The 48623-nt window shown below is 67.4% G+C and carries 50 protein-coding genes and 1 pseudogene (1 of these 51 cut by a window edge); 13 read left to right on the plus strand and 38 right to left on the minus strand.

Going from position 1 to position 48623, the window contains the following annotated elements; genetic code table 11:
* The 6 genes from thrC to HCC78_RS07310 all read left to right on the plus strand — a co-directional run.
* On the plus strand, positions 1-880 hold the 3' portion of the coding sequence (thrC, locus tag HCC78_RS07285; protein WP_172328089.1) for a threonine synthase. It extends 512 nt beyond the left edge of the window; 880 of the gene's 1392 nt are visible here — the last part of the coding sequence; its start codon lies off the left edge, out of view; its stop codon occupies positions 878-880.
* A complete protein-coding gene (locus tag HCC78_RS07290) occupies positions 877-2139 on the plus strand; it encodes an insulinase family protein (RefSeq protein ID WP_172328090.1) in 1263 nt (420 codons plus the stop codon). Before thrC ends, HCC78_RS07290 begins: the two co-directional genes overlap by 4 nt.
* Before the next feature lie 11 nt (positions 2140-2150).
* Positions 2151-2741, plus strand: a complete 591-nt coding sequence (locus tag HCC78_RS07295; protein WP_172328091.1) for a GNAT family N-acetyltransferase — start codon at positions 2151-2153, stop codon at positions 2739-2741.
* A gap of 65 nt (positions 2742-2806) precedes the next feature.
* Positions 2807-3628 (plus strand): MBL fold metallo-hydrolase, encoded by an 822-nt coding sequence (locus HCC78_RS07300; RefSeq protein ID WP_172328092.1) that lies wholly within the window; start codon positions 2807-2809, stop codon positions 3626-3628.
* Positions 3618-5036: an FAD-binding oxidoreductase gene (locus HCC78_RS07305; RefSeq protein WP_172328093.1), complete on the plus strand. Its 1419-nt coding sequence runs from the start codon at positions 3618-3620 to the stop codon at positions 5034-5036. The genes HCC78_RS07300 and HCC78_RS07305 overlap by 11 nt, the downstream gene beginning before the upstream one ends.
* Before the next feature lie 254 nt (positions 5037-5290).
* Entirely contained in the window at positions 5291-6031 is a 741-nt protein-coding gene (locus HCC78_RS07310) for a hypothetical protein (RefSeq protein WP_172328094.1), read from the plus strand.
* Between the two features lie 7 nt (positions 6032-6038).
* Here HCC78_RS07310 and HCC78_RS07315 read toward each other — a convergent pair whose 3' ends face one another.
* Both HCC78_RS07315 and HCC78_RS07320 read right to left on the minus strand, forming a co-directional pair.
* Entirely contained in the window at positions 6039-6569 is a 531-nt protein-coding gene (locus HCC78_RS07315; RefSeq protein WP_172328095.1) for an adenine phosphoribosyltransferase, read from the minus strand.
* A gap of 20 nt (positions 6570-6589) precedes the next feature.
* Entirely contained in the window at positions 6590-7468 is an 879-nt protein-coding gene (locus tag HCC78_RS07320) for an S-methyl-5'-thioadenosine phosphorylase (RefSeq protein ID WP_172328096.1), read from the minus strand.
* A 179-nt stretch (positions 7469-7647) separates the two neighbouring features.
* On the opposite strand from HCC78_RS07320, the gene HCC78_RS07325 reads away from it, so the two are divergent.
* Positions 7648-8529 carry a hypothetical protein gene (locus HCC78_RS07325; protein WP_172328097.1) on the plus strand — a complete coding sequence of 294 codons (882 nt, stop codon included), beginning with the start codon at positions 7648-7650 and terminating at the stop codon, positions 8527-8529.
* A 54-nt stretch (positions 8530-8583) separates the two neighbouring features.
* Here the strand turns inward: HCC78_RS07325 and HCC78_RS07330 are convergent, their stop codons facing one another.
* Positions 8584-10191 (minus strand): mechanosensitive ion channel family protein, encoded by a 1608-nt coding sequence (locus tag HCC78_RS07330; protein WP_371743792.1) that lies wholly within the window; start codon positions 10189-10191, stop codon positions 8584-8586.
* A gap of 88 nt (positions 10192-10279) precedes the next feature.
* Here HCC78_RS07330 and HCC78_RS34445 point away from each other — a divergent pair, with 88 nt between their 5' ends.
* Entirely contained in the window at positions 10280-10414 is a 135-nt protein-coding gene (locus tag HCC78_RS34445; protein ID WP_256368218.1) for a hypothetical protein, read from the plus strand.
* A gap of 87 nt (positions 10415-10501) precedes the next feature.
* On the opposite strand, the gene HCC78_RS07335 is transcribed toward HCC78_RS34445, so the two are convergent.
* The 28 genes and pseudogenes from HCC78_RS07335 to nifE all read right to left on the minus strand — a co-directional run bounded on the left by HCC78_RS07335 (position 10502) and on the right by nifE (position 32447).
* A complete protein-coding gene (locus HCC78_RS07335) occupies positions 10502-11434 on the minus strand; it encodes a DUF1796 family putative cysteine peptidase (protein WP_172328099.1) in 933 nt (310 codons plus the stop codon).
* A gap of 105 nt (positions 11435-11539) precedes the next feature.
* Entirely contained in the window at positions 11540-11935 is a 396-nt protein-coding gene (locus tag HCC78_RS07340) for a hypothetical protein (protein WP_216671060.1), read from the minus strand.
* Between the two features lie 16 nt (positions 11936-11951).
* Positions 11952-12776 (minus strand): SIR2 family protein, encoded by an 825-nt coding sequence (locus HCC78_RS07345; RefSeq protein WP_172328100.1) that lies wholly within the window; start codon positions 12774-12776, stop codon positions 11952-11954.
* 3 nt (positions 12777-12779) lie between these two features.
* On the minus strand, positions 12780-12995 hold the full coding sequence (gene nifT / locus HCC78_RS07350) for a putative nitrogen fixation protein NifT (protein WP_138464834.1): 216 nt from the start codon (positions 12993-12995) through the stop codon (positions 12780-12782).
* On the minus strand, positions 12992-13273 hold the full coding sequence (locus HCC78_RS07355; RefSeq protein WP_138464832.1) for a nitrogen fixation protein NifZ: 282 nt from the start codon (positions 13271-13273) through the stop codon (positions 12992-12994). Before HCC78_RS07355 ends, nifT begins: the two co-directional genes overlap by 4 nt.
* The gene (locus tag HCC78_RS07360) at positions 13260-14015 is read right to left on the minus strand and encodes a 4Fe4S-binding leucine-rich repeat protein (RefSeq protein WP_172328101.1); all 756 of its coding nucleotides are present in this window, start codon (positions 14013-14015) and stop codon (positions 13260-13262) included. The genes HCC78_RS07355 and HCC78_RS07360 overlap by 14 nt, the downstream gene beginning before the upstream one ends.
* 3 nt (positions 14016-14018) lie before the next feature.
* Entirely contained in the window at positions 14019-14213 is a 195-nt protein-coding gene (locus tag HCC78_RS07365) for a 4Fe-4S binding protein (protein WP_172328102.1), read from the minus strand.
* A 28-nt stretch (positions 14214-14241) separates the two neighbouring features.
* On the minus strand, positions 14242-15729 hold the full coding sequence (gene nifB, locus HCC78_RS07370; protein WP_172328103.1) for a nitrogenase cofactor biosynthesis protein NifB: 1488 nt from the start codon (positions 15727-15729) through the stop codon (positions 14242-14244).
* Positions 15730-16067: 338 nt separating this feature from the next.
* A complete protein-coding gene (nifA, locus tag HCC78_RS07375) occupies positions 16068-17870 on the minus strand; it encodes a nif-specific transcriptional activator NifA (RefSeq protein WP_371743790.1) in 1803 nt (600 codons plus the stop codon).
* Positions 17871-18175: 305 nt separating this feature from the next.
* Positions 18176-19456, minus strand: a complete 1281-nt coding sequence (rpoN, locus tag HCC78_RS07380) for an RNA polymerase factor sigma-54 (protein WP_172328104.1) — start codon at positions 19454-19456, stop codon at positions 18176-18178.
* Between the two features lie 67 nt (positions 19457-19523).
* Complete coding sequence (locus HCC78_RS07385; RefSeq protein WP_172328105.1) at positions 19524-20225, minus strand: ATP-binding cassette domain-containing protein; 702 nt, start codon at positions 20223-20225, stop codon at positions 19524-19526.
* Positions 20222-20908: a molybdate ABC transporter permease subunit gene (gene modB, locus HCC78_RS07390; RefSeq protein ID WP_172328106.1), complete on the minus strand. Its 687-nt coding sequence runs from the start codon at positions 20906-20908 to the stop codon at positions 20222-20224. The genes HCC78_RS07385 and modB overlap by 4 nt, the downstream gene beginning before the upstream one ends.
* Positions 20908-21663 carry a molybdate ABC transporter substrate-binding protein gene (gene modA / locus HCC78_RS07395; protein ID WP_172328107.1) on the minus strand — a complete coding sequence of 252 codons (756 nt, stop codon included), beginning with the start codon at positions 21661-21663 and terminating at the stop codon, positions 20908-20910. Before modA ends, modB begins: the two co-directional genes overlap by 1 nt.
* A gap of 59 nt (positions 21664-21722) precedes the next feature.
* Positions 21723-22070: a nitrogenase stabilizing/protective protein NifW gene (gene nifW, locus HCC78_RS07400; RefSeq protein ID WP_172328108.1), complete on the minus strand. Its 348-nt coding sequence runs from the start codon at positions 22068-22070 to the stop codon at positions 21723-21725.
* 24 nt (positions 22071-22094) lie between these two features.
* Positions 22095-22811: a serine O-acetyltransferase gene (cysE, locus tag HCC78_RS07405; protein ID WP_172328109.1), complete on the minus strand. Its 717-nt coding sequence runs from the start codon at positions 22809-22811 to the stop codon at positions 22095-22097.
* Positions 22808-23995 (minus strand): homocitrate synthase, encoded by a 1188-nt coding sequence (gene nifV, locus HCC78_RS07410; RefSeq protein ID WP_172328110.1) that lies wholly within the window; start codon positions 23993-23995, stop codon positions 22808-22810. Before nifV ends, cysE begins: the two co-directional genes overlap by 4 nt.
* A 13-nt stretch (positions 23996-24008) precedes the next feature.
* Positions 24009-25229, minus strand: a complete 1221-nt coding sequence (gene nifS, locus HCC78_RS07415; protein ID WP_371743791.1) for a cysteine desulfurase NifS — start codon at positions 25227-25229, stop codon at positions 24009-24011.
* 11 nt (positions 25230-25240) lie between these two features.
* Entirely contained in the window at positions 25241-25714 is a 474-nt protein-coding gene (locus HCC78_RS34450; RefSeq protein ID WP_371743793.1) for a NifU family protein, read from the minus strand.
* Positions 25712-26284, minus strand: a pseudogene (gene nifU, locus HCC78_RS33150) (Fe-S cluster assembly protein NifU); the annotation flags it as partial. The pseudogene nifU and the gene HCC78_RS34450, both read right to left, overlap by 3 nt.
* A gap of 12 nt (positions 26285-26296) precedes the next feature.
* Positions 26297-26617, minus strand: a complete 321-nt coding sequence (locus HCC78_RS07425; RefSeq protein ID WP_172328112.1) for an iron-sulfur cluster assembly accessory protein — start codon at positions 26615-26617, stop codon at positions 26297-26299.
* A gap of 341 nt (positions 26618-26958) precedes the next feature.
* A complete protein-coding gene (locus tag HCC78_RS07430; protein WP_172328113.1) occupies positions 26959-27447 on the minus strand; it encodes a hypothetical protein in 489 nt (162 codons plus the stop codon).
* Complete coding sequence (locus HCC78_RS07435) at positions 27404-27907, minus strand: nitrogen fixation protein NifQ (protein WP_253949085.1); 504 nt, start codon at positions 27905-27907, stop codon at positions 27404-27406. Before HCC78_RS07435 ends, HCC78_RS07430 begins: the two co-directional genes overlap by 44 nt.
* A 34-nt stretch (positions 27908-27941) precedes the next feature.
* On the minus strand, positions 27942-28250 hold the full coding sequence (gene fdxB / locus HCC78_RS07440; protein ID WP_172328114.1) for a ferredoxin III, nif-specific: 309 nt from the start codon (positions 28248-28250) through the stop codon (positions 27942-27944).
* 31 nt (positions 28251-28281) lie between these two features.
* On the minus strand, positions 28282-28485 hold the full coding sequence (locus HCC78_RS07445) for a CCE_0567 family metalloprotein (RefSeq protein WP_172328115.1): 204 nt from the start codon (positions 28483-28485) through the stop codon (positions 28282-28284).
* Between the two features lie 73 nt (positions 28486-28558).
* Positions 28559-29032 (minus strand): NifX-associated nitrogen fixation protein, encoded by a 474-nt coding sequence (locus HCC78_RS07450; protein WP_172328116.1) that lies wholly within the window; start codon positions 29030-29032, stop codon positions 28559-28561.
* Position 29033: 1 nt separating this feature from the next.
* Positions 29034-29513 (minus strand): nitrogen fixation protein NifX, encoded by a 480-nt coding sequence (nifX, locus tag HCC78_RS07455; protein ID WP_172328117.1) that lies wholly within the window; start codon positions 29511-29513, stop codon positions 29034-29036.
* On the minus strand, positions 29488-30873 hold the full coding sequence (nifN, locus tag HCC78_RS07460; protein WP_172328118.1) for a nitrogenase iron-molybdenum cofactor biosynthesis protein NifN: 1386 nt from the start codon (positions 30871-30873) through the stop codon (positions 29488-29490). The genes nifX and nifN overlap by 26 nt, the downstream gene beginning before the upstream one ends.
* Positions 30873-32447 (minus strand): nitrogenase iron-molybdenum cofactor biosynthesis protein NifE, encoded by a 1575-nt coding sequence (gene nifE, locus HCC78_RS07465; RefSeq protein WP_253949086.1) that lies wholly within the window; start codon positions 32445-32447, stop codon positions 30873-30875. Before nifE ends, nifN begins: the two co-directional genes overlap by 1 nt.
* Before the next feature lie 263 nt (positions 32448-32710).
* On the opposite strand from nifE, the gene HCC78_RS07470 reads away from it, so the two are divergent.
* A complete protein-coding gene (locus HCC78_RS07470; RefSeq protein ID WP_172328119.1) occupies positions 32711-33130 on the plus strand; it encodes a DsrE family protein in 420 nt (139 codons plus the stop codon).
* Here HCC78_RS07470 and HCC78_RS07475 read toward each other — a convergent pair whose 3' ends face one another.
* From HCC78_RS07475 to HCC78_RS07505, 7 genes are all read right to left on the minus strand, one after another.
* A complete protein-coding gene (locus HCC78_RS07475; protein ID WP_172328120.1) occupies positions 33131-34267 on the minus strand; it encodes a cytochrome-c peroxidase in 1137 nt (378 codons plus the stop codon).
* 227 nt (positions 34268-34494) lie between these two features.
* A complete protein-coding gene (nifK, locus tag HCC78_RS07480) occupies positions 34495-36036 on the minus strand; it encodes a nitrogenase molybdenum-iron protein subunit beta (protein ID WP_172328121.1) in 1542 nt (513 codons plus the stop codon).
* Between the two features lie 190 nt (positions 36037-36226).
* Positions 36227-37738: a nitrogenase molybdenum-iron protein alpha chain gene (gene nifD / locus HCC78_RS07485; RefSeq protein WP_172328122.1), complete on the minus strand. Its 1512-nt coding sequence runs from the start codon at positions 37736-37738 to the stop codon at positions 36227-36229.
* Between the two features lie 88 nt (positions 37739-37826).
* Positions 37827-38711, minus strand: a complete 885-nt coding sequence (gene nifH / locus HCC78_RS07490) for a nitrogenase iron protein (protein ID WP_172328123.1) — start codon at positions 38709-38711, stop codon at positions 37827-37829.
* 265 nt (positions 38712-38976) lie between these two features.
* Positions 38977-39636, minus strand: a complete 660-nt coding sequence (locus HCC78_RS07495; protein WP_172328124.1) for a DUF2161 domain-containing phosphodiesterase — start codon at positions 39634-39636, stop codon at positions 38977-38979.
* A gap of 39 nt (positions 39637-39675) precedes the next feature.
* Entirely contained in the window at positions 39676-43230 is a 3555-nt protein-coding gene (locus HCC78_RS07500; protein ID WP_172328125.1) for an efflux RND transporter permease subunit, read from the minus strand.
* Positions 43227-44342, minus strand: coding sequence for an efflux RND transporter periplasmic adaptor subunit (locus HCC78_RS07505; protein WP_172328126.1), 1116 nt, complete (start codon positions 44340-44342; stop codon positions 43227-43229). The genes HCC78_RS07500 and HCC78_RS07505 overlap by 4 nt, the downstream gene beginning before the upstream one ends.
* Positions 44343-44525: 183 nt before the next feature.
* Between HCC78_RS07505 and HCC78_RS07510 the strand changes: the two genes are divergently transcribed.
* From HCC78_RS07510 to HCC78_RS07525, 4 genes are all read left to right on the plus strand, one after another.
* Positions 44526-45176: a tetratricopeptide repeat protein gene (locus HCC78_RS07510; RefSeq protein ID WP_172328127.1), complete on the plus strand. Its 651-nt coding sequence runs from the start codon at positions 44526-44528 to the stop codon at positions 45174-45176.
* Between the two features lie 5 nt (positions 45177-45181).
* Positions 45182-46603 carry a PQQ-like beta-propeller repeat protein gene (locus tag HCC78_RS07515; RefSeq protein ID WP_253949092.1) on the plus strand — a complete coding sequence of 474 codons (1422 nt, stop codon included), beginning with the start codon at positions 45182-45184 and terminating at the stop codon, positions 46601-46603.
* Positions 46604-46651: 48 nt separating this feature from the next.
* Positions 46652-48112 (plus strand): ribosome biogenesis GTPase Der, encoded by a 1461-nt coding sequence (gene der / locus HCC78_RS07520; RefSeq protein WP_172328129.1) that lies wholly within the window; start codon positions 46652-46654, stop codon positions 48110-48112.
* A gap of 141 nt (positions 48113-48253) precedes the next feature.
* Positions 48254-48541 carry a hypothetical protein gene (locus HCC78_RS07525; RefSeq protein ID WP_172328130.1) on the plus strand — a complete coding sequence of 96 codons (288 nt, stop codon included), beginning with the start codon at positions 48254-48256 and terminating at the stop codon, positions 48539-48541.
* Positions 48542-48623: the final 82 nt, after the last annotated feature.

The following is a 48623-nucleotide window of genomic DNA, read 5'->3' on the forward strand; positions in this document are numbered from 1 at the left end:
GGTGCAGCGCCGCCAAATGACCACGCCGGCGGCAGCAAATGTCCATGCGCTGGCCGTGGAAGGCGATTTCGACGACTGCCAGGCGCGGCTGAAGGACATGTTCAACCATTTCGAGTTCCGCGACCGGGTGAAGCTGGCCGGGGTCAACTCGATCAACTGGGCGCGGGTTCTGGCGCAGGTCGTCTACTACTTCACCTCCGCCGTCAGCCTCGGCGCGCCCGCGCGCAAGGTCAGCTTCACCGTGCCGACGGGGAATTTCGGCGACATCTTCGCGGGCTACATCGCCAAGCGGATGGGGCTGCCGATCGACCGGCTGGTGATTGCCACCAACCAGAACGACATCCTGCACCGCACCATCGCCACCGGTCAGCACCGCAAGGAGGGCGTCACGCCCTCGATCAGCCCGTCGATGGACATCCAGGTCAGTTCCAACTTCGAGCGCGCGCTGTTCGACGCCTATGACCGCGACGGCGCCGCCGTGGCGCGGCTGATGGACGAACTGAAGTCAGAAGGCGGGTTCGAAATCAGCCAGGGCGTGCTCGACAGGCTGCGCGAGACTTTCTCCTCGGGCCGCGCCAGCGAGGAGGAGACAGCGACTCAGATCGCCGAAACCTTCGCCGCGACCGGCGAGGTCCTGTGCCCGCACAGCGCCGTCGGCGTGAAAGTGGCCCTGGAGAACCTCGATCCTGCCGTTCCGATGATCACCCTGGCCACCGCGCATCCGGCAAAGTTCCCCGATGCCGTCCATGCGGCGATTGGCATCCGCCCCCCCCTTCCCAAGCGCATGGCGGATCTTTATGACCGTTCCGAAAGGGTGCTGCCGGTTGCCAACGACCTGGCGGTGCTGGAGGAGACTATTGAAGGGTTGATTTCCGCGTGACTGTTCAGATCCACAGGCTGCCCAACGGGCTGCGCATCGTTACCGAGCACATGCCGGGCCTCAAGTCGGCATCGCTCGGATTGTGGATCAATGCCGGGGGGCGACACGAACGCCCCGAACAGAACGGCATTGCCCATTTCCTCGAACACATGGCGTTCAAGGGCACCAAGACCCGCAGTGCCCTGGAGATCGCCGAGGCGATCGAGGATGTCGGCGGCTACATCAACGCCTACACCTCGCGCGAGATGACCGCCTACTACACCCGCGTCCTCGAAGAGGACGTGCCGCTGGCGCTTGACGTGGTGTCCGACATCGTGCTGAACCCGCTGTTCGACCTGCGCGAGATCGAGGTGGAGCGCGGCGTGATCCTGCAGGAGATCGGCCAGGCGCTCGACACGCCGGACGACGTCGTCTTCGACTGGCTGCAGGAAGTGTCCTATCCCGGCCAGGCGCTCGGCCGCACCATCCTCGGCCCGGCCGAGCGGGTCGGCGCCTTTTCACGCGAGGATCTGTCGAAATTCGTGGCCGAGCGCTACGGCCCGGGACAGATGATCCTTTCGGCCGCCGGCGCGGTCGATCACGACAAGATCGTCAAGCAGGCCGAGTCACTGTTCGGCCATCTGAAATCCAGCTCCTTCGAGATCCCGGAACCGGCGAAATTCGCGGGCGGAGAGCGCCGCGAGCAGAAGACGCTGGAGCAGGTGCATTTCACGCTGGCCTTCGAAAGCCCCAGCTACCGCGATCCGGGCATCTACACCGCGCAGATCTTCGCCACCGCGCTCGGCGGCGGCATGTCCTCACGGCTGTTCCAGGAGATCCGGGAGAAGCGCGGCCTATGCTACTCGATCTTCGCCCAGGCGTCGGCCTACAGCGATACCGGCATGACCACGATCTATGCAGGCACCTCCGGCGAGCAGCTGGGCGAGCTCTGCGCGATCACCATGGACGAGATCCGCAAGTCCGTCGGCGGGCTGACCGAAGCCGAGATCTCGCGGGCGCGGGCGCAGATGAAGGCCGGGCTGCTGATGGGGCTGGAAAGCCCGTCGGCCCGGGCCGAACGGCTGGCCCGCGTTCTGTCGATCTGGGACCGCGTGCCGTCGATCGAGGAGACGATCGAGAATATCGAGGCGGTCGATGCGCAGCGGCTGAAGGATTTCGGCGCCGGACTGGTGACCAGCTCGCCGCTGGCGATGGCGGTCTACGGTCCCGCGGTCCAGGCTCCCCCGATCGAGGAGCTGAGGAGCCGTCTGGCCGCCTGAGGTCCCCGCCGATGATCGCACGCAAGCGCCGGGTCCGGCTCCTGTCCGAAAGGCTGCTGCTGAGGCCGCCGCAGCATTCGGATTTCAACGCCTGGACGGCGCTGCGCCGCGAAAGCCAGGCCTTCCTGGTCCCATGGGAGCCCACCTGGGCCCCGGACCACCTGACGCGGAAGGCCTTTACCAGCCGGGTCTACTGGGCGCAGCGGGTGATCGCCAACGGCACCGGCGTGCCGCTGTTCCTGATCCGGCAGGAGGACGAGGAACTGCTGGGCGCGATCACGCTCGACAACATCCGCCGCGGCCCCGCGCAGGACGGCACCATCGGCTACTGGATCGGCGAGCGCCATGCCCGGCAGGGCTACATGCGCGAGGCGATCCAGTCGCTGGTGCATCACAGCTTCCAGGTGATGGACCTGTCGCGGCTGCAGGCCGCCTGCCTGCCGGAGAACGCCGCCTCGCGGGGATTGCTGGAGTCCTGCGGGTTCAAATACGAGGGCGTCGCCCAGAGCTACCTGCAGATCAACGGCCGCTGGCGCAATCATGTGCTTTACGCCAATCTGCGCAGCGACCGGCGCGGCCGGACCGAGATCGGCGCCGTCTGACGCGAAAGTGACCCTGCACCGCTTCAAGCCCGCGTTACCCTCCGGTACAAACGGAGGGTTCCGCGATGCGCATTCTTGCCGCTTTCCTTGCCTGCCTGACCGCCGCGCCCGTCCTGGCCCAGGACGCGGACTGGCGCCCGAGCCACTGCATTTCGCTGGTCGAGAACGTGCCGGGGATGCGCGTCATCCCGGCGAGCCTGGCTGATCCGCTGGCCGAGTACACCGTGCAGATCGGCTATATCGCCCATTCGATGTTCGTCATCCGCGACACCGAAGAGCACACGATCGTCACGGATTACGCCGGCTATCTCGGCGATGCCGGGTTCTTCCCCGAGGTGGCGACGATGAACAAGGGCCATACCAGCCACTGGACGGCCCAGCCCGATCCGCGCATTCCGCATGTGCTTCCCGGCTGGACAGCGGATGGCAGCCCGGCGGACCACTACCTGCAGCTCGGCAACCTGCTGGTCCGCTCGGTCTCCACCGACATCCGCGGCTATGGCGGGGCCGAGGCCAACGGCAATTCGATCTTCGTCTTCGAGACCGAGGGGCTCTGCATCGGCCATATGGGCCATCTCCATCACGAGCCCACCGATGCGCAATACGCCGCACTGGGGCGGCTCGACGTGGTGATGGTCCCCGTGGACGGCGGCATGACGCTGGACCTGCCGACGATGATCGGCGTGGTGAAGCGGTTGCGATCCTCGGTCGTGCTGCCGATGCACTGGTTCTCGGGCCGCTCGCTGGAGATCTTCCTTGCGGGCGTCGCCGACGAGTTCGCGGTGGACCGGCGGGAGGAAAGCTTTATGCAGGTTTCACTGAACACCCTGCCGCCGCGGCCAACTGTCGTGGTGCTGCAACCGCGGCTGATCCGATATGACGACTGACACGCTAGACGACCTTTCCGCACTCTCCGCCGCCCTGCCGGGCATCGACCTGGTCCCGGTGCCGCAAGCCTATCTGGAAGAGCCGCGCGGCCGCTTCCACGGCCGGGCCGTGGCGCTCGCCCGGCCGCGCTCGGCGGAAGAGGTGGCGCAGATCGTCCGCCACGCGGCCTCCGCCGGCCTGCCGCTGATCCCCTATGGCGGCGGCACCGGGCTGGTTTCGGGGCAGGTGGCGCCCACGGGGGCGGTGCCGCTGCTGGTGTCGCTCGAACGGATGACCGCGATCCGCGAGGTCCATGCCGACGAGGCGCTGATGACGGTGGAGGCCGGGGCAATCCTGCAAACCGTCCAGGAGGCGGCGGAAGCGGCCGGGATGCTGTTCCCGCTGACGCTGGCCTCGCAGGGCTCGGCCCGGATCGGCGGGCTCCTGTCGGTGAATGCGGGCGGCGTGAACGTGCTGCGCTACGGCAATGCCCGCGACCTCTGCCTCGGGATAGAGGCCGTGCTGCCGGACGGCTCGGTGTTCCACGGGCTGAAGCGGCTCTACAAGGACAATACCGGCTACGACCTGCGCAACCTTCTGATCGGCGCCGAGGGCACGCTCGGCATCATCACAGCCGCCACGCTGAAGCTCTTCCCGCGCCCGGCCAGCCACGCCACCGGGTTCTTCGTCGTGGAGAGCCCCGAGGCGGCGCTGCGCCTGCTGTCGGCGGCACGCAACCAGCTGGCCGAGCAGGTCTCGGCTTTCGAGCTGATCTCGGGGCAGGGGCTGCGCTTCCTCGAGGCCGAGCTGCCCGACCTGCGCAGGCCGTTCGCGGAGGTGCCGGACTGGACGGTGCTGATCGATCTCGGACTTGCCGCGGGAATCGACGGGACGGAGGCGCTGGAGACGCTCTTCGCCACCGGCGCCGAAGAGGGCTGGGTCAGCGACGGCGTGATCGCCGCCTCCGAGGCGCAGCGCCAGGAGTTCTGGGCGGTGCGCGAACATATCCCCGAAGCCAACCGCCGGATCGGCTCTGTCTCCTCGCATGACATCTCGGTGCCGATCTCGCGCATCCCCGCCTTCATCGAGGAGGGCCGCGCGCTGATCGCCACGCTCGGCGACGGCTCGATGCGGCTGAACTGCTTCGGCCATCTGGGCGACGGAAACCTGCATTACAACGTCTTCCCCGGCGAAGGCCGCAAGCGCGCCGAATACGAATCCCTGCGCGGCGCGGTGAAGCGCACCATCCACGACCTCGTGCATGCCTATGGCGGGTCCGTCTCGGCCGAGCACGGCATCGGCCGGCTGAAAGTCGAGGATTTGGAACGCTACGGCGACCCGGCCAAGCTGGCGGCGATGCGGGCGATCAAGGCGGCGCTCGATCCGGCGGGAATCATGAATCCGGGCGCGGTGATCAGGACTTCGTGAAGGTTGGGAAATTATGACTTACACGCAAAAGTTGAGTAAGTTAACTTTGCGTTAATTACCAAGCCACGAGGCGTCATCAGGCAATCCATTTTTTCAGCGGGCAGCGCTAGAAAAGGAATTTTGCCATGAAGACATTTCTCGTCCTTGCCGTTCTTGCGTCCTCCGTCTCGCTGGCCCTGCCGGCCGGGGCCGTCAGCTGCCCGAGCTCGCACACCCCGTGCGGCAACGTCTGCTGCCCGAAATAGGAGGATGACATGTTCGGACGCATTGTCTGCTTCGCGGGCGCATTCGTGCTGGTGCTTGCCTGCTCCTTCGCCTTCAAGACCCTTGCCGGCGTCACGCTGGAAGACCTCGCCGCCCAGATGGACATGAATCTCGGGCTGGCGCAGGGCAGCGGCGGCGTCTCGGCGGGCGACATCTACTGGGTGTCCGCCGACGGCACGCGCCGGGACCGGCTGTGCAGCATGGCGCTGCACGAAACCTATGTGGAGCGCAGGCCGGTCGACATGACCTTCACCAACGAGATCGGCGCCTCGATCCCGCTCGTCGGCAGCATGTTCGACTATGTCGACCTTGCCGCTGACGGCGATCACAGGGGAAACCTGCGGATCGGGGGATTCGTGGTGCGCATGCGCTTCCAGGCGGAACAGACCGAGCTGGAGGAAGGCGCGCCGCAGGGGGCGCCCGATTACTGCGAGGAGTCCATGGTCCGCCGCGCCGCGCGGGGCGACCTCATCTGCATCGTCAAGTTCTCGCTGATCCCGGAATACAACAAGTTCTTCACTGCCTACCGGTTCAACTCCAACCAGATCCTCATTCCCGGGGAAACCTTCCGGAAATACGGGCTGGAGGCGACGCGGCGCACCGACGTGATCGGCCAGAAGGACTGTCCGCGGGAATCGGCCCGGAGCTGGGACGTGGCGCTGCGGGAGTCGCTGAGCATCCTGTCGGTCGAGGTGTCCGAGGTGGAAAAGGTGGCGGCCACGGTCCGGTGACCGCGGCTCAGAGCCCCTCGAACTCCACCAGCGTGTGGACCTTCATGCCGAGCGCCTCCAGCCGCCTGCGCCCGCCCAGTTCGGGCAGGTCGACGACGAAGGCGCAGCCCGCGATCTGCCCGCCGAGGCGCTCGATCAGCTTGATCCCCGCCTCGGCGGTGCCGCCTGTGGCCAGAAGGTCGTCGACGATCAGAACGGTCTGGCCCGGCTGGATCGCGTCGGTGTGGATCTCCACCGACGCGGTGCCGTATTCCAGCTGGTAGTCCTGCGCATAGGTGGCGGCCGGCAGCTTCCCGGCCTTGCGGACCGGGACGAAACCGCAGCTCAGCTGGTGCGCGACCGCGCCGCCCAGGATGAAGCCGCGCGCCTCCAGCCCCACCACCGCATCGATCCGCGCCCCGGCATAGGGCGTCAGCAGCCGGTCGATCGCCATGCGGAACCCGGCCGGATGGGCGAAGAGCGTGGTCACGTCGCGGAACAGGATCCCCTCGTGCGGGAAATCCGGGATGGTGCGGATGTACTGCTTGAGATCGTCCAAGGCGCGGGCTCCCGGCTGGATCAGGCGTTGAGGACGCGGCCCGCCACGGCGTCGAGCCGGGACAGCAGCCCGGGGTCGCGCTTTTCGGGGGCGGTCAGGATGGCGTATTCCAGCGCGCGGTCGCAGCCATGCGGGCAGGGCGCGCGGTCCGGGCCCAGCAGCTTCGGCAGCCGCGACACCAGCCCCTTGGCCTTCGAGGCGTTGCCGGTCAGCGTGCGGATGATGTCGGTGATGTCGACAGCGCCGTGATCCTCGTGCCAGCTGTCGTAGTCGGTGATCATCGCGACGGAGGCATAGCAGAGCTCGGCCTCGCGGGCGAGCTTGGCCTCGGGCATGTTGGTCATGCCGATCACGTCGCAGCCCCAGACCTCGCGGTACATCCTCGATTCCGCCAGCGTGCTGAACTGCGGGCCTTCCATCGCCAGATAGGTGCCGCCCCTATGGACGGTGATGCCCTCGGCCGTGGCAGCCTCGAAACAGGCGTCGCCCAGGCGCGGGCAGGTCGGATGCGCGACCGAGACATGCGCGGCGCAGCCCTCGCCGAAGAACGATTTCTCGCGCGCGAAGGTGCGGTCGATGAACTGGTCGATGACGACGAATTCGCCCGGCGCCATTTCCTCGCGGAACGAGCCGCAGGCCGAGACGCTGATCACGTCGGTGACGCCCAGCCGCTTCAGCGCGTCGATATTGGCGCGGTAGGGCACCGAGGAGGGCGAATGGACATGGCCGCGGCCGTGGCGCGGCAGGAAAGCCATCTTCACCCCGTCGAGCCGCCCGGTCAGGACCGCGTCCGAGGGCGTGCCCCAGGGCGAGGCGACCTCGGTCCAGGCCGCGTCCTCGATGCCGTCGATGTCATAGACGCCGCTGCCGCCGATTACGCCGATGCAGGTTTCCGTCATGCTCCGGTCCTCTTTCCGTGCTTGCCGGTCCATGGGTGGCAGAGGGGCGCGCGGCGCTCAAGCCCAACTGCCCGGAGGGACCGGCGTAAACTGACGCAGGCGGCGCGCGGGCGACGATTCACGCCGGAATCACGCGGGGGGACGAAAACCGGGGCAGAGTTGACCAAGGGGGAACGACCATGAAAATGAGAACGCAAGCCGAACTCGTCGCCCAGGTGTCCGGGATCAGCGAGCTGGTGCTGGTGCGCTCGGATCCGCCGGCGCTTTTCGTCCGGGCCTCGGGCCGCGTGCCCACGTCGGGCCGGGGCAATGCGGTGCTGGTGGCGCGGATCCATGCCGTGCCGCCCGCGGACGGCATCCAGGACTTCGACTTCCTCGCCGATCCGCCGCATGATGCAGTGCTGCAGGTCGAGACCGAGCTGTCGGGCGAATGCCTGCTCCACGGCCTGCCCGGCTGGGCGAAGGGCGTCCGGGTGACGGCGGCGCGCAACCAGATCGTCCATCTCTTCCCCGAGCGCGCGGCGGCGATCGCCGGGGAAGTGCCGGAACCGGCGGCTGTCCCGGCAATGCCGTCCCACGCCATGCCGCCGCATCTTCACGGCCCGGCCGAACCGCTGCTGGTCGAGTCCTTCGAGGGCTTCGCGCTGGAGGACGGCCCGCAGGGGCGCAGCATGGACTTCCTGCTGGCTGCCATGTCCTTTCCCGAGGCGCAGTCGCGCCCGGAGATGCGCGGCATCGCGGCGGACCCGGTGTCCGGCCGCTGCCTGCTGACGGCCGAGGTTCCGGTGCTCTACCGCCGCACGGTCCGCCGCCGCCTGCTGGCGCGGGTCCATTGCGGACCGGGCGCCGAGCTGCGCGAGGCCGTGCGGTCCGGGATCGAAGGGGCGGTGCGCGCCGGGACGGCGCTCGGCGTCCTTGCGGGCGGCGACCTTGCCACGGGGGCCGCGGCGCTGCAGGCGCGGCTGAAGACAGGGCTGGCGCTGGCCTTCGGGTGCGACTTCCCCGAGATCCATGTCGAGTTGCGGCGCGAGGCGGTGCCCGGCCCGTGGAAGCGCCTCTGACGACATGTCTTCGCTTGCGGCGGCCCGGAAGCCGCCGCCATGCGCGGGAGCGGCCTAAGCCGGTTCCCGCTGCGCTCCGGCCTGGAGGGCGGACAGGGCAGGACCGGCCTCGCCCGACAGGTAGACGGTCTGCGACGGGAAGGCGAAATCCGTGCCGCAGTCCTGCACGATGCCAAAGATATCGAGGAACAGTCGCTCCCGGATCGCCAGGAACTCGTCGAAGTCCACGGTCATGATGTAGATGCGGACATTCACGTTCAGCGCGCTTTCGCCGTAGCCGGTGAAGCGCACGCGCAGGGTCGCGGGCTCGACGGAAGGCTCTGCCGCAAGGTGGGCGCGGATCCGGTCGATGACGGTGCGCATCGCATCGGCGCCGGTGTCGTAGCGCAGGCCCAGCGTCTCGTCGATCAGCAGCCGGTCGCGCTTGGAGAAGTTGATGATCTGCATGTCCGCGAATTGCGCGTTCGGCACCGAGATCAGCGTGCGGTCGAGCGCCCGGATCCGCGTCGAGCGGATGCCGATCACCTCCACCGTGCCCATCTGGCCGCCGAAGCAGCAGAAGTCTCCGACCCGCACGGGACGGTCGACATAGAGCATCACACCGCCAACCAGGTTCTCCAGAGTGGGGCGCAGCGCCAGGGCGACGGCCAGGCCGCCGATGCCGAGACCGGCCAGGACGCTGGCGATCGGCAGGCCGATGGCCTGGCCGCCGAAGGCCAGGATGATCGTCGCGCCGACGATGCCGATTAGCCCCGACAGCAGCCGCAGCAGGTTCGCGTCGAGGCTTTCATCGGGGATGCGCGGCGACAGGATCAGCCACTCCGCGGCCATCCGCACGGCAATGGCGAAAAGCCAGGCCAGCGCGATGTGGAGGACCACGCCGAAGGCCTTGCCGGCATATTCGGCGAAATCGCCGGCAAGGTTGATCTGGAACATCGCGAAGGGCAGCAGCCAGACCGCCAGGGCCGCCAGCGCGAGCGGGACCAGCGCCTTGACGGCGAGGCCGAGCACCCGGTGGCTGACAGGACGGGCGGAAACCGCACGGTGCAGCTGCGCCACCGCGACGATCCCGATGGCGGTGACGATCCCGAAGGCCAGAACCTTCCAAGCGGGCGTTCCCAGCCAGAGCGTCCGCAGCGACGGCGGGATGGCGGCGAGGACGCCGGGCGGGACGAGCGGACCGGTGAGCTGCGGCGAGAAGCTGGCGAAGCTCTCGATCGGCAGTGCGGTCCGGAGCGGCAGGTAGCGGATGCTGCGGTAGAAGCGCGGCGCGGACTGCACCGTCTGGCCGCTGAACAGGTACTCGCCCTCGCGGTCGCCGTCCTCCATCAGCACGATCCGCAGCGGCGTGCCGGGGATGCGGACGTTGCGCGCTTCCTCGCTTTCCAGCCCGGACGTGTCCGGCAGGGCCGACAGGTCGGGTGCCGGGAGGCGGCCGAAAATGTCCATCAGGTAGACGCCGGTCTCGATCCCGGTCTCGCGGCGGGCCACCGGCGGGACGAGTTCCAGATCCTGCAGCGCCACCATCTGGTCGGAGAGCAGCGCCAGCCCGTGCGCCCCGGCCAGCGACGGCGCTGCGAGATAGGCCAGCAGCTGCCGCTCCATCTCGTCGCGCAGCTCCAGGAAGGATTGCAGCGTGTCGCGGGGGCTGTCGGTCCGCACCAGCAAGGCGGGGCCGGGATCCTCCGCGGCGGCGTCCTGCGCCCGGGCGGGGCCGCTGCCGGAGGCCGCTAAGACTGCGAGCAGAAGGATGGCTGCCAAGGCGGCTGCGGAAATCCGGGCGCCAAGTCCTGTTCCGGCAGTGAAACGTCTTTTCCGCGGCGGGGAAACCAACATGCGCCGCTCCTTTGAACTGTTTCCTGAATATCTTGATTTGATCGATTGATCGCCGGGACCGGCAAGTCAAGGTTCCGAATTGACGCTTGCCCGGCCGCGGACCTGCCGGCGCGGGTCCGGCGCATGCGGAGAGCGGCTAGCCGACAGTTTCAGCGAAGTCGGACATGACCGAACGTTCCCATTCCGCACCCTCGGGGGAGTTGTAGGATGCGATGCCCGACCACTGATAGCCGGCGGGATAGGGGCGGCTGATGACCTGCACCTCTGGGGCGATCCGGTGGATGCCCGGCGGCAGCTTGTCCCGCTCGAAATCCATCAGGATCAGCCGCGGGCTGGCGGCGCCGGCATCGGCGATCGCCTGCAGCAGCCGGCCGATCTGCCCGGCGCTGCGTTCGGGGCGGAAATTGATCCAGCGGCTCATGACATGGATGGCGCCCGGACGGCTGCTGGCGGCGTGGAAGGCCCCGATCAGCTCCGCCTGGTGGGCGCGGAACCGGGCGAAGCCGTCTGCAGTCCAGATCTCGCCGCGATGGTGGTTCCAGGTGACGCCATGGGTATCGTCGACGACCAGCGGCTGCTGGCTGGCGGCATGGATCCGGGTCGAGAGGTTTTCCGGCTGGGCATAGAGCGCGAAGCGGCTCTCGAGAAGCTCCAGCAGGTGCGGCATGCGGTGGAGCCCGAGGCAGAAGGGATTGAGATCGCTCAGGGAATCGCGGAACCCCCAGCGGTTGAGGATGACCCAGGGATGGCATTCGCAGCCCATGCTGACATAGGTTCCGCGGCTGAGCGCGGCAGCATGGGTTTCGCGGAAGCGCTGCCGTTCCGCCGCCGCTCCGCCGATGCGCGCGGCCAGCCCGCCAAGCGTATCTGGCCCGATGGCGGTCTGCTCGGCATATTCCATCAGCCAGCGCTGGAAATTCACGTGCGGGACCGGGCCGTCGATCTCCTCCAGCGCCGCGATGTGGCTGCGGCAGGCGGCGGCGAGGCCGTCCCAGTCGTGTGCGGCCGCCAGTGCATGAAGCTCGGCCAGGGCCGTGCCCAAATCCGGGTTGTCCAGTCGCACTGCCATTTGCTTCTGCCCTCCAGGCACATCATGGCGCCCGGCGCGCCCCTCCCGGAACTATATCCGCGCGGGCAGGCATGTGCAGGCGTCATCGCGCCGCTGGCGAAGCCCTCAGTCCCCGCCGCCGGCGCGCTTCGGCGGCAGGACCCGCTGGTCGCGCAGCATCTTCTTGAAGCCCTTCATCACCGGACGCGAGATCCGTGTCTCCGCCAGCACGCGGGCCTCGTAGACATCCATGCGGACATCCTCGGTCTCGGTGGCGCGGGCCCGGGAGATCATGGCATGGCTTTCCGCCCCGAGCTTGTCGCCGGGCAGGTGCCGCACCGCATCGTAAAGCGCCATCATGATTGCCGCCTCGTGGGGCGGCATCTTGCACTTGCCGTCCAGCACCTTCAGCGCCACGGCGATCGCGCAGTCAACGTGGGCCGGGCAGAGGGGACTAATCTCTGCCCAGCCCGCTACGTCAACACCCCCCTCGGGAGCATCGGGGGCGGACGTGATCTGCATTCTGCCGGGTCCCGGATCAGGCCGGTTCCGAGGCCAGCGCCTCGACCACGGCGGAAACCGGCAGGTTCACCCTCACGATACCCATTTCATCGAGGAATTTCTGTTCCATACGCGAAACCTCGCCTTCGATCACCGCTACGTGATTGCCTCCGGAGCGTTTGACGATCTGGCGTGCGAAAATCCTGAGCATCTGGTCATCGAAACGGCAGCCGAGGAACAGGAAGCTGCGGTTGGTGCGGCGGTGGCGGACCTCCTCGGGGATCGGCGTCTGGATGTCGATCTCGGTCAGCACCTCGACATAGTCGCTGTCCGACAGCAGGAAGCTCGATCCCTTCCGCGCGATTCCGTGCGGCTTGTAGATCAGCGAGGCCCAGTCGGGATTGGGTGCTTCCAGCTCGGTGCCGTCGGGGGCGAAGGCCTTGTTCCAGATCTCGATCCACTCGCCGTTGCGGCTCCAGCCCTGGACCCAGCCCCAGCTGGCGCCTTCGTAGGCCTTGATCAGCCCGTCATCGTACCAGGTGTCCACGACCATGGGCGGGCGAACCCGGGCCAGCCAGTCATGCACCGGGTTCCCGCCCTCGTCGGGCTCGAAGGCGCGGTTGACGATGTCGACCAGCGTCGCTCGGAACTTGCGGCTCTCAACGTATTGCGCGGCGGACCACAGGTTGCCCTGGGCGCGCTTGGGCACCCGAACCTCGCCTTCGATGATCTTGTCCAGCGCCTCCGGAGAGGCGGGCGCGCCGCCCTGGGACAGCGCCGAGACCCCGGCGCCCAGATAGGGGATGCGGCTGCCCGCCTCGACCTCGGCCAGCGCCTTCTGCAGGATGTCCATGTCGCTCATCGCTCAGTCCTCCACTTCGGCGAGCTTCTTCGCCTCGATCGTCGCGGGCAGGGAGGGCGGCTCGTCATAGGCGGGCATCTGCAGCTTCCAGCCATTGGCCAGCTTCACCCAGCCGCCCCAGATATCCGGGGTCTCGGTCTCGACGACCAGTTCCTCCAGGTCCTTCTTGGGCACGTAGACTTCCAGCCCCTTGGGCGTGTTTCTCACCATGACTTTCATTCGGCAGGCTCCTCGATGGTAAACGGCACGAGCTCCCGTTCGCGCATGCCGACGATTGATCCACGCTCCATGAAGTCGACGGCGTAGATGTAGAACTGCTGGAGGAAGACGCCGATGTCGCGCACATAGCCGACATCGCCCTTCTTCACGACGGTCTCGTTGATTTCCTTGCCGAACATCGTGCCGTCATTCTTGACGTTCTTCTTGGAGACAACCTTGTCTCCGGGCATGTATTTCGGGTCCCGATAGACCTCGATCTCGCGGTCATCCGTCGACATTGGCTCCCTCCTTCAATTGTTGCAGCCGCAGCGCGGCGGTTTCGCGGATCACGTCCTCGGGGTCGCCGAGCAGGCGCTCCGCCTCTTCGGTGCCGCCCCGTTCGGCGACCGCATGGCGCACGCGGAGGTCGTCATCCTCCACGAAAGGGCCCGGCCGCCGCCCGGCCGCCTCGCGGCGCACCAGCGGGTCGGGATCGCTGCGGAACCGGTCCAGCCAGCCCTCGCCGATGCGCCGCGCCACGATCCGCCGGATCTCCGGATCGGCATCGTGGATCGCCACCGGCAGCATTCCCGGCTCTGCCCGCCGCATCGCGATCGAGCGGACATAGCTGTCCGGGTCCGACAGCATCGGCAGCAGTTCTTCCACCGGCAGGCGGGAGGCCACGGCGATGCGGACCCGGCGGTCCTCGTCCTTGATCCGCCGCTGGGCATGGCTGACCGGCAGCCGCAGCACGGCCATCGCGCGCACCCCGGCGTCGGGGTCGTTCAGCAGCCGCGTCAGCCGGAAGACCGAGGCGAGCCTCGCGGCGTTCATCCGGGTCTCGAAATACGGCATGCCGAGGCATTCATCCGCCAGCTCGGGATTGACGAGGAAGAACCTCTCGATCCGCTTCGCGTAGCGGTCGTGCACGCAGGCCCAGCCGAGGCTGCACTTGCCCTGGTCGAGCTTGCGCTTGAAGCGGCAGGCGCTGCAGTCGAGGGGTTCCCCCTGCCAGTCGACAGGGGGAGGTCCGTCGCTCATCGCTCAGGCCGCCACGCAGGTGTCCGGCACCGGGCAGACCTCGGCGCATTGCGGGTTGTCCGCATGCCCCTCGCATTCGGTGCAGAGCGACGGGTCGATGATGTAGGTGTCGCTCTCGAAGCGGATCGCGGCGTTCGGGCATTCGAACTCGCAGGCGCCGCAGACGGTGCAGTTCTCGACGACGATCTTCAGGGACATGGGCTTGCTCCTTCTTGCTGGCGCTGGGTCAGGCGATTTCGGCTTCTTCGGCGGGAAGGCCGTTCTTGGCGCGGTAGACGGCCGAAACGGCGGTCTCGATGTACTCGTAGGCGTAATCCTCGATCGCCTCGATGCCGGCCGCGGCAAGGTCGTCCTTCGGGCAGCCGCCGATCTTGGCGACGAGGATGGTGTCGATGCCCTCCAGCGTCTTGATCACCAGCTCCAGCTTGTCTTCCTCGCCGTAGCCGCCGACGCAGTAGTTGTCGCAGCGGCGGTGGGTGACGAAGCGCACGCCGTCATTGTCGACCTCGAAGACCTGGAACTCGGTCGCATGGCCGAAATGCTGGTTGATGCGGCCGCCGCCCTTGGTCGCCACGGCGATGAGCATCGCCTCGGCATCGGGGTTCACGGCGGCCTGGGTCTCGGCCTTGGCGGTTTCGGCAGCAGCCCGGCGCTCGCCGCGCTCCTCGGCGACCCAGTCGCGGTAGGCTTCGCGCTTGGACGCGTCGTAGGTCACTTCCTCGGGCACCAGGTCCATGGTGAATTCCTGGCCGCGGTCCTCGCCGAGCAGGCCCACCGCGTCGGCGCGGCACTGGCGGCAGTGCTTCATCAGGTTGGCACCGCCGGCGCAGGCATCCTGCAGCTTCTTCAGCTCCTTGGCGGTCGGGCCGCGCTGTCCCTGAAGACCGAAGACGGTGCCGTGCTCGGGCGCCGAGATCAGCGGCATGATGTTGTGCAGGAACGCGCCGCGGGCCTTCACCTCGCGGTTCACTTCCATCAGGTGCTCGTCGTTGATCCCGGGGATCATCACCGAGTTGACCTTCACGAGGATGCCGCGCTCGTGCAGCATGTCGAGCGACTGCATCTGGCGCTCGTGCAGGATCTGCGCGGCTTCCAGGCCGGTGCGGCGCTTCTTCTCCCAGAAGATCCAGGGATAGATCTTGGTGCCGATCTCCGGGTCGATCATGTTGATCGTCAGCGTGACGTGGTCGATGTTCATGTCGAGCAGCTCGTCGACATGGTCGGGCAGGGCGAGACCGTTGGTCGACAGGCACAGCTTGATGTCGGGCAGCTGCTGCTGGACGCGGGTGAAGGTTTCCTTCGTCTTGCGCCAGTCATAGGCGGAGTCGCCCGGGCCCGCGATGCCCAGCACCGAGAGCTGCGGGATCTCGTTGGCGACCGCGATCACCTTGCGCGCGGCCTGCTCCGGGGTCAGGCGTTCGGACACGACCCCCGGGCGGCTCTCGTTGGCGCAGTCGTACTTCCGGTTGCAGTAGTTGCACTGGATGTTGCAGGCGGGCGCGACGGCCACGTGCATGCGGGCGAAATAGTGATGCGCCTCTTCCGAGTAACAGGGATGGTCCTTCACCTTTTCCCAGGTGGTCGGATCCATGTCCTCGGGGGCGTCGGAAGACCCGCAGGAAGAGCTTTCGCACCCTTGGGATTCGATGGCTTTTGTCAGGTCGTCCCGGCTGGCCACTTTCAGGCCGTCGAGCGAGATCACGTTGGCATTCATCTTCGCGCATCCTCTAAGTTTGAACCTGAGGCTTGTTCAGCAGGAAGCGTGCCAAGACGGAAAGCATTGGAAACCAGAAAGATTTTTCGGGATGCGCGGTGTCGCATTAGGGACAAATTCGGCGACATTGCGACAGCCGGGCGGCAAGGATGACGGAAAATGTCGGATATGGGCTGCGGCTTTCGCGGCGGCGGGTGCGGGACGGTTGCAACTTGCAACCGCATGGCAATGCCGCGCTGCGGCGACCGGAGGGCAGGCAGGAAAAAATGAGCGCCCCGGGCGGGACACCGGGACGCTCGACGTACCTACGGGGCGGAGAGAACCCCGTGGAACGGATCTCAGAATTTCTGGACTTCGATCCCGTGCTTCTTCAGCGCATAGGCGATCTGGCGCGGCGTCATGCCGAGGATGCGCGCGGCCTTGGCCTGCACCCAGCCCGCCTGTTCCATCGCGGCGATCAGCTCCTCGCGGTCGGTATTGGCCGTCTTCCTGGGCTGCACCGCAGGCTGCGCCGGACAGCCCGGCGGCAGGGTCGCGGCAGGGGCGGCAGGTGCCGCGCCCGCAGGCGGTCCGGAGATGACGCGCGGGGTTATCATCTGCCCCGATGCCAGCCCGCCGATCGGCGAGGCATCTCCCGATTGCAGCCGCCAGAGTTCCTCGGACAGGCAGGTGCCCTGCTTGCAGGCCATTTCGTCGGCATGGATCACGTCGTCGATCGACAGGGCGGCGGCGCGGTTCACGCAGTTTTCCAGCTCGCGCACGTTGCCCGGGAACTTGCAGGCGCAAAGCGTCGCCATCGCGGTCGGGGCAAAGGAGATCTCCGTGCCGTTCTGGTCGTTGAACTGCTTCAGGAAGAGCTCGGCCAGAGGCTTGATGTCGCCGGGACGCTCGCGCAGCGGCGGCAGGACGATCGGCACCACGCAGATCCGGAAATACAGGTCGGCACGGAACTTGCCGCTGGCCACCGCCTCTTCGAGGTCGCGGTTGGTGGCGGCGATCAAGCGGAAATCGGTCTTGACCGTCTGCGTCCCGCCGACCCGCTCGAATTCGCTTTCCTGCAGCACCCGCAAGAGCTTGGCCTGGAATTCCGGGCTGATCTCGCCGATCTCGTCGAGGAATAGCGTGCCCTTGTCGGCGAGCTCGAACCGGCCCTTCTTCTGGCCGCCGGCGCCGGTGAAGGCGCCTTTCTCGTGGCCGAAAAGCTCGGATTCCAGCAGCGTCTCGCTCAGCGCGGCACAGTTCACGGAGATGAACGGCTTCTTGGCGCGGTCGCTCTGCGAATGGATGGCGCGGGCGAAAAGCTCCTTGCCGGTGCCGCTCTCGCCGCGCAGAAGGACCGCCGCCTTGGTCTTGGCGACGCGGCTGATCCGGGCGATGACCTGGGCGATCTCGTCGCTCTCGCCGATGATCCCGTCGATCTGGATCGCGGGCAAGCTCTCGGAGGAGATGCCCTTTGCGGCCTTCAGCGCGCGGGCGGCGTCGTTCATCACCCGCTCGCGGTCCTTGGCCACCATCCGGCGGAAGCGCAGCGCCTGTTCCAGCAGCGAGCTCACCATGGTCAGGACATTGACGTCGTTCTCGGTCAGCCCGGCCATCTCGTCGTCATGCGGCCGGAAGGCGGCGATCACGCCGATCACCAGCGGAGAGCGGCTGGCCTCGCGCACCGGGACGGCCACCATCGTGTGCTTGCGGCCGCGGGCATGGGTGGGGACGGCCTCGGGACCGTAGTCCTCCTCGGCATCCCAGGCGACGATCGGAACGCCTGTGCGGAAGACCGACTTGGCTACAGCGGGCGGGATCGCGCCGCTATCGGCCGCCTCTTCGCGCCGACCGCGCGTGGTCGCGGCGATCACGTAGGGATTGACCTGCTTCCCTTCCGTCCCGGCCACGGGCTCGGACAGCAGCGCCAGCGCGCCGTTGCCGAGTCCTATGAAGGAGGACAGCACGTTCAGGACGCTGGGCATCTCCGCTATGGGATCCGCCGCGCTGGTCATGATCTTTGCAATTTCGTAGACGGCATCCAGGGTGAGGGCCGGGAGGTCGCTGCGGGTGCGACCGCCGGAAAGATGCCGGGACTTCACGTCGATATGGGCCACTGACCGCTCCTTGGCTTGGGGGTTCGCCACCTGCGTGGAGGTCAAGTTTCCTTGTTTTCCTGCTTGTATCAGGGAAATTCGGGGGGGCGGAGCGAAACCGTCCCGCTCTGTCGGCCGGGCCGGCGGAGTCCGGACAATTGCCGGAATTTGTGACAGCTGAATGACCGTTGTGCCGCGTGTGCAAACAGATCGGGCAGCTCTTGCATGATGCGCCGGAACAAAGCGAATCAGTTGATGAAACGGAGAAAATGAACGCTGCGGCAAGGGGCGGGCCCTGTGCCTATGCTGCACTGCAACAGCTTTCCCGGCGGGAAAATCGCTAGCGTCCGGAGGCAGCCCGGGCCGGGCAGTCAGACCGCGACCTTGCGGCGGCGCTGGAAGGAAGAGCCGATGCCGAGCATTGAACGGTACTTGGCGACGGTGCGCCGCGCGATGGCCAGCCCGGCCGCGTCGCTCCGCTGCACGATGGCCTCGTCGGACAGCGGTGCGGCGGGATCTTCCTCGGCGATGACCTTGCGGACGAATTCCAGCGCTGCGTCCTGCGACGCGGTGTTCTGCCCGTCGGCGGTCGGCACGGCGCGGCTGAGGAAGGCGCGCAGCGGCAGGGCGCCCGAGGGCGTGTCGATCATCCGGCCCGAGGTGGCGCGGCTGATGGTCGAGGGATGCAGTTCCAGTTCGGTTGCGACATCCTCGAGCGAGAGCGGCACCAGATGGGCGCGGCCGCTGTCGAGAAAGGCCTGCTGGCGCGCGACCAGAACGGTCGCGGCGCGCAGGAGCGTCTTGCCGCGCCGTTCCAGAGCGCCCGCCAGCGCCCGCGCCTCGGCAAGCGCGCGGCGGCGGAAGGCCTTGGCCTCGCGGTCGCGGGTTTCCGCGGGCAAGTTGTCGGGCACGACGGTGATGGACGGCAGGGTGGAGCGGGTCAGCGACACGGTCCAGCCGTTCGGACCGCGCTTCGCGGTCAGGTCCGGGGGGAAGATCGGCGTGCGGTCATGCGAGAAGGCGAGGCCCGGCTTCGGATCGAAACGGCGCAGCGCGCGGGCGATGTCGGGAATGTCGGAGGGCTCGCAATCGCACAGATCGGCCAGTTCCGCCGTCTTGCCGTCGGCGAGCAGTCCGAGATTGTCGAGCAGCACCTCGAGCTCCCAGGTCAGCATGTCGGCTTCCTGCGCCTGGATCTTCAGGCACTCGCCCAAGCTGCGGGCGAAGACCCCGACAGGCTCCAGCCCCTGCAATTCGCACAGCACGCGTTCGGCGCGGGCGACAGGGACATGGTTGCGATCTGCAACCGCCTCGACGGTCTGGCCCAGCCAGCCGGTCGGTTCCAGCGCCTCGGCAAAGGTCAGGGCGATCTGGCGGTCGGCGCCGGGCGCGAAGGTCATGTCGATCTGGCTCATGACATAGGCCATCAGCGACGGCTTGTCGGAGGCCAGCGCCGCGACCTGGTCGAAATCCTCGCCGCCGGAGGCATAGATCTGCGGCGGGCGGAACTGGATGGCCGGGTTGCTCTCGGCCTTCTTCGCCAGATGTTCGGCGAGGTCCTGGTTCGACATGCCGAGGATGCTGAGCGACGCGAGCATCTGCGCGCTCATGGTCTGGGTCTGGCGTTGGAGAAGGCCTTGGGTCAGTTGCATCTCGGGTCACCCTAGCATGGTTTTGCGCGCGGGCGCAGGCGCGGAGGCGCGGAATGGGGGCCGCGCCTCACGCATAGCCCAATCCCTGGGCAGCAGGCTGCGGACGGGTCAGGCCGGGCCGCGGCGCGGACTCGACCGTGGCGGTGGTGCGGGTGCCCCGGTGCAGCGTGATCACGCGCGAACACAGCGCGCGGATCTCTTCGGGGGCGTGGCTGATATAGATCATCGGCGTCCCGGTGCGGGCCTGCACGCGGGAGATCAGGTCCATCGTCCGGGCCTTCAGTCCGGGATCGAGCGCCGAGACCGGCTCGTCGAGCAGCAGTACGTCGGGCTCCGCGATCAGCGCACGGGCGATGGCGGCGCGCTGGCGTTCGCCGCCGGACAGGCGCTGCGGCCGCGCGTCGAGCAGATGGCCCAGGTCGAGCGCGTCCACGACTTCGGCGGCGAAGCGGTCCCGGCCCTTCGGCGCGCCGTAGCCGAGATTGCGGCGCACTGACATGTGCGGGAACAGGAGGCCCTCCTGGAACACGACGCCGACGCGGCGGTCCGCCGGGTGCAGGTTGATCCGCGACGCGCTGTCGAAGAGCACGTGGCCGTTGATGGTTATGCGTCCCGCGGCGGGTTTGCGATGACCTGCCAGGCATTGGAACAGCGTGCTCTTCCCGGCGCCCGAGGGACCGATCAGACCGGTGATTCCGGCCGCTTCGACCTGCAGGTCGAGGTCGATGAGGAAGTTGCCCTGGCGGTGGCGGAGCCGGATCTCGATCATGCCCGCGCCTCCGCCTGCATGCGGCGCGACACGGCTTCGGAGGCCATCAGGGCAAGGCCTGCCAGGGCCAGGGAAAGGATGCAGAACCGCATCGCCGCGTCCTCGCCGCCGGGGCTCTGCGTCACGGTGTAGAGCGCCAGCGGCAGGGTCTGGGTGCGGCTGGGAATGTTGCCCGCCAGCGTGATCGTCGCACCGAACTCGCCGACGGCGCGGGCGAAGGCCAGCGTGATCCCGGCGAGGATGCCGGGGGCCATGAGGGGCAGGGTGACGGTCAGGAAGACCTTGAGATCCGAGGCGCCGAGCGAGCGGGCGGCCTGTTCGTAGCGCGGGTCGATGGCCTCGGCCGACTGGCGGACGGCGCGCACCATCAGCGGAAACCCGACGACGGCGCAGGCGATGACCACCGCCGTGCCGGTGAAGGCGATGCGGATGCCGAAAAGCGCATGGAGCGGCGCGCCGATGAAGCCTTCGCGGCCGAGCGCGACCAGCAGCAGATAGCCCAGCACCACCGGCGGCAGGACCAGCGGCATGTGCACGACGGCGTTCAGCACGCCATGGCCCGGAAACCGGAACCGCCCCAGCCCCCAGCCCGCCAGCACGGCGAGCGGCAGCGACCAGAGCACCGCGGCCGCGGAGGACCGCAGCGACAGCATCAGGGCCTCGGTTTCCATCGGGCTGAGCATCAGGAGGGAGCCTCCGTCGCCGCCGGGACCGGCACGAAACCCTGCTCGGACAGGATCGCCTGTCCTTCGGGCGAAGAGAGGAACTCGATCAGACGGGCACCGCCGCCGCTGTCCTCGCCGCCCGGGACGGGCGCCGCGAGATAGAGGATCGGCGGGTGGCTGTCCGCGGGAATGTCCCAGACGGCGGCCACGCCCTCCACCCCGGCTGCGTCGGAGGCATAGACGAGGCCGAGTGCCGCCTCGCCGCGGGCAACGGCGGCCACCGTGGCCAGGGTGTTGCGGGTCGGAACCAGGGCGGTTTCAACTTGCAGCCACGCCCCGAGATGCTCCAGGGCGGCCTGGCCGTACTTGCCCACCGGGGCGACCTGCGGATCGGCCATGGCGAAATACTCGCCGCCGAGCGCCGCGGCCAGTTCCCCGGGACCAGAGAGCGGCGCCGTGCCTTCCGGCGCGATCAGCACCAGGCGGTTCGACATCAGCGTGACCACGTCGCCTTGGGCGATCCGGCCCTTGCCGACCAGATAGTCCATCCAGCGCGGATTGGCCGAGATGAAGACATCGGCGGGCGCCCCGGCCTCGATCTGGCGGGCAATGGTGCCGGAGGCGCCGTAGGACGCCACCGCCGGGATGCCGCTGGCCGCGATGGCAGCGTCGAGCGCGCGGGCGGTGGAGGCCGCCGCGAACACCGCCGGATCGGCGAGGGCGGGCAGTGCGGCTGTGGCGAGAAGCGCGGCAAGGGCCGTCCTGATCGTCATGGCGTGCTCTCCGGTAGGGCGCGGGGGCGGGCCGGTCCCGGCGGACCGGCCGGGCGGGCTCAGTGGTTGGCGAGGCCGATGGAGTCGATGCCGACGAAGCGGCGCGCATGCTTCTCGGCCTCGTCCTTGAAGACCTTGAAAACCTTTTCCTTGAGGGGCGTGGATTCGACGAAATCGAGATAGGCCTTCTTCAGCGCGGCGCGCAGCTCCAGGAAGATGGCGTTGTCGTCCATGCCGGAGAAGTCGGTCTGTCGCATGTACTGGCCGAGGCGCTTCATGATGTGCAGGCGGGAGACGTTGACGATTTCCTGCTCGTAGGGGACCAGCAGGTAGGTGAAGATGTCCTCGGCCGAGCTCAGCTTGGCCACGTGGTCCAGAACGCCGGTTTCTTCGAAATCCTTGGGCATGTGTCTTCTCCTGTTGCGTGTTTGTCAGTGGGTTTTCTCGAGCTGCGGATCGGTGCAGGTCTGGGGCTTGGGAACGGGCTGGCGCTCGATGCGCTCGTGCCGGATCAGGCGGGCCTCGAGGAAGGCGACGCGGTCGGCGAGCTGGGCGAGCGAGCGGCCCACGGGGTCGGGCATGAGGTGGTGGTTCAGGTCCACCCGGTAGGGCGAATTCGATTTCGGCGCGTCGGTCATCACCAGCCTTGCCGGGATGCCGATCACCGTGGCTTCGGGCGGCACCTCGGAGACGACGACGCTGTTCGCGCCGACGCGCGCGCCCGCGCCGACGGTGATCGGGCCCAGGATCTTTGCGCCCGCGCCGACCATGACGTTGTCGCCCAGGGTGGGGTGGCGCTTGCCCGGCGACCAGCTGACGCCGCCCAGGGTGACGCCGTGATAGAGCGTGACATTGGTGCCGATCTCGGCGGTCTCGCCGATCACCACGCCGGCGCCGTGGTCGATGAAGAAGCCGGGGCCGATCTTCGCGCCCGGGTGGATGTCGATCGCGGTCACGGCGCGCGACAGGTAGGCGAGGAACCGCGCCGGAAAGCGCCAGCCGCTCTGCCAGAGCGCGTGGGAGACCCGGTGCGCCACGGCGGCATGCAGGCCGGGATAGACCAGCGCGGTTTCGATCTTGCCGCGTGCCGCCGGGTCGCGTTCCCGGATCGAGCGGAAGTCGGAGGTGATCAGCGACCAGAGGCTCATGAGGCGCGCCCCCGGCTTTCGGCTTCCTCGATCGACCAGGCGATGGAGATCAGCGAGACGAGGTCCTCGGGCAGGGCTTCGCGCTTGGCGGCATTGGCCCAGCCGCGCAGAAGGGGCAGGACCCGCCGGACGGTCTCGGAATCGCTCGGCAGGTGGTTGGCGGCGAGCGCGGCCTGAAGTCCGGACATTCCGGAATGCTTCCCGACCGTCAGCCTGTGGGCGCGGCCGAATTTCTGCGGCGCCACGCGCGGGTCCTGATAGGTGTCGCGGTTCTTGAGGATGGCATCGACATGGATGCCGGCCTCGTGGGAGAAGACGTATTCGCCGACGATCGGCTTGTTCGGCGGCAGCGGTCGGCCGGAAGCATGGGCGACCAGAAGCGACAGCGGCAGCAGGCGGCGCAGGTCGATGCCGGTCGGGATCTCCTCGGCATCGAGCGCGGCGGAGACTTCCTCCAGCGCGGCATTCCCGGCCCGCTCGCCCAGGCCGTTGACGGTGACCGACAGGTAGTCGGCTCCGGCCTGCCAGGCAGCCAGGGTGTTGGCCGTCGCCATGCCGAAATCGTTGTGCGCGTGGAATTCCAGCGGCAGGTCGATCTTCGGCGCCAGCCTTGCGACCAGCGCATGGGCCGTGAAGGGGGTCATCAGGCCCAGCGTATCGGCCAGGCGGAAGCGGATCGCGCCGGCCGCCTTGGCGACGCGGGCAAGGTCCAGGATGAAGTCGGGATCGGCGCGGCTGGCATCCTCCGCGCCGACCGAAACGGCGAAGCCGCGGGAGGTGGCGGTATAGACCAGCGCGGCGGTCTCGCGCAGCGCCCAGTCGCGGTCGGCCTTCAGCTTGCCGACCAGCTGGCGCTCGGAAGTGGGCACGGCGAAATGCAGCCGCCGCACCCCTGTGTATTGCGCCGCGTCCAGATCCGCCATGCGCAGGCGGCACCAGACGACAGGCTCTGCATGACGCAGCTCGGACGCGATGGCCCGGATCTCGGCAACTTCCTCCGGCCCCATGGCCGCCACGCCGAGTTCGATCTCGGACACGCGCGCCTCGTCCAGCGCCAGGGCAATCGCGAGCTTCTCCTCGAAGGTGAAGGCCACGCCCGCCGTCTGCTCGCCATCGCGCAGAGTGGTGTCGCAGATCATGGCCGGACGGTTGGTCAGGGCGGGGAAATCGAGAACCGGGGACATCGCGTCAGGCTCCTCAGGCGTAAGCGGGATCGAAGTTTTCGGGCGACGCGCCGTCAGCCGACCAGAAGGGCGACATCACGCGCAGACCGGCGATGATCTCCGGCACGACGGCCAGGACCCGGTCGATCTCCTCCTCCGTCGTCTCGCGGGAGAGCGAGAAGCGGATCGCGCCATGGGCGGCAGTGAAGGGGATGTCCATCGCGCGCAGCACATGGCTGGGCTCGAGCGACCCGGAGGTGCAGGCCGAGCCGGAAGAGGCCGCGATGCCTGCCTGGTTCAGCTTCAGCAGGATCGCCTCGCCCTCGATGTACTCGAACGCGATGGTCGAGGTGTTCGGCAGCCGGTCGAGCGGATCGCCGGTGACGAAGCAATGGCCGACCGTGGCGACGAGGCCCTTTTCCAGCTTGTCGCGCAGCGCGGACATGCGGGCGATGTCCGCGGCCATGGTGGCCATGGCCATTTCCGCCGCCTTGCCGAGACCGACAATCGCCGGCGCGTTCTCGGTGCCGCCTCGGCGCCCGCGCTCCTGGTGGCCGCCGCGCTGGAGCGGACGGAACCGGGTGCCCTTCCTGAGGTAGAGCGCGCCAAGGCCCTTCGGACCGTGCAGTTTGTGCGAACTCAGCGACATCATGTCGATGTCGGTGTTCTTCACGTCGATCGGAACCTTGCCGACGGCCTGGACCGCGTCGCAATGGAACAGCGCGCCATGCCGGTGCGCCAGTTCGGCAAGGCCATCGACCGGGAAGATCGTGCCGGTCTCGTTGTTGGCCCACATGAAGCTGACCACGGCGGTCTTGTCGGAGAGCTTCTCGCGGTACTCGTCGAGGTTCAGACGGCCCTGCTTGTCGACGCCGATGCGGTGCACGACGACGCCTTCATGCTTTTCCAGCCAGTCGACGAGGCTGAGGATCGCCGGATGCTCGACCGCGGAGGTGATCACCTCGTTTCGGCCCGGCTGCACCTGCAGCGCGGAGCGGATCGCGGTGTTGTTCGATTCCGTGCCGCCGGAGGTGAAGATGATCTCGTGATCGAATTCCGCGCCGATCAGTGCCTGCAGCGAGCGGCGTGCCTCGCGCAGCGCGCCGCCGACTTCCGACCCGAAGGCGTGGATCGATGAGGCGTTGCCGAACTGCTCGGAGAAATAGGGCAGCATCGCCTCGACGACTTCCGGCCAGACGCGGGTCGTGGCGTTGTTGTCGAGATAGACGGGGGTGACCTCGGTCATGTCTTTCATCGGTCGGCTCCTCAGGTCTTTGCCACGGGGATGACCCGGACCGGACGGCCCAGTGCCTCGGAGATGATCTTCTGGATGCCGCCCAGCGTCTGGGTCGCCAGCTGGCAGCCCGAGCAGGCGCCGGTCAGGTGGACCATCACGATGTTGCCTTCGATATCCAGAAGTTCGACATCGCCGCCGTCGCGCTTGAAGGTGGGGCGCATCTCGTCGATCAGCTTGGCGACCAGGATGGCTTCCTTGGCCGGGGACAGGCCTGCAGGCGCCGCCGGTGCCGGGGCGGGGGCGACGGCCACGGCGGCCGGGGCTGCTGCCGGGGCGGCGGGCATGGCGATCTGGACAGGCGCGGAGGGCTGGGCCGGACCGGTCGGCGCGGCGACGGGCGTGTCGGGAATGACGAAGCCGGTGACTTTCTTCTTCTTCTGGGGCACCGGGGCGGAGCCGAAGATGAAGGCTTCCTCGGCCTTGATCAGGCCCTCGGCGACCATCGCCTGGTTGGTGTCGGCCAGCAGCTCTTCCAGCGGCTCGCGGCAGGAATTGCAGCCGCCGCCGGCCTTCGTGTAGAAGGTCACCATCTCCAGTGTGGTCAGCTTGTTGGTGCGGATCGCCCGCTCGATCATGCCGGCATCGACGCCGAAGCACTTGCAGATCAGCGCGCCTTCCTCGTGATCGTCCTCGTCGATCGCCTCGCCCTTGTAGGCGGCGACCGCGGCGGTCAGGGCTTCCTGGCCCATCACCGAGCAGTGCATCTTCTCGGGCGGCAGGCCGCCGAGGAATTCCGCAATGTCCTGGTTGGTCAGCTTGCGGGCCTCGTCGACGGTCTTGCCGATGACCAGCTCGGTCAGGGCGGAGGAGGAGGCGATGGCCGAACCGCAGCCGAAGGTCTGGAACTTGGCGTCCTCGATGACCTCGGTTTCCGGGTTGACCTTTAGCATCAGCTTCAGCGCGTCACCGCAGGACAGCGATCCGACCTCGCCGACCGCATTCGCGTCGGTCATGGCGCCGGCGTTGCGCGGGTTGAAGAAGTGATCCTTGACCTTGTCGGTATATTCCCACATTGGGCTGGCTCCTCAGCAGAAGGATTTGCCGCAGCCGCAGCTGCTGCTTGCATTGGGGTTGTTGAAGACGAAGCCCGAGCCTTCGAGGCCCGAGACGAAATCGATGGTGGTGCCGGACAGGTGCGCCTGGCTTTCCGGATCGACCAGGACCTTGACGGGACCGGCTTCGATCACGGCGTCGTCGGACTGGATTTCGAGCTCCAGCGCCATGCCGTATTGCAGCCCTGCACAGCCGCCGCCCTGGACCATGACGCGCAGCCCGGCGACCGGCTGTCCGGCGCCGTCGATGGCGGATTTGATGGCGGTCTGGGCGCTTTCGGTAATTGCCAGCATGTCTCTCTCCTGTTCAGGTGCGTCTGCGTTCGGAGGGAAACCAAGCATCTACCGTGCCAAGTCTTAAATGTTATGGAAGGCAATGGCTTGAATGGCGTTTGGTGCGAAGTTGGCACGCGACATTGCAAACTTTGCGACAAAGCGGTTTTGTCGCCTTTGTGCGAAACAGGCGGTCTGGACGCCTGTTTTCCGCGGACGGTTGCGCCTGCAGGAGCCGAAGGAAGACAGTCTGCCGGCCCTGCCGCGCGGCGGTGGTTGCAAGTTGAAACCCCGGGCCACGGATGCGCGACGGGGCGCCGCGGTCAGGCGGCGCCCCGGTCGGGCAGGACAGGCTGCTGGGCTCACTCTTCCAGGGCGGCGTCACGGGCCTCCATGTGCCGCAGCAGCCACAGCCCGCCGAAGCGGTCGGTCGGGTCGAGCTCGCCCGATTTCGACAGGACCTCATGGGCGAGATCGTCGCGGTGCAGCTTGGCCGCGCAGAAGCCGAGCGCCACCAGCGCCTGCATGTAGAGGCCCGGCCCGAACTCGAACTCGGTGAATCCGGCATCCTGCGGGCCGACATCCCGCCAGTCCGCGGCGATGTTCAGCTGCCGCGCCGCATGGCGCACCAGCACGTTCGCCTGTTCCAGCGCTTCGGCATGGTCATGGCTGTAGAAAAAGAACCGGTAGGCGGCGAGGCGCACCCGCCAGTCCTCGGGAGAGGCTTCCAGCGCGGCGCGGATCGCGGCAGCGCTTTCGAGCGGCCTGGTGCGGGCGGCCTCGGCACCGGCAAGGAGCGCCAGCCCCTCACTCGGCCGGGGCGAAGCAGTCGCTGTATTCAGGGCAGTCATCGCAGGTCGGACTCAGGCAGAGCGCGAAATCCTTGTCCGCGCAGATTTGGCGGTAGAAGAACTTCTTCCAGCGCATGTTCTGTGAATTGGCCTCGAAGAGGCGCGGGAAGTGGCGGCGCATCAGCGAGGACAGGGCGGGGCGGGCGGCAAGGCCGAGATCTTCCCATAGATGCGACGTCTCCATCGCGCGGCGCGCGATGATGGCCGCCAGCCACTGGGTTTCCGCGTCCAGCCGTCCGCCGCGCCACAAAAGCAGCTTCTGTATCGCCTCCTGGTCGGAGAGCGGCGCAGGCGGTTGCAGATCGAGATCGGGCAGGGTTGCATAGGGAAACCAGCGCGCCGCGAGCTTTGCCAGCGCGCCCGGCGGCAGGCCCAGAAGCTCGGGCAGGCTGCCCTTGCCCTGCGCCCGCTCCTTCAGCGCGTGGTCGAAGATGCAGGCAAAGTCGGAGCTGATCAGCATCCGTTCCGCCTGCATCCCTGCCGGGACGCGGATTTCAGGCGTCGAGAGGCGCATGGGTCTGGCAATCGGACGGGCAGACACGGTTGCAGGCGCCGCAGCCGATGCAGGCATCGGCGTTGGTCATGACCATCACGCGCTTGATGATCTCGTCCTCGTCCTCCTCGAATTCCTCGGTGCCGGGGATCAGCAGCGCGCCGTCCTCGGTATAGCCGCCGAGGCCCATGACATCGCGGCCGCAGACCTTGTAGCAGCGGCCGCAGCCGATGCATTTCTCGGCGTCGATCGCCATCAGGAATTCGGGGATGTACTCGGTTCCCCCACGGGTAAGCGCGGTCATGGGCATCGGTCAGGGTCCTTGTCGGCTGGGCCAGAAATCAGGCGGTGGCTTTCTTGGCCTCTTTCAGCGCCTTGCGCGCTGCGGCCAGTTCCTTGAACACCTCGAAGGTCTCGGCAGCGACCTCGGGGATCTTCTCCCAGTCGGTCGGCAGCTCCTCCGAGAGGTCATGCAGGTTCATCTTGGCATTGGTGGAGCGCATCGAGAGCTTCTTCACCTGGGCTTCGAGTTCTTCGACGGACATCGCGTGTCTCCTCGTCTCGCAGTGGACTTGCGCAACCGCCCCGCAAAGGGCGGTTGCACTTGAAAAGCGTCCTTCAGGCCTTTGAGGCCTCGGGGAATTTCCCGATAGTGGCGACAGCGTCGGCGGTGATCTTCTCGCCTGCCTCGCCGAGCTTGGCATAGGTCTCGAAGCCGAAGCGGTGGACGTCGCGCAGGTGCTTGGACACCACGCAGAGCTTGCCCGCGATCAGCACGATCCGGCCGAAGCCTTCATGGCTCATCTTCTGCATCTGGCTGGCCATGCAGCCGGTCTGCTTCTCGATCAGCAGCCCGATCGCGTCGTAGAACTTGGTGATGCGCCACATCACGTCGGGGTCCGGATCGCCGATGATCGGGATCTCGCGGCGCTCTTCCTTGGTGACGATGAATTCCGCCATCAGCTCGGCATCGGACTTGTCGTCCCAGGTACCGTAGCTGTCCTCGGCGCGGATCACCGCCGAAAGCTGCTTCAGGAAGGGGCTGTCGGTCATCTCGCCGCCGCGCGGGCCGTCCAGGGTTTCGGTGGCCATGTCAGACCGTCTCCTCTTCGTAATCGTCCATGAAATCGGGCTTCTGTTCGGTGCCGAGGATCTTGCGCAGGAAGGGCGGCGGGGTGCCGTTCAGCATAATGCGGACCTGCTCCAGCACCTCTGTGATCGGCTCCGGACCCTTGCGCTTGATCGGGTGGATCCCCGCTTTCACCAGTTTCGCGGCCGAGGGGCCGCCGACGGCGAGGGCGAAGAGGATCGCGGAGCCTGCGATCGCCTCGATCTTCGGGGTGATCTTGTCGTCCTGGTCGTCATGCTTGCCGGACTGCTTGGTGAACTTGGCGAATTCGTGCACCTCGACGAAGGCGTGCCCGGTCTTGGTGACGTCATATACTGCGAATTTCTTGGCCGAGCCGAAATGCGCGTTCAGGTTTTCCATGTCGTTGGTCGCGATCGCCACGCGCAGAGGCTTGCCTTCCGCCTCCGTGGCTTCGGATTCAACAAGTCTGAGCGTGCGGGACATGGTCGAACTCCTCTGGAATGGGGGCGGCGCCGAAATCCTCGGGCGTCGCGCGGTGGTGGATGGATTGGACGGTGTTCGCGATCTCGTAGAGGAAGGCGCGCGTGCCGCGGTAGCCGACACGGCAGATGTCCTGCGCCCCGATCCGGTCGAAGATCGGGAAGCCCGCGCGCACCAGCGGCAGGTGCAGGCGATGCGCGGCATGGCGGCCATGGGAATGGGTCACCAGGATCCTTGCACCGGCGGCGCGGGCCAGGTCCTCGAAATCGCCGAGATCGCCGATCACGACCTCATCGGCGGGGACCCGCTCCAGCACCGGGTTGTGCTGGGAGGTGGAAACGGCGGTGACGATTTCGGCGCCCATGCCTGCGAGCGTCGAGCTCAGGGCAAAGAGCAGGTCCGGATCGGCGGCGATTGCAACTTGCAACCCCCCGGTATGGAAATGCGCGTCCAGCGATGCATCCATGAGGCGCGAGCGCTCGCGCTTGATCGAGGGCGGCGCATCCTGCAGCCCGGCCAGCGACATCAGCGTGCGGATGAAGGCATCGACCGGCTTGAGTCCCGTGACCGACTGGAACACCCGGAAGGGCACCAGCGCGCGGTCCTCGAGCTTCTTCGCCGCGCCGCGCATCGACTCGCCGATGGCCAGCGTGAAGGCGGAGCGGTCCATCCGCCCGATATCCTCGATCGTGGTGCCGCCCAGGGAGGTGCCGCGCCAGTCGTCGGAAACATGGCCGTCGAGCGAGGTCGAAATGTCGGGCAGGACGATGGGCGAGAGGCCGAAGGCCCGGATCAGCCGCACGAGCTCCTCGACCTCGGCCGGGGTCAGGTGGCTGCCGCAGAGCAGGTTGACCTGGCGCAGGTCGGGGTCACGCTCGGTGGTCTCGGGCACCAGCGCGTCGATGATCGCCTCGACCGCCTTTGCCCAGCCGTCCTCCAGCGCGCCTTCGAAATCGGGGGTGGAGGCATAGACGACCGCCGTGTCGGCGAAATCGTCGCGGCGGCGGACGATCTCCTTCAGCTCGCCCATCACGTCCTCGCCGCGGGTCTCGGTCAGCGCGGTGGAAGCGATCCCGATGAAGCGCGGATTGGATTTCTTGCGCAGGTTCTCGATGGCTTCCTCGATCTGGTCGGCACCGCCGAGGATCGTGGAAACTTCGTTCATGGCCGTGGTCTGCAGCGGCACCGCTTCCTTGAAGTGGCGCACGAGATGGACCATGGCGAAGGCGGTGCAGCCTTGGGAGCCGTGGAACAGCGGGATGGCGCGCTCGATGCCCAGATAGGCCAGGGCGGCGCCGAGCGGCGTGGAGCTCTTCAGCGGATTGGTCGAGAGCGCGCGCTTGGGGTGGGTGATCTTCGCCATCAGCAGTCATCCTCGAAATCGGTCGGGTTGGCGGAGGCACCGAGGAAGCCGGTCCCGGCGGCGGCGAGTTCCGGCGTCCTGGCCGGGCGCGCCATGGGCACGACGGCCGGGCCTTGGCCCTTGATGCCGGTGACCGGACAGGCGCCCTTCAAGGGCGGCATCGGGCCGATATCTGACAGGTCGCCCTCCCAGGGCGCGGGTTCGCGCAGCTGCGCCCACATCGGGTTGTTCACCGCGCGGTCGATGGCGCGGACGAGATCGACCATGCCCATGTAGCCGGCATAGGGCTCGTGCTTCTCCTGGTTCACGTCGACCCAGGGCATCTTGGCCTTCAGCGCCACGAACTGGGACCGGCCGCCCGACATCAGGACATCGGCCTGGGCTTCCTTCAGCACGCGGTACATGTCCTTCGGCGCCATGTTGTCGAACATGTGCGCGTCGGTCTGCATGATCTCCTTGACGCGCTCCTTGTCCTCTTCGGTGGCCTTGCGAACCGAGGTGCCGATGACCTCCATGCCCAGTTCCTGCAGCGCGGAGACGACCGACCAGGACTTGTGCCCGCCGGTATAGAGCAGCACCTTGCGGCCCTCGACGCGCGGCCGCATGGTTTCAAGTTGCAACCATATCTTCCGCTCTTCCTCTTCGATGAGCTTCTCGCAGCGGTCGAGCAGTTCGGGGTCGGCGCCCTGCTCGACCATGATGCGGCACATTTGGCGGAGGCTGTCGGACGTGTCGGAGATGCCGTAGAAGCTGCCTTCGAAGAAGGGGACGCCCCAGCGCTCCTCAAGCTTGCGGGCGACGTTGATCAGCGCCTTGGAGCAGACCATCATCGTCACCTTGGCGCGGTGCATCATCGCGACCTGCCTGTAGCGAGCGTCCGCCGAGAGCGAGCCGAGGATACGGATGCCAAGCTTGTCGAGCAGCGGCTTCACCTGCCAGAGCTCGCCCGAGAGGTTGTAGTCGCCGACGATGTTGATGTCGTAGGGGGTGCATTCCTCGGGCTCAAGCGTGCCGATCACGTGGTCCAGCATCGCTTCGCCCGCGAGCTTGTTGCCGAGGTTCTTCGATCCGACATAGCCCGGCGCGTTGATCGGGATGCAGGGCGTGCCGAACTTCTCTGTCGCCGCCTTGCAGACCGCGTCGATGTCGTCGCCGATCAGGGCGGGGACGCAGGTCGAATAGACGAAAATCGCCGGGGGGTTTTCCTTTGCAACCAGCTCCTTGATCGCGCGGAAGAGCTTGCGTTCGCCATGGCCCATGACGATGTCGATCTCGGTCAGGTCGGTGGTGAAGCCGGTGCGGTACCGCTCGGAGCCGGAAGACGCGGCGCCGCGGTTGTCCCAGCCATTGCCTTCGCAGGCCAGCGGCGCATGGACCAGATGGGCGACATCGACGATGGGCTGCAGCGCGATCTTCGCGCCGTCGAAGGCGCAGCCGCCTGCGGCCGCCCCGGGGGTCAGAGGCTTGGCGCAGCCCTTCTTGCGCTGCTGCTCTGACTTGCTGATATTGGTGCCGCAAGCCGGTTCGTCGAAAACGTCCTGGATCTTGTCCTTCAGCGCATCTGCCATCGTCATCAAACCCCTGTTCACTGGGTCCCTTGCCGGGACTGCGTTTCCACGGGGTAGCAAGCACGGTCTGTGCCAAGGGTAGGAGCCTCATGAGGGAAGGCTTGAAATCAATGTCTTGCGTGGCGGTTTTGACGTGAAACCGCCGGGTGCCGCCGCTGATGGCATGGCAGTTTGTCGTGGTTCCGACAAAGCGGGGGCGTCCCGAACAAAGCTGTTTCCGGATGCACGCTCCGGTTGTAGCCTGCACCTGTCTAAGGGAGGACAACCGAATGAAACGCGCGATCCTGGCCGCCGTCCTGGCGGCGTCTCCGGCCCTGGCCGAAACCCACTACCTGGCGATCCATGTCGACGAGAACGATCCGCAGGTGATGAACATGGCGCTGAACAACGCCCAGAACGTCGCCTCCTACTACGCCGAGCAGGGCGACGACGTGGTGATCGAGCTGGTCGCCTACGGGCCGGGGCTGAACATGCTGGTCAAGGACAAGAGCCCGGTCGCCGACCGCATCGCCACGATGTCGCTTGAGATGCCGAACATCCGCTTCGACGCCTGCGGAAACACCCATGCGGCGATGAGCGCGAAGGCCGGGCACGACATCGAGCTGGTGGACGAGGCCGAGATCGTGCCTTCGGGCGTGGTCAAGCTGATGGAGCTGCAGAAGCAGGGCTATGCCTATGTGCGGCCCTGATCAGTTGTCCAGCAGCGGCTCGTAGCGGGCGTCGGTCAGGGTCTTCAGGAAGGCGACGATCGCGTCGATGCGCTGGTCGTCGAGCGCGGGCCCTGCGGTCAGTTCGGTCATCGACAGCGTGCCGGGCACCGGCGCCGGGCCGAAGGGCTGGCCGGTCTCCGGATTGACTAGCCGTTCGGGGTTCTTCGTGTTGTACTTGTTGTAGAACAGCACGACCGTGCGCAGATCCTCGAAGACGCCGTTATGCATGTAGGGCGCGGTGACGGCGACGTTGCGCAGGGACGGCACCTTGAACTTGCCGCGCTCGGCCGGGTCGTCGACTTCCGGGTTGGCCAGCAGCCCGTCATCCACGGTGCCGGCCGCGACGCCGTTCATGCCGCGCAGCGCGGCGTTCTCGGGCGTGCCGATATTGTGGTATTCGTAGCTGGTGAAGGTTTCCCGGCTGTCGACGGCCGAGCGGCGCAGCTGGTGGCACTGGTTGCAGTTCGTGAACTGCTGGGAGAAGAACAGCAGGCGGCCGAGTTCCTCCTCCTTGGTCAGCTCCGCCTCGCCGCGCAGGTAGCGGTCGTACTTGCTGTCGAAGGGGGCCAGTTCCGGCGTGCGCTCGAAGGCGGCCAGAGCCGCGGTCATCGCCGCGTAGCCGCTGTCGGTGTCCGCCAGCGCGCCCTCGCCGAAATAGCTGCCGAAGCCCGCCACGTAGTCCGGGTTCTCGCGCAGCCGGGCAACCACGGCGGCCTTGTCCTTCATGCCCATCTCGATCGGGTTCAGGGGCGGGCCGCCGGCCTGGTCCTCGAGCTTGCCCGCGCGGCCGTCCCAGAACTGCCCGCCGGCGAAGCGGCCGTTTTCCTTGCGGTGGAATGCGGGCGAGAAGGCGGCATAGGCGGCGGAGGGCGCATTGCGGTCGCCCAGCGACACGCCGTCATCGCCCGGCGAGGCGGCGCCGCGGGGATCGGAGAAGGCGGTATCGGGATCGTGGCAGGTCGCGCAGGACTGGGTCCGGTTCGCCGAAAGCGCGGTGTCGAAGAACAGCGCCTCGCCCAGTGCCTCGAGACTGGGATAGGGGGCGTCCTGGGCCGCAGCGGCGGGCAGGGCATGGGTCATGGCGGCCGCTAGGGCCAGGGCTGTGACTCGTCGCATGCGGTGTCTCCGAACTTTACCTGACTATAAAGCTAGGTCTTTGGCGCCGCAACCTTGATCGAGATCAATCCGGGGCAGGCCAACGCCGGTTCCGCAGGTCGGCTGCCTCATTCCCGGGCGGGATGCGCCGCGCGGGGGCGGAACGGAAGAAGGGGCCGGGCGGAAATCCGCGCCGGCCCCCCGTGCCTGGCTCGGCCGTGCCGGGGCGCGGCCTGGCTGGGCATGTCTCAGCGGGTGAGGTCGTAGGAGTAGTCGGTCTCGCCCGGGATGATGGTGTCGTCGTCGAGCTTGTCGAAGATCGTGTCGAGGATCTTGACCAGCACCGTCAGCGCGCCCTGGTAGCCGAAGGTCGGGAAGCGGTGGTGGTGGTGGCGGTCGAAGATCGGGAACATCAGGCGGATCAGCGGGGTGCCCGTGTCGCGCTCCAGGTACTTGCCGTAGGAGTTGCCGATCAGCATGTCCACCGGCTCGGTCGCCAGCAGCGAGCGCATGTGCCACAGGTCCTTCTGCGGCCACACCTGGCAGCCGGCGCCGAAGGGCGAGGAGGCCAGCAGGTCTTCCATCTTCTTCGCCCATTTCTTGCCGCCGTTGGTGGCGAGGCAGTGCTTCGGCTGCGCCCCCATTTCCAGCAGGAAGCGGGCCATGCCGTAGACGAAGTCCGGATCGCCGTAGATGGCGAAGGTCTTGTCATGCAGCCAGGCCTGGCTGTCGGCCATGGCGTCGACCAGGCGGCCGCGCTCCATGCGCAGGCTCTCCGGGATTTCCTTGCCGGTCAGCTCGCTGATCTTCATCAGGAACTCGTCGGTGGCCTGGATGCCCATCGGGTAGTGCAGCGCAGCGGTTTCCTGGCCCTTGTCGGCGCAGTATTCCAGCGTCTTCGGCGTGTTGTACTCCTGCAGCGACAGGGTCGCCTTTGCGTTCAGCGCGGCTTTGGCGTCATCCAGCTTGGTGCCGCCGGCATACATGCGGAACTCGCCGTCCGAGGGGGTGTCGTAGACGTCGGAGACGTCGCCCAGGATGGTGTAGTCCTCGACGCCCATCTCGGCCAGCAGGCGCTTCATCTCGCGGATGTTGGCAACGGCGAAGCCGTCGAAGCCCGGGATGATGTTGATGGAGCCGGTGACGGTGCGCTCGGCCTTCTCCCAGAAGTGGCTCAGAATGCCCTTCTGCATGTTGTCGTAGCCGTCCACATGGGACCCGACGAAGGCGGGGGTGTGCGCGAAGGGAACGTCGAAATCTTCCGGCACGGATTCCTTCTGCTTCGCCTGGGCGATGAAGGAGGACAGGTCATCGCCGATGACTTCCGCCATGCAGGTGGTCGAGACGGCGATCATCTTCGGGTTGTAGAGCGCCTTGGTGTTTGCCAGGCCGTCCACCATGTTGGTGAGGCCGCCGAACACGGCCGCGTCCTCGGTCATCGAGGAGGACACGCAGGAGGACGGCTCCTTGAAGTGGCGGCTGAGGTGCGAGCGGTAGTAGGCGACGCAGCCCTGGGAGCCGTGCACGAAGCTCATGGTCTGCTCGTAGCCGGCGGCGGCGAAGACGGCGCCCAGCGGCTGGCAGGCTTTCGCCGGGTTCACGGTCAGCGCTTCGCGGGCCAGGTTCTTCTCGCGGTATTCCCACGACTTGGTCCAGTCGCCGATTTCCTTGACCATCTCGTCGGGATGGCCGCATTCGTATTGGACCTTCTTGTTCTTCAGCATCTCCTTGTATTCGGGCTGCTGGAAGAGCGGTGCGTGATCGAGCACTTTGTCTGCCGACTGGGGCATGGATGCATTCCTTCTATGGCCGTCCGCATTCCGAGACGCGCCAGGGTTGAGAGGGAAAAGGGGGGCGGCCGGGCCATTGGGGACGTGCCCGGCCGCCGGACCAGCGCCTGCGAGGGATCAGGCGGTCTTGGTCCTGTCTGCGGTTGCAGGTTGCAACCGGTGCGGTTTCATTTTGGAACCGCGGTGCCGATCACTCGGCGGCGATCGCTTCCGGAGCGGATTTCCAGGGCGCGTCGTAGAGGCCCCAGACCGGGTTGTTGATCGCCATGTCCATGTCGCGGGCGAAGATGGCGAAGCCGTCATAGCCGTGATACGGGCCCGAATAGTCCCAGCTGTGCATCTGGCGGAACGGGATGCCCATCTTCTGCACCGGGTATTTTTCCTTGATGCCCGAGCCGACGAGGTCGGGGCGGATCTTCTCGATGAACTTCTCCAGCTCGTAGCCGGTGACGTCGTCGTAGATCAGCGTGCCTTCCTTGACGTAGTGGCCGGTGCGCTTGTAGTCGTCGCCATGGCCGAACTCGTAGCCGGTGCCGGCGATGACCATGCCGAGGTCGTCATAGGCGGTGACGACGTGGCGCGGGCGCAGGCCGCCGACATAGAGCATGACCGACTTGCCTTCGAGGCGCGGACGGTACTTGGCGATGACCTCGTCGACCAGCGGCTGGTACTTGGCGATGACCGCCTCGCACTTCTCCTGGATGGTCTCGTCGAACTTCGCGGCGATCGCGCGCAGCGAGGCTGCGATCTGGCTCGGTCCGAAGAAGTTGTACTCCATCCATTCGATGCCGTACTTCTCTTCCATGTGGCGGCAGATGTAGTTCATCGACCGGTAGCAGTGGATGAGGTTCAGCTTGGCCTTCGGCGCGCGCTCGATCTCGGCAAGCGTCGCGTCGCCCGACCAGTTGCCGACCACGTTCAGGCCCATTTCCTCCAGCAGGATGCGGGAGGCCCAGGCGTCGCCGCCGATGTTGTAGTCGCCGATCACGTTGACGTCGTACTGGCCCGGCTCGTAGGCCTTGACCGCGTCGCTGTCTTCCTTGTCGAAGACCCAGTCGCGCACGGCGTCGTTGGCGATGTGGTGGCCCAGCGACTGGGACACGCCGCGGAAGCCTTCGCAGCGGACAGGCACCATGGTCTTGCCATGTTCCTTGTTCTTCTGCTTGGCGACGGCTTCGATGTCGTCGCCGATCAGGCCGATCGGGCATTCCGACTGGATGGTGACGCCGTTGTTGAGCGGGAAGAGCTCTTCGATCTCGTCGATCGTCTTGGCAAGCTTCTTGTCGCCGCCGAAGACGATGTCCTTCTCCTGGAAGTCGGTGGTGAACTGCATCGTCACGAAGCTGTCCACGCCGGTCTTGCCGATGTAGTAGTTGCGGCGCTGGGACCAGGAGTACTGGCCGCAGCCGACCGGGCCGTGCGAGATGTGGACCATGTCCTTGACGGGGCCCCAAACGACGCCCTTGGAGCCGGCATAGGCGCAGCCACGGATCGTCATCACGCCGGGAACCGACTTGATGTTCGATTTCTGGGTGTCGCACTTGGAGGCGATACCGGTGGTTGCATCGGGCTCTTCGTCGGTCGCCTTTGCAACGGTGAGGTGCTTGGCGCGACGCTTCGCGGATTTCGCGGGGTAGGCTGCGAGCACCTCTTCGATGAGGGCTTCGTAGTCTTCCGACCCGCCGACGTGATCTTTGGCCATTCTTTTGGCTCCTATTTCGCGTGCTTGGGGAATGTGGGGGGCTATGGACCGGCCCAGGGGGCCGGTCCGGCGGTTAGCGGGGCCGGGATCAGGAAGCCTGGGCTTCCGAGGCAGCGATCGCTGCCAGGCGCTCTTCTTCCGACTGCATGATGCCGAATTCCATCAGCATCTCTTCCAGCTCTTCCATCGTGATCGGGGAGGGGATGACGCCCTTGCCCGAGTTGTTGTGGATCTTGTTGGCCAGCGAGCGGTACTCCTGGGCCTGCTGGGACTCCGGTGCGTACTGGAGCACGGTCTGGCGGCGCAGTTCCGCGTGCTGCACGATGTTGTCGCGCGGCACGAAGTGGATCAGCTTGGAGCCGAGGCGGGCTGCCAGGGCTTCGGCGAGTTCCAGTTCCTTGTCGGTCTGGCGCTCGTTGCAGATCAGGCCGCCCAGGCGGACGCCGCCCGAGTTGGCGTATTTCAGGATGCCCTTGGAGATGTTGTTGGCAGCATAGAGCGCCATCATCTCGCCCGACATGACGATGTAGATTTCCTGGGCCTTGTTCTCGCGGATCGGCATGGCGAAGCCGCCGCAGACCACGTCGCCGAGAACGTCGTAGGAGACGTAGTCGACGTCGTCATAGGCGCCGTTTTCCTCCAGGAAGTTGATGGCGGTGATGACGCCGCGGCCGGCGCAGCCGACGCCCGGCTCCGGGCCGCCCGATTCAACGCACTTGATGTCCTTGAAGCCGACTTTCAGCACGTCTTCCAGCTCGAGATCCTCGACGGAGCCCATCTCGGCAGCCATGTGAAGGACGGTGTCCTGGGCTTTCGAGTTCAGGATCAGGCGGGTCGAGTCTGCCTTCGGGTCGCAGCCGACGATGAGGATCTTCTGGTCCAGCTCCACGAGGGCAGCCAGCGTGTTCTGCGAGGTGGTGGACTTGCCGATGCCACCCTTGCCGTAAAAGGCGATCTGACGGAGGTCGCTCATTGCTTAAGTTCCTTTGTAAGGTCGTCTTTGATCTTCGAGACGGCCCCATTGCCGCGCTCGCAGAACATAGAGCAGGCAGCGTGCCAGCTTTCGGACCCGGAAATTACCGAATGAATTCAGTCGAGAGCGAAGACCGTGCCCGGAAAATCGGCGGTGTGGGAAAGCCGACAATGCACCGACAATGGTCCGCCGCCCCGCAGCACGGCCGCTTTTCCGGTCCGGAAGCTCCGCCGCACGGGAACGAGGCGGACAATGGGGCGGAGGATCAGCCCTGCGCGGGCAGCCCGGCGGCGGCGGTCTCGCCGTCGGGGGTCAGCGCGTAGACCCCGCGCGAGACCCGCTCGAACCAGCCGTAGTGGTTGGCGGCCAGGATGGCGGTGGCGGCGGGCACGCCCGCGGCCTTCGCGGCCTCGGCGCCCCGCATCGCGCCGCCCTGCGCCAGCAGGCGGAGCAGGCGCTCGCAATCCTGGCGGTAGGCGGTCACGATCATGCCGCGATGGCCGCCTGTATTGGGATCGCCCTCGCGGCGGGCGAATTCGCGCAGGAGCCGGGCGCGCTTCTTCGGCACGCGGCGCGGCTGGAACGGGCCGGGATCGCAGACCGGTTCGACGAAGCCGTCGGCAAGCCGCACCGACAGCACGCCGAGACCGAGCCTGCGCGCGAGTCCGACATTGTCGCGGAACGCCTTCGTCGTGGCGCGGGGAACGGCCAGATAGACCGCCTCGCTGACAGCCTGGCGCGCGATTCCCTGGTGGAACAGCGCCAGGGAGAAGCCGGTCTTCATCTCGACGATCACCGGCTCCTCGCTGCCGCGGCAGGCGACGATGTCGGCCCCGGCGACTTCGGATTTCACCTCGTAGCCCTGAGCCTCCAGGAAGGCCTTGAGCGGGGCATAGAGATCGGTTTCGCGGCAGGGGGCGGGCATGTCCGCGACCCTAGCCGAGCCGCCGGCCGCCCGCCAGAGTCACTCTGCCGCGCGCAGCCGCGCCGGGTCCGATGCGGGCAGGTCCGTGTCCCAGAGGATTTCCGGTGCAGGTGCCCTGCGGGCGCGGCGGCGCAGCAGCCAGTCCTCGGCCGCGCGGCTGCCCCGGCCGCCCGACCAGCGCGCGATCCAGCGCAGGAACGCCAGCGCGTAGGTGTTGGCCCAGACCCGAGCCGCCAGCATCGCGGGGGTGAAGACCAGGGTCAGCGCGGTGGCGATGCCGAGGCCGAAGACCACGGCCGTGGCCAGCTGCTTCCACCACAGCGCGGTCGGGCTGTCGATCGTCGCGCCGCCATTGATGAAGTCGAGCGAGAGCCCGAACATCATCGGCATGAGGCCGGCCATGGTGGTCAGCGTGGTCAGCAGCACGGGACGGATCCGCGCCTCCGCCGTGCGGATGATCGCCTCGATCCGCGGCATGTAGCGGCTGAACTCCTGGTAGGTGTCGATCAGCACGATGTTGTTGTTCACCACGATCCCCGCCAGGGCCACCACGCCGGTGCCGGTCATGATGAAGCTGAAGGGCTGCTGCATCACCAGCATGCCGATCAGCACGCCCGCGGTGGAGAGGACCACGGCCAGCAGCACCAGCACCGAATTGTACAGGCTGTTGAACTGCGCCAGCAGGATGATGAACATCAGGAACAGCGCGGCGAGGAAGGCCTTGCCGAGGAAGTCCGCGGTCTCCTGCTGCTCCTCCTGGTCGCCGGTCCACTCCCAGGTGACGCCCGCGGGCAGGGGATTGCTGCCGAGCCACTCGGTCAGCTTGGCGATCCGCTCGTTGGCGGTGATCGGCTGGCCCGCGTCGTTCTCCAGGCCGGGCAGGATGTCCGCCTTGACGTCGTAGTACCGCTTCTGGTCGATCCGGTCGATCTGGGCCAGCTTCGGCACCGGCCGGATGGAGATGAAGTTGGTCAGCGGCACCAGGCCCTCGGAGGTCCGCAGCTTAAGCGTCTCCAGCGTCGAGAGCAGGCGGTATTCCTCGGGCAGCCGCGTGCGGATCTCGATCTCCTCGTCGGAGCTGTCGACGCGCATCGTGCCCTGCAGGATGCCGCGGGTGACGAGCTGGACCATGCCGCCGACCGTCGCGACATCGGCGCCGTAGCGCCCGGCCGCCTCGACATCGACATCGATCTCCCAGTCGATGCCCGGCAGCGGCAGCGTGTCCTCGATCGCGGTGAAGCCCGCCATGCCCTCCATCTGAGCACGCGCCGACTGCGCGGCTTCGGCGATGGCATCGAAATCGGTGCCGATCAGCCTAAGATGCACCGGCTTGCCTTCGCCGGGCCCCTGGGCCAGCTCGGAGACTTCGGCAAAGATGCCCGGAATGCCGGCCAGGCGGTCCTCGATCCGGGCAAGCACGGCATTGCCGTCGTAGAACGGGTCCGGCACCTCGCGCAGCAGGAGGCGCTGCCACCACGGGCCGTCGAAGGGCAGGGTCGGCCGGTCGTCCCATTGCAGCGTCTCGAACTGGACCTGGCCGATCGCGTCGCGCGGTCCCTCGCCGCCGCCGCGGTCGGAATTGAGACCGCCGTCGCCCGCGAAGGAGAAGGCCGAGGCGACGCCCTCGGTGGCCAGCACCTCCTTTTCCACCCGGCGCACCAGCGCGTCCTTCTCGTCGACCGACAGGTTGCCTCGGGCGCGGACATAGACGATCGCCTGTTCCGGCTCGGTCTCGACGAAGAACTCGGCGCCGTAGTTCTTCTGTCCGTAGGTCATGAAGACCGCGGCGACGAAGGCAATCACGGCGGCGATGGTGACGAGCGGCATCACCGGGTTCCCGGCGATGGCGGCGATGAAGCGGCCGAAGAGCGTCCGGCGGTAGCCCGCCTGCAGCCGGTCCTCGCGCGGCGGACGGCGCAGCGACCCGGCCGCGATGGCGGTGGCCGACAGTCCGGCGACGAAGGCCAGCGCGGGCAGCGCCGGCATGGCGCCCGAAGGCGTCAGGAGCCCGCGGAACCCCGCCCAGGTCAGGACGATGGCCAGCGCGAGCAGGCCCGCGCGCAACGGCCAAGCCAGTCCGCGCAGGGTTTCGGAAGTATGGTGGAAGCTACGGTTGATGCGTCCGGCGACGCCGCCCATTACCGGCAGGTAGACCAGCGCCACGATCAGCGAGGCCGACAGCACGAAGATAAGAGTGACCGGCAGCATCCCCATGAACTCGCCGGCGACGCCCGGCCAGAACAGCATCGGCAGGAAGGCGCAGAGCGTCGTGGCGGTGGAGCTGACGATCGGCCAGAACATCCGCTTGGCGCCCTCGACATAGGCGCGCATCGGTCCCTGGCCGTCATCGATCCGGCTCTCGGCGTATTCCACCACGACGATGGCGCCGTCGACCAGCATGCCGACGGCGAGGATCAGCCCGAACATCACGATGTTGGAAATCGTCACGCCCATGACGGCGAGGAAGACGAAGCACAGCAGGAAGGAGGTCGGGATCGCGAAGCCGACCAGCAGCGCCGGTCGCCCGCCCAGCGAGGCGAGGACGACGATCATGACGAGCGCAATGGCGGTCAGCACCGATCCCTCGAGCTGGGAAATCATCGAGGCGACCGTATAGCTCTGGTCGTTCGAGGTCTCGACCGAGACGGCGTCCTGCAGCTCGGGCGGCCAGGTGGCGCGTTCCTCGGCAACGATGTCGCGGACCATGGCGGCGGTCTCGATCAGGTTGAAGCCCTTGCGCTTGACCACCTGCAGCGCGACCGTCTTCTGCCCGTCGAAGCGCGCGGTGCCCGCGCGGTCCTCGAAGGTCAGGCGGATATCGGCCAGATCCGACAATGTCACGACACGGTCGCCGTTGGTCTTGACCGGCAGGTTGAAGAGATCCCGGCTCTCGTCGAAGGAGGACGGGATCTTCAGCGAGAATGCGCCGGTCGGGGATTGGATCTCGCCGGCCGCGATCAGCTTGTTGTTGTTCTGAACGACATTGATCAGCTCGGCGGCGGTGACGTTGTAGGCCTCCAGCCTGATCGGGTCGATCACCACCTCGACCATCTCGTCGCGCGACCCGGCCAGAACGGCCTCCAGCACCGCGTCCTGCGATTCCAGCCGGTCCTGCAGGCTCTTGGCCAGCCGCACCAGCGTGCGCTCGGGCACCTCGCCGGTCAGCGAGACGATGACGATGGGGAATTCGGAGAAGTTGATCTCGTTGATCGAGTACTGCTCCGCCCCATCGGGGAAATCCGCCGAGGCGCTGTTCATCGCGTCGCGCACATCGGCCATGATCTTGGTCTTGTCCCAGCCGAACTCGAATTCCAGCGCGATCCCGGCATAGTTCTCCGCCGCCGTCGCCTTCATGGATTTCAGCCCGTCCAGATCGCTGAGCTCGGTCTCCATCGGCCGCACCAGCAGCTTCTCGCTGTCGGTCGCGGAAATGCCGGGGAAAGGCACGGAGACGAAGAGCATCGGGATCTCGATGTCGGGCTCGCCCTCCTTCGGCAGGGTCGCGTAGCAATAGGCCCCCGCAGCCAGCGAGAGCACGATGAACGCGACGATCATCCGTGCCCGGCCGGCCGCCCAGTCGACGAGCCCGGTCAAGAGCCGTCCTCCGGCGCATGGGCCACGACCTCGACCCCGTCTGTGACGTAGTCCTGGCCGAGCGTGATGATCCGCACATGGTCGGGAAGCCCCGCGACCAGCATGCCGTCGCCGGTGTCGCGCAGCATGCGCACGGGCAGGAAACGCGCCCGGCTGGCGTCATCCACCACCCGCACCCCCATCGTGCCGTCATCGTCCAGCGTCAGCGCGGATTGCGGGATCAGGTGGGCGCGCGTGCCCTCGGCCTCGATGGCGATCTCGGCTGTCTGGCCGTCGCGCACCGAGAAATCCGGGTTCGGCACTTCTATGTCCACGCGGAAGGTGCGGGTCGCGGCATCGGCGGAGCGGGCGACGAAGCTGACCGTGCCCTCCTTGACCGTTCCGTCGGCCAGGCGCGCGCTTGCCGCCGCGCCGGTCTCCACCTGGTCGACCTGGGTTTCGGGCAGGAAGCCCACCAGCCGGACCGGGTCGAGCCGGATCACCGTGGCGCAGGCGGAACCGGCCTGCATCAGGCTGCCGAGCTCGGCGCTGTCGGTTTCCAGCAGCCCGGCAAAGGGCGCGGCGATCTTCAGCCGCGAAATTTCGGTCTCGGCGCGCGCCACGGCGGCGCGGGCGGATTCCAGCGCGGCGCGCGAGGCCACCGCCTGGGTCTCGGAGGTGTAGCCGCCCTTGGACAGCCGCTCGGCCGCGGTATTCGAGATCTCGGCCTCCGCAAGCTGCGCCCTGGCCTCTTCCAGATCGGCGGGGCGGGTGCCCGGGTCGATCTCGCAGATCACCTCGTCCTTCTCCACGAAGCTGCCCTTGGGCTTCGGCTCGGAGATCACCAGCCCGGCGATCTGCGCCTTGACTTCGACCTGCCGGTCCGCCTCGGTGCGGCCGCGCAGCACGATCCGGTTGCCCACGGCCTGCGCGGCGCTGTCCAGCACCACCACGTCGATCGCGGCCTGTCCGGCGGCGTCCAGAGTCTGCGGCGCCGCGGCCTGCGCGGCGGCAGGGGCCTCGGCTTCGGGTGCACGGCCGCTCACGATTGCGCGAAGCGCGTCGCGCTCGAAGACCAGCCCGTAGAGCACGGCCGCCACGATCAGGGCGGTCACGATTGGCAGAAGTCTCATCCGGGCTCCTTGATCCTTGCTCCCGCTCGGCCGCGCGGCTTGCTCCCTGCGCGACTGAACCATGCAGTTCAGTTTAGGCGCGCGGCGGCAGCGCTTCAAGACACCGCGCCAAAAGCTCTTGGCCGGTCTTGGCATTTTTCGCCGTTTGGCTGTAAGACGGCACGGAACGTACGGGAGAGACCTGTGAGCAGTCCAGACAGTTTCATTGACGAGGTCGCCGAGGAAGTCCGCCGCGACCGGTTTTACCTGGTTGCCCGCCGCTATGGCTGGATTGCCGTCGTGGCGGTCGTGGCCGGAGTCGGCGGCGTCGGCTACTGGGACTGGCAGAAGTCGCAGACCGAGGCCGTGGCCGAAGCCTTCGGCGACAGCATGCTGGGCGCGCTTGCCTCCGAAGATCCGCAGGTCCGCGCGCTGGCGGTCGAACAGGTGCAGGCCTCCGGCGACCAGGTGGCGATCCGCAACCTGACCGCAGCCGGGGACATGGCGCTGAGCGACAGCCAGAAGGCCACCGACATGCTGCAGGCGCTGATCGCCGACGAGACGGTCAGCCTGCTCTACCGCGACATCGCCCGGCTCAAGGTGACGATGCTGCCCGACAACCGCCTGACCACCGACCAGCGTCTCGAGGTGCTCGCCCCGCTGCTGGAACCGGGCCATGCCTTCCGGCTGTCGGCGCTGGAGCTGCGCGCGCTGATCTATGTCGAGCAGAACAAGACGGATCTGGCCCTGGCCGATCTGGCCGAACTGCGCGCGGATGCCGAATCGTCGGCAGGCCAGCGCCAGCGCGCCCTGCAGCTGACGGTCGCGCTCGGCGGCGATCCGGAGGCTTCGTGAGCGCCATGGCCGGCGTGAGACTGCCGCGCAGCAGCGGCCGGACCGGGCAGGCGGCGATGGCCGCCGTGCTTCTGTCGCTGGCCCTCGGGGCCTGTTCGCGCAACGAGGAGGTGCTCCCGGGCGAGCGCTTCGGCCTGCGCGATCTCGACCAGGCCGAGGCGGTTCTGGCCACCGGCGCCGACACCTCCGCCGGCCAGCCCGCGCCGCAGCCGCCGCGGGTGATCCCGATGCCGGGCTATTCGGTGGCGGGCGGGGCCAAGGCGATCTCGCTGCCTGCCGCGCAGGCGCTGGGGTCCTGGCCGCAGACCGCCCAGAATGCCCGCCATGACGCGCCCCATGCGCAGCTGCGCAGCGCCGGGCTGGTGCAGGCCTGGGCGACGCCGATCGGCGAGGGCGCCAGCAAGCGCCAGCGCCTGAGCGCGGCACCGGTCGCCTCGGGCGGGCTGGTCTTCGTGCTCGACAGCGCCATGACGGTCAGCGCGCTGTCGCCGAGCGGGGCGATCGTCTGGTCGAAATCTCTGGTTCCGGCGGGCGAGAAGCCCGGCACCGTGGTCGGCGGCGGTCTGGCCGTCGAGGGCGGCACGCTCCTGGTCACCACCGGCTTCGGCCGCCTGCACGCGCTGTCCGCGGCCAGCGGAGCGGAGGCCTGGGTGCAGGATTTCGGCGCCGCCACCACTGCGGCGCCCATGGTTGCCGGCGGCCTGGTCTACCTGACCTCGCGCGACGGGTTCGGTTCCGCGGTCGACCTGAAGGACGGCCGCATCCTGTGGCAGATCGAAGGCAGCGCCGCGCCCGCCTCGGTGCTGGGCAGCGGCGTGCCGGTACTGTCGGGCAATGCCGTGATCTTCCCCTTCGGCAATGGCGAGCTGACCTCGGTGCTGCGCCAGGCCGGGATCAGCCTCTGGTCCGGCGCGCTGGCAGGCAGCCGCACCGGCCGCGCCTACGGGGCCTTCGGCGAAGTGCCGAACAGCCCGGTCGTGTCGAACGGCACCGTCTTCGTCGCCACCGAGGCCGGCCGCCTGGCTGCGCTCGACGCGGCCAGCGGCGACCGGCTGTGGACGTCGCTGGAGGGCGCCACCGGTCCGGTGATCGAGGCGGGCGGATCGCTCTTCCTGGTCTCGGACGAGGGGCAGCTCCTGCGCGTCAACGCCTCGGACGGGTCCACCGTCTGGTCCGCGACCCTGCCGCTGTTCGAAGCCGAGAAGGTCAAGCGCCGCAAGGATGTCTTCGTCCATTACGGGCCGGTCCTCGCGGGCGGGCGGCTGATCCTCGCCTCCTCCGACGGGCTGCTGCGCGAGATCGATCCGGCGAGCGGCGCGCTGCTGCGCGCGACCCAGCTCGGGGCGCCCGCCGCGGCAGCGCCGATCGTCGACGGCAACACGCTCTACATCCTGACCCAGGACGGCGTGCTTCGCGCTTTCCGTTGACGGCGGAATGCGCTAAGGACGGCGCCTGATCCTTCAGGAGGGCCAAAGGTGTTCAAGCTCGCCATCGTCGGCCGCCCCAATGTGGGCAAGTCGACCCTGTTCAACCGTCTCGTCGGCCGGCGTCTGGCGCTGGTCGATGACCAGCCGGGCGTGACGCGCGACCTGCGCGAGGGCGAGGCGCGCCTTGGCGACCTGAAATTCACCGTGATCGACACGGCCGGCCTGGAAGACGCCACCGATGACAGCCTGCAGGGGCGCATGCGCCGCCTGACCGAGCGCGCCGTCGACATGGCCGATGCCTGCCTGTTCATGATCGACGCCCGCGCGGGCGTGACGGCCAATGACGAGCTCTTCGCCGAAATCCTGCGCCGCCGCGCCAAGACCGTGCTCCTCGCGGCCAACAAGGCCGAGGGTGCCGCCGGCGCCGCCGGCGCGCTGGAGGCCTATTCGCTGGGCCTGGGCGAACCGCTGCAGATCTCGGGCGAGCATGGCGAGGGCATGGCGGAACTCTACGCCTTCCTGCAGCCGCTGGTCGAGGAGCATGCCGAGGAAATGGCCGCCGCGGCCGCGGATGCCGCCGAAACCGCGCCCGAGACCGATATCGACGTTTCGGACGAGGACGGCGAGGAGATCCCGGATTACGACCCGACCAAGCCGCTGCAGGTCGCCGTCGTTGGCCGCCCGAATGCGGGCAAGTCGACGCTGATCAACCAGCTGCTCGGCGAGGACCGCCTGCTGACCGGACCCGAGGCCGGCATCACCCGCGACTCGATTTCCGTGCAGGTCGACTGGGACGGCCGTCCGGTGCGGATCTTCGACACCGCCGGCATGCGCAAGAAGGCCAAGGTCCAGGACCGGCTTGAGAAGATGTCCGTCAGCGACGGCCTGCGCGCGGTGCGCTTCGCCGAGGTGGTGGTGGTGCTTCTCGACGTCGAGATCCCGTTCGAGCAGCAGGACCTGCGCATCGCCGATCTCGCCGAGCGCGAGGGCCGCGCCGTGGTGATCGGCATCAACAAATGGGACCTCGAGACCCACCGCCAGGACAAGCTGCACGAGCTGAAGGACGCGTTCGAGCGCCTGCTGCCGCAGCTGCGCGGCGCGCCGCTGGTGACGCTTTCGGCCAAGACCGGGCGCGGCATGGACCGGCTGCGCGAGGCGATCGAGAAGGCGCACATGACCTGGAACCGCCGCATCCCGACCGCGCAGCTGAACCGCTGGCTGATCTCGATGCTGGAAGCCCATCCGCCGCCGGCGCCGGGCGGCCGGCGGATAAAGCTGCGCTACATGACCCAGGCCAAGACCCGGCCGCCGGGCTTCGTGGTGATGTGCTCGCATCCCGACAAGCTGCCCGATGCCTACAAGCGCTATCTGGTGAACGGGCTGCGGCAGGATTTCGACATGCCGGGCACGCCGATCCGGCTGTGGTTCCGCGGGCAGGGCGACGCGAACCCCTACAAGGGCCGCAAGAAATCGACGCCCTCGCGGCTGAACAAGCATCTGAGGAAATGAAGACAGCGCCCCGGTCTAAGCCGGGGCGCTTTTTCCATCGGGCCGTCTTCCCGCGCCGGATCGCATTAACCACGATTTCACCTCGTCCGGTCTTTCATGGCCTCCGCAAGGCGCTAAGGCGCGTCACACGGAGACGGAAACATGGCAAGGACCGGAGAACTCTACCTGCACGAGGCGATGGAATACGTGCTGATGCACGCGGGCCAGCCGCTCGACAGCGACCGCATCGCCGAGGAGATCAACGAGCAGGCCCTGTTCACCCGGCGGATGATCGACGACCGGCCGCTGCAATGGTGGCAGGTGGAAATCGATGCCCGCAAGTTCCCGGCCAAGTTCCGCATGGACGGGCACGAGATCTGCCTTGCGGCGGTCTCCACGCGGGGAGAGCCGCGATACATGAGCGGGGCGCGCTTGAGCGAGCCCCTTTGAAGTGGTCCACCCACGATGCGTGAAGTCCGGTTGGATTTCGGTGGACAGGAAGACTGCGGAATGGCCGGAAAGCGTGAGAAGC

It is taken from the genome of Mangrovicoccus sp. HB161399, from assembly GCF_013184745.1.
Lineage (GTDB): Bacteria > Pseudomonadota > Alphaproteobacteria > Rhodobacterales > Rhodobacteraceae > Mangrovicoccus.

What these genes read in the sequence shown, in the direction of transcription:
- HCC78_RS07310 (WP_172328094.1), top strand. Translation starts at nt 5,291, where the DNA reads ATGTTCGGACGCATTGTCTGCTTCGCGGGCGCATTCGTGCTGGTGCTT.
- HCC78_RS07445 (WP_172328115.1), bottom strand. Translation starts at nt 28,485, where the DNA reads ATGTCCGTCGAAGAACTCGAAGCCCAGGTGAAGAAGCTCTCGATGCGC.
- fdxB (WP_172328114.1), bottom strand. Translation starts at nt 28,250, where the DNA reads ATGCCCATGACCGCGCTTACCCGTGGGGGAACCGAGTACATCCCCGAA.
- HCC78_RS07300 (WP_172328092.1), top strand. Translation starts at nt 2,807, where the DNA reads ATGCGCATTCTTGCCGCTTTCCTTGCCTGCCTGACCGCCGCGCCCGTC.
- HCC78_RS07385 (WP_172328105.1), bottom strand. Translation starts at nt 20,225, where the DNA reads ATGATCGAGATCCGGCTCCGCCACCGCCAGGGCAACTTCCTCATCGAC.
- nifE (WP_253949086.1), bottom strand. Translation starts at nt 32,447, where the DNA reads ATGACGATGGCAGATGCGCTGAAGGACAAGATCCAGGACGTTTTCGAC.
- nifK (WP_172328121.1), bottom strand. Translation starts at nt 36,036, where the DNA reads ATGCCCCAGTCGGCAGACAAAGTGCTCGATCACGCACCGCTCTTCCAG.
- HCC78_RS07335 (WP_172328099.1), bottom strand. Translation starts at nt 11,434, where the DNA reads ATGGCAGTGCGACTGGACAACCCGGATTTGGGCACGGCCCTGGCCGAG.
- HCC78_RS34445 (WP_256368218.1), top strand. Translation starts at nt 10,280, where the DNA reads ATGGCTGCCAAGGCGGCTGCGGAAATCCGGGCGCCAAGTCCTGTTCCG.
- HCC78_RS07495 (WP_172328124.1), bottom strand. Translation starts at nt 39,636, where the DNA reads ATGCCCGCCCCCTGCCGCGAAACCGATCTCTATGCCCCGCTCAAGGCC.
- HCC78_RS07295 (WP_172328091.1), top strand. Translation starts at nt 2,151, where the DNA reads ATGATCGCACGCAAGCGCCGGGTCCGGCTCCTGTCCGAAAGGCTGCTG.
- nifD (WP_172328122.1), bottom strand. Translation starts at nt 37,738, where the DNA reads ATGGCCAAAGATCACGTCGGCGGGTCGGAAGACTACGAAGCCCTCATC.
- HCC78_RS34450 (WP_371743793.1), bottom strand. Translation starts at nt 25,714, where the DNA reads ATGGTCGCCGAGGGCCTGATCAAGGCCGAGGAAGCCTTCATCTTCGGC.
- HCC78_RS07345 (WP_172328100.1), bottom strand. Translation starts at nt 12,776, where the DNA reads ATGAGCGACATGGACATCCTGCAGAAGGCGCTGGCCGAGGTCGAGGCG.
- nifB (WP_172328103.1), bottom strand. Translation starts at nt 15,729, where the DNA reads ATGAATGCCAACGTGATCTCGCTCGACGGCCTGAAAGTGGCCAGCCGG.
- HCC78_RS07325 (WP_172328097.1), top strand. Translation starts at nt 7,648, where the DNA reads ATGAAAATGAGAACGCAAGCCGAACTCGTCGCCCAGGTGTCCGGGATC.
- HCC78_RS07355 (WP_138464832.1), bottom strand. Translation starts at nt 13,273, where the DNA reads ATGTCGACGGATGACCGCGAGATCGAGGTCTATCGGGACCCGAAATAC.
- nifN (WP_172328118.1), bottom strand. Translation starts at nt 30,873, where the DNA reads ATGGCGAAGATCACCCACCCCAAGCGCGCGCTCTCGACCAATCCGCTG.
- HCC78_RS07475 (WP_172328120.1), bottom strand. Translation starts at nt 34,267, where the DNA reads ATGCGACGAGTCACAGCCCTGGCCCTAGCGGCCGCCATGACCCATGCC.
- nifS (WP_371743791.1), bottom strand. Translation starts at nt 25,229, where the DNA reads ATGAAAGACATGACCGAGGTCACCCCCGTCTATCTCGACAACAACGCC.
- HCC78_RS07515 (WP_253949092.1), top strand. Translation starts at nt 45,182, where the DNA reads ATGGCCGGCGTGAGACTGCCGCGCAGCAGCGGCCGGACCGGGCAGGCG.
- modB (WP_172328106.1), bottom strand. Translation starts at nt 20,908, where the DNA reads ATGCTCAGCCCGATGGAAACCGAGGCCCTGATGCTGTCGCTGCGGTCC.
- HCC78_RS07435 (WP_253949085.1), bottom strand. Translation starts at nt 27,907, where the DNA reads ATGCTGATCAGCTCCGACTTTGCCTGCATCTTCGACCACGCGCTGAAG.
- HCC78_RS07320 (WP_172328096.1), bottom strand. Translation starts at nt 7,468, where the DNA reads ATGACGGAAACCTGCATCGGCGTAATCGGCGGCAGCGGCGTCTATGAC.
- HCC78_RS07505 (WP_172328126.1), bottom strand. Translation starts at nt 44,342, where the DNA reads ATGAGACTTCTGCCAATCGTGACCGCCCTGATCGTGGCGGCCGTGCTC.
- HCC78_RS07305 (WP_172328093.1), top strand. Translation starts at nt 3,618, where the DNA reads ATGACGACTGACACGCTAGACGACCTTTCCGCACTCTCCGCCGCCCTG.
- HCC78_RS07525 (WP_172328130.1), top strand. Translation starts at nt 48,254, where the DNA reads ATGGCAAGGACCGGAGAACTCTACCTGCACGAGGCGATGGAATACGTG.
- rpoN (WP_172328104.1), bottom strand. Translation starts at nt 19,456, where the DNA reads ATGCAACTGACCCAAGGCCTTCTCCAACGCCAGACCCAGACCATGAGC.
- HCC78_RS07450 (WP_172328116.1), bottom strand. Translation starts at nt 29,032, where the DNA reads ATGGCCACCGAAACCCTGGACGGCCCGCGCGGCGGCGAGATGACCGAC.
- HCC78_RS07430 (WP_172328113.1), bottom strand. Translation starts at nt 27,447, where the DNA reads ATGACTGCCCTGAATACAGCGACTGCTTCGCCCCGGCCGAGTGAGGGG.
- modA (WP_172328107.1), bottom strand. Translation starts at nt 21,663, where the DNA reads ATGACGATCAGGACGGCCCTTGCCGCGCTTCTCGCCACAGCCGCACTG.
- HCC78_RS07365 (WP_172328102.1), bottom strand. Translation starts at nt 14,213, where the DNA reads ATGTCCCTGAAGATCGTCGTCGAGAACTGCACCGTCTGCGGCGCCTGC.
- nifV (WP_172328110.1), bottom strand. Translation starts at nt 23,995, where the DNA reads ATGTCCCCGGTTCTCGATTTCCCCGCCCTGACCAACCGTCCGGCCATG.
- cysE (WP_172328109.1), bottom strand. Translation starts at nt 22,811, where the DNA reads ATGAGCCTCTGGTCGCTGATCACCTCCGACTTCCGCTCGATCCGGGAA.
- HCC78_RS07340 (WP_216671060.1), bottom strand. Translation starts at nt 11,935, where the DNA reads ATGCAGATCACGTCCGCCCCCGATGCTCCCGAGGGGGGTGTTGACGTA.
- HCC78_RS07425 (WP_172328112.1), bottom strand. Translation starts at nt 26,617, where the DNA reads ATGCTGGCAATTACCGAAAGCGCCCAGACCGCCATCAAATCCGCCATC.
- HCC78_RS07360 (WP_172328101.1), bottom strand. Translation starts at nt 14,015, where the DNA reads ATGAGCGACGGACCTCCCCCTGTCGACTGGCAGGGGGAACCCCTCGAC.
- HCC78_RS07470 (WP_172328119.1), top strand. Translation starts at nt 32,711, where the DNA reads ATGAAACGCGCGATCCTGGCCGCCGTCCTGGCGGCGTCTCCGGCCCTG.
- nifW (WP_172328108.1), bottom strand. Translation starts at nt 22,070, where the DNA reads ATGCCCAAGGATTTCGAAGAAACCGGCGTTCTGGACCACGTGGCCAAG.
- nifH (WP_172328123.1), bottom strand. Translation starts at nt 38,711, where the DNA reads ATGAGCGACCTCCGTCAGATCGCCTTTTACGGCAAGGGTGGCATCGGC.
- nifT (WP_138464834.1), bottom strand. Translation starts at nt 12,995, where the DNA reads ATGAAAGTCATGGTGAGAAACACGCCCAAGGGGCTGGAAGTCTACGTG.
- nifX (WP_172328117.1), bottom strand. Translation starts at nt 29,513, where the DNA reads ATGTCCCGCACGCTCAGACTTGTTGAATCCGAAGCCACGGAGGCGGAA.